Genomic DNA, 57671 nt, shown 5'->3' with positions numbered 1-57671 from the left:
CCAACCAAACAAGCCTGCCAGTTCCATGATTTGATTGGCGTTGAGGCCTGCGGTTATCCCTGCATTCCAAAAGCTTGATTCAATGGTGGCTGACGCAAAGTTAACTTGTGTGTCGATTTCTTTTGATTCGACTTTTGATACGAATTGATCGCCAATGCGCGTGACCACAAGGGTTTCATTCACATCGCGAGGTTGCACCAATTGCGTAAATAACCCTTTATCGTCGAAGCCGAGGTGAATCTCATCGCCCACTTTCAATGAGGCCAACTTCTTGGTGCCTTGGTCGCTATTGATGAGTCGATAAAGGGTTGTCGGGCTTATCCCAACACGATTGAAAATCACCGCGAGGCTGTCACCGGCTTGAACTTTGAACTTGTGCCAAGTCAGCGGTACAAAATGACTGACGGGTTGGGCTTCATCTTCAGGGGGAAGCAAAGAGTTAGCTTCGAGTTTTATCGCGTATTGTTTTCCAACCTCAAATTTCGACTCTGGGTGCTGAGTCGGGGATTCGGAGGGGAGCAAAATCAACAGCACGACAAGCGCACTGATGGCCATAATAGACACCTGATGAAGGCGAGGTAGCGCAGCAATTCTGTTTACAGGCATTAAAAATATCGTTTAGGAAAATGAAATTACCCAGAACACACTGATGATTGCCAAATCCCTCGGAAAATCAGAGTGGCGAGTGGTTCCCTTTGATTTATATGCAAGCGTCATATCTTGCTTATTTATATAAGTCTAACTGGTTTCAAAAACCATCGCTATTCAAGTAGTATGTCGCTTTACGAAAAATTGCCGATTCTGTGGGAGCGATAAACTATGGCGAGCATTGAAGCCGCGCTAGCCGAAATTAAGCGTGGTGTTGAGGAATTGATTCCTGAAGCGGAACTGATTGCGAAACTAAAAGAAAACCGTCCTCTTCGTATCAAGTTGGGTGCGGATCCAACGGCGCCTGATATTCACCTTGGTCACACTGTGATCATGAATAAACTGCGTGCGTTCCAGGAGCTGGGCCATGAAGTAATCTTCCTTATCGGTGACTATACCGCGATGGTCGGTGACCCAAGTGGCAAAAACGCAACGCGTCCGCCGCTGACACGTGAGCAGGTTTTGAGCAATGCTGAAACCTACAAAGAGCAGATCTTCAAAATTTTGGATCCTGCTAAAACACGTATTGAATTCAACTCAAGCTGGTTGAGCGAGCTAGGCACTGACGGCATGATCCGTTTGGCTGCAAGCTCTACCGTTGCGCGTATGCTTGAGCGTGACGACTTTAAAAAGCGTTACAGCAACAACCAACCTATTGCTATCCATGAGTTTATTTACCCGCTTCTGCAAGGTTATGACTCAGTGGCGCTTGAGGCGGACGTTGAGCTGGGTGGTACTGATCAGAAGTTTAACCTGCTAATGGGCCGTGAACTGCAAAAGCAAAACGGTCAATCTCAGCAAGTGGTTATTACGATGCCATTGCTGGTGGGCTTGGACGGCGTTAAGAAAATGTCGAAGTCTGCGCACAACTACATTGGTATCAGTGATGTACCCAACGAAATGTTCGGTAAAATCATGTCGATCTCTGATGATCTGATGTGGAGCTACTATGAATTGTTGTCATTCCGTCCTTTGGAAGAGATTGCACAATTTAAAGCCGACATCGAAGGCGGCAAGAACCCACGTGACGTGAAGATCTTGCTGGCAAAAGAAATCATTGCACGTTTCCACTCTGAAGCGGATGCGGAAGCGGCAGAAGCTGAATTCATCAATCGTTTCCAAAAAGGTGCGATGCCAGATGAAATGGCTGAGTTTTCTTTCGAGCAAGGCGTCGCCATTGCTAACCTTCTGAAAGACGCTGACTTGGTTGGCTCTACCTCAGATGCAATGCGTATGATCCGCCAAGGCGCTGTGAAGATTGACGGCGAAAAAGTCGACGATACCAAACTGGTTCCTGCGGCTGGTACGGCAGTGTACCAAGTGGGTAAACGTAAATTTGCGCGTATCACGTTAGCGTAATTTACCGCAGAGCTCTTGCTACTGAGCGAATGCAAAATGAAAAGGCGCTGAAAAGCGCCTTTTTTGTGCCTTTGCCCCGCCCTAAATAAGTGTCCCGTCATAAATCAGGTCAACAGACCCTAGTGAATAAGCTCTGCCACCCGCTCACCAAGGCGCTTTGCCGTTTTTATATCAATATCATCCAATAGCCCTTTCTCATCCACCATGCCGATGGCGCCGAGAGATGAATTCAGGCGATTAAACATTTTTGAGGCTGTGCCTTCTGGGGCATCAACCCCTACCCAAAGCATGCTGTGCTGCGTGGCGAGAATATAAAAGCTCTCAATCGTGCTTTGCACTTCTCCGCACGGGCTACCGCCAGTGGTAAACCCTGCTGCGAGCTTGTTATGCCATAACTGATTTGACCATGACTCGCTGCTGGCATCGGCAAAAGCTTTAAATTGTGCCGCGGGGCCACCCATGTACGTCGGTGAACCAAAGATAATGGCATCCATATTGGCGAGTTCATCAAAGACCGCTTCATTTTTAAACCGACCTTCAATGATGTCCGTGCCCACAATAGGGTAAAGCTTTACTTCCGCATCAAGCTGCTGTGCGCCTTGAGCAATGGCTTGCGCCATGCTCTTAGTGCTTCCTGTTTGTGAAAAGTAGACGATAGCAATGCGCTTCATGATGCGTTCTCCAGTCGATACTTGACGGCGTATAAAGTCTCGGGAAGGCGAAGATAATCGTAAAGTCGCGCGCAGCTGTATGTCAGCTTAATGGTGTGATCGTTTTCTGTTTCCAGAGCTTGCTCAAACCAATGTGACCAGTCCGCGATAACATCTGAGTGCAGCTTTTCGTTTGAGTGAGGTTCGCGATATTCGGCAGTACACGCCGCGGCAACATAAGCTTGCCAAAAGTAATGAAGCGCTGCGTCTTGATCTTCGATGAATGGGAGAAGGGAGAGGAGTGCCTGAAAACCAGTGACACCGTGTAGCAAGGTGAAATCGTCGCTTGCGGAATATTGCGTGAGCACAATGCGAGCAACCACTTCCAAAGACAATGAATCCGGCTGACTTGCAATGGCTTGGTACTTCTCCAGTGTGACGAGTTCTTCGACATGATCGATGATGATCCCTTTTCGATAGATGTGATCATGAAAGACAGAAAGAGCCTGGTTCAAATCGTCTTCCGGACTCAGATCTTGCTGGAAGGTGAGATCGCCGAGCGGCGTGAATCCCGATGACCAGTAAGCAAGGGCATGACTGAGCTCGTCGATATCTTCTGATTCCAAGGCGTACGCGAGACGGATAACACCATGAAACGCACCCGCGGAGATCCCTGGAAGAAGAGATGGCAGTATGCGTCGCAGTGTTTCTTCTGTACCAAGTTTACCTAGCATACTGCGGTAATATTCCACGAAATCGGCATTGTGTGTTTTCTCGCCCAAGGCTGGCGTGTCGACACCAAGTGCTTCTCCCAATGGCGCTAAATGATCGGCGGCACGCTGGTACTCTTTTTCCAGCTGCGCCGGTGAAGCGCCAAGTCTTTGCATGGCGGTGATTGCCATTGGCAGGTGGTTTGAAAAGCGTGGTCCGAAGGTAGGCCCGAAGCCATGACTTTTCCTTATTAGCTCAAGGCCTGTCGTAGAGAGTGCTTGGTACATGATGGCATTCCTTTGCGCTTTCGTTATGAATGTAGGGCTGTTACAACACAGCGTTTTTGCATCGTGTCATCGTTACAACGCGTAGTCGTTTCGGCGAGTCAAATCTGCGGTGAGGTATTCAATGAACTCCCACTCCAGATCATCGCTATCGCAAAAATAAACGCGTTTTCGGCTAGGGTGGCTCTCATCAAAAATGGTTTCTTTAAAGCCTGCGGCTTTGAGGTTTTCTGCCACGCGTGTGACATCTTCAACGACAAGCCCGATGTGATTAACGCCGAGTTGATAATAGGGAAGGCGATCGACAGGTTTATCAATCACCACTTCTTGAAGTGCGATATACGACGTGTCGGTTCCTATGTGACACCATGCTCTCTCTTCGTTGCTCCCTTCACCACGGATGGAAAAGTCCGGCATTGCCGCCTGCAAGAAAGCAATGGCGCTGTTGAGGTTGCTGACGGTGATATTGGCATGTTCTACATAACTGGTCATGACGTGCTCCTTAATGACTAAGTAAAGCTATATGTTTATATAGTAGGTCGGAATGTAGTTAAGTAAAGTTTTTAGTTTATTTAATTGGGGCGGACATAAAAAAACGCGCCGACAATGGGCGCGTTTTTGCAATAATTCTGAGTCTGGCGTCCCTTCATGTCTGCAACATGAAGGGCTTGCAAGGACGGGTGTTTACTTGATGGCGAAAGTGGGCAATGAAAGATGCCATCGAATAGCGGCGAGTCGAATGGAGAGTGTGGTGACCATGCCAGCAATGGAAGCCGCGACAGAATCCACGTTCGCAGCCAGTGCCAGCGTGTGGATCATACCGCCCGCAAGGCACGCAGTCGCGTACACTTCGGTTCTCAATATCATGGGGATTTCTCGAGCTAACACGTCACGGATGATACCACCGCCGCAACCCGTTATGATGCCCATGATGACAGCCACCATCGGTGATGCCCCATAGCTCAGCGCCTTATCAACACCAATGGCAACAAACACAGCCAAGCCGATGGCATCTGCGACAGGGAGAAAGTACCACGGCAGACGGCGAGGACGTCGAATCAGTAGCAGAGACAGTGCGCAGGTGGCCAGAATCATCCACAAGTATTCGGGTGAAGTAATCCAAAATACAGGTGTTGCTCCAAGTGCCATGTCGCGAATGGTGCCGCCACCGATGGCAGTAACCATGGCGAGAACGACAACGCCGAATGGATCCATGCGGAGTTTACCCGCCAATAAAACGCCTGAAATGGCGAAAACTGCCGTCCCAAACATGTCTAAAAAATACAAAAGCATGATTGCGCTATCCCTATAAAAGCGCGCGCGATTTTACGTTATTTCCGTAACTGGGCAATCCATTGCGCTGGCTTGTCGGTCATGTTTATTCGAATTAGTGATTCAGATCGCTTCTTACCCGATCAAAGGCTTTGCAGATTTGTGCAACAGCCTTCAATGCGCGTGGTGTTGGGCGGCTGAGCCAATCTCCCGTCACCTCGAAGATGTGTTTGTTTTGTACGGCGGGAATAAAGGTTTCCCATGGTGTCCAAACGTCCATCGGTGCAATTCGGCTGGATGGGTAGAAAATCGCTTGTGGTTTTCTCACCACAATTTGCTCCATGCTGATCTGCGGGTAAGGCGCTGCACTGTTGGCAAAAATGTTCTCACCACCACACAAAGAGAATAGAGGTTGCGGCCAATGTTCGCCGTTGTTCGTCATCAATGGTGTGTCACTGAGCTGATAAAAGTACGGCACCTTCGCTTTACCTTGCTGATTGTCTTCTATCGTTTTCAGCGCTTTTCTCACGTCGTCGGCCCGTGCTTTTGCAGCATTCGGGTCATCAGAGTACGCACCCAATTTTTCGATATTGTCTGCAGCGTCGTATAAAGAATGCGGATTGGAATAAAACACCTTGATGCCAAGACGCTCAAGTTTTGCCAGTTCTCGATCAGGGTTGCCGCCTTGCCATGCAAGTACCAGATCGGGTTCGAGCGCCACGACGCGTTCAATTTTAATCCCACGATATGAAGCGACTTGTTCTAGCTCTAAGGCTTCTGGTGGGTAATCGCTGTGGGCGCTGACAGCAATAAGGTTTTTACCCAAACCGGCCTCATAAGCCAGTTCGGTGGTGTGAGGTGATAAACTGATCACGCGCAGCGGCGCGGCCAATACAAGGCTTGGCAATAAAAGCAAAACAAACAGAATGCGAGACATTAGAGGAATCCGTGTGCGAACCACATGGTGAAACTTTGAAGTACAATCCATAGCCATGCTTTTTGGCGAAGTTGCTGATTCAGCAGAGCTAAATGAACCGATGAGGGAGCAATATCACCACCTAATTTGGGACGAGTGATTTTTTGGTTATCGTAAATGGCTGGACCGCCGAGAGATAACTGGAACTTTGCACCTGTGGCAGAAAGTACCCAATCGCTACCACTGGTTACCCAGCGTTTTTCATTATCTCGGATTGCAAGCATGGCGGGTTCAAAGCGATGGCCCGCAGCAATGAGTAGCGCAAACAACCGTGTTGGCGCCCAGTCGAGCACAGAGAGAAAGGCTGCAGAGAACAATCCGAATTCTGCATATTCTTCTCGGCGTGTCGGCCATGTGCGTGCCAATAACACCACGAGCGTATAAAGAAATGCGCCAATACCTCCCAGTAAGGCATACCAAAACAACACACCAACAACCTGACGTGCATAGCCTAGCAGTAAGGTTTCACAGCTGGCTTTAGCAATGCCAACACCAGATAGACTCTGCGTATCTCTATTCAGGGTTTCAGCAAGCAATGTGCGAGCCGCAGGTTTGTCTTCTCGGGCAAGCGCTTGTTCAAGCTGTTGGGTTTGATTGACGATGGGACGCCAGCCAAGGACAAGCCAAAGAAGGAGTAAATCAAATAGCCAAGGGATCCAAACCAATTGTTTTAAGGCGATGAGCGCGACAGCAAGCGTGAGCCACATGATGCCAAACGCCAGTGCGCCTGCCAGCTTACGTTGCTGTGGTTCGTCATCAGGATGGTTTACTTTGTCTGCGATAGCATCCGCGACTCGCCGCCAAAGACTGAGAGGATTGGCTGAAGGAGGCACTGGAAAAAACCAATGCAATAGCAAAGCTCCCCACATCGCGAGCAAGGTTGAATAGCCAAGCAAGGTTTCAAACGGGGTAGGGAGCTCGGTCATTATGCGCTAAGCAATTCGACCATTTTCTCAACCATGGCGCTTGAGCTTTTCGCTGCGAGAGGCAGGAATTCATCAAACGTCATAGGTGACTCTTTGTCTGCAACATCAGAGATGGCGCGAACGACAACGAACGGTACGTTGAACTGATGACAGGCTTGAGCAATGGCAGCTGCTTCCATTTCTACTGCAATCACGTTCGGGAAGTGATCGCGAATGTAGTTTTGGCGCTCTGCGGTGCAAACAAAGGCATCGCCCGTACAAATCAAACCACGAACCGCGTGCGGCGCTGGGTTCATTGCAGTGAGTGCTTGCTCTGCAACGTCCATCAGTTTTTCGTTTGATTTAAAGGTGGCGGGTTGGCCTGCCATTTGACCCATGGTGTAACCAAATGCCGTTACGTCAGCATCGTGGTATGCCACGTCAGTAGAAATGACGACATCACCAAGGTTAAGCGATGGGTCGAAACCGCCCGCAGAACCCGTATTGATCACTTCCGTGACTTTAAAACGATCAAGCAGAATCGATGTGCTTAGCGCCGCTGCCACTTTGCCGATACCCGATTGCAGAAGAACAACGTCAACGTCGTTCATGTCGCCAGTGTAAAATTTGCTGCCCGCAATCTCTTGCAGTTGGCAGTTATTAATTTTGCTTTTTAGCAGGGTAACTTCCTGCTCCATGGCACCGATAATACCAATTTTCATGTTTATACTCGTTCGGTTTTTGGGAATGCACTGAGTGTAACATGGCGGTAAATTCGGGCGAAAAAAAAGTGCCCTTGTGGGCACTTAATTTCATGACAATTGAAGTAAGCGAAGCGGTTTACACCTCGAGATAATCCAAAATGCCTTCCGCCGCTTTTCGGCCTTCATCAATCGCGGTCACCACCAAATCTGAACCACGCACCGCATCACCGCCCGCGAAGATTTTTTCGTTGGTGGTTTGATACGAAAATGCGCCTTTTTCTGGTGCTTGAATGCGTCCCCATTGGTCTAAATCAACGCCGAATGGTTCAAGCCATGCCATTTGATGAGGTTGGAAACCAAAAGCCATGATAACCGCGTCAGCGGGCAGCACATGTTCGCTCCCTTTAACCGGTTCAGGACGGCGACGGCCTGCTTCGTCAGGTTCACCCAACTGGGTTTTCACCACGGTGACGCCTGTCACGTTGCCGTTGCTGTCCACTTCAAGGCCAAGAGGCTGAAGGTTGAACATGAAGTTCACGCCTTCCTCTTTGGCATTTTTTACCTCTCGGCGAGAGCCAGGCATGTTGGCTTCGTCACGACGGTAGGCACACACAACGTTTTTCGCGCCATGGCGAATTGAAGTGCGAACACAGTCCATCGCGGTATCACCACCGCCTAAGACAACAACTTGCTTGCCTGCCATGTCGATAAACTCAGGGGCATCGCCTTCCAGTTCCATCACACGGTAGGTGTTGGCAATCAAAAACGGCAAGGCGTCGTAAACACCTGGTGCGTCTTCGTTATCAAGGCCTGCTCGCATGGATTTGTATGTGCCGACGCCAAGGAAGACAGCATCATAATCCTTGATAAGCGTTTCCAAGGTGATGTCTGAACCGACCTCTGTATTCAACTGGAATTCCACGCCCATCTCGGTAAAGACGCGCTGACGATTGCGCATGATGTCTTTTTCCAACTTGAAGGATGGAATACCAAAGGTCAGTAAGCCGCCAATCTCAGGGTAGCGGTCGAACACAACGGGTTTTACACCGTTGCGAACAAGGACGTCTGCACAGGCAAGACCCGCAGGGCCTGCACCAATGATGGCGACTTTCTTATCGGTCCATTCCACGCCAGACATGTCTGGCTTCCAGCCCATTTCAAAGGCTTTGTCGGTGATGTATTTCTCGACATTACCAATGGTCACGGCGCCGAAATCTTCGTTTAGCGTGCATGATCCTTCGCAGAGGCGGTCTTGTGGGCAGACGCGACCACACACTTCAGGCAGGCTGTTGGTCTGGTGAGAAAGCTCCACCGCTTCAATGATTCGCCCTTCGTTCGCCAGCTTAAGCCACTGAGGAATGTAGTTGTGAACCGGGCATTTCCATTCACAGTAGGGGTTACCGCAGTCCAAGCAGCGATCAGACTGAGCAGATGCTTGCGTGCCTGTGAAGGGTTCGTAGATTTCAACGAACTCTGTTTTACGTGTTTTGATCGGCTTCTTACGTGGGTCGATACGTTGCACGTCGATAAATTGGTATACGTTCTGGCTCATAAGGTCCTCCGTTACTGCGCCTGAACACGCAGCTCAGCTGCGCTTCGGCTTTGGTGACCAAGCAGAGAACGCACGTCTGCTGCTTTAGGTTTCACCAGATAGAATTTACTGATCCATTGTTCAAAGTCGGCGAGGATTTCCTGCGCACGAGCGGAACCCGTGAGTTCCAAATGTTGATCAATGAGACCACGGAGGTGTTCTTGATGAATCGTTAAGTCATCGAGTGACAGCGCTTCAACCAGTTCAGGGTTTACACGGCCTGTAAAATCCCCCGTTTCATCCAGCACGTACGCAAAACCACCGGTCATGCCTGCACCGAAGTTGACGCCGCAATGACCGAGGATGGCGACAATGCCGCCCGTCATGTACTCGCAGGCATTGTCGCCAGCACCTTCCACAACGGCTAACGAGCCGGAATTCCGCACTGCAAATCGTTCACCTGCTGTACCGGCAGCAAACAATTTACCGCCCGTTGCGCCATACAAACAGGTGTTACCGATGATGGTCGATTCGTGCGAACGGAATGCAGAGCCGACAGGTGGCTTGATGATGATTTTGCCGCCTGCCATGCCTTTACCGACATAGTCATTGGCATCACCGGTGAGCGTGATGTGCACGCCGCCCGCATTCCATACGCCCAGAGATTGTCCTGCGGTACCTTGCAATTGGATATTGAGCGGTGTGCCCGCCATTCCTTGGTTGCCATAACGTTTCGCGATGGCACCCGACAAGGTCGCGCCGATGGAGCGGTCGGTGTTCTTCACGTTGAGATACGTACTCGCGGGTTGACGTTTTTCAATGGAGTCGGCAAATGTGCCCATGAGTGTCTGGTTCAGCAACGCTTTATCAAACGGTGGGTTAGGCTCGGTCCAATAAACAGATTTACCTGACACGGGCGTTGGGGATTCGAGAATGCTGCTCAAATCGAGTTTTAGCTGTTTGGCCGTGAACCCATCAACCGCTTCCAGTAAGTCTGTGCGACCAATCAAATCGGTGAGTTTTTCAACGCCAAGTTCCGCCATAAGCTCACGCACTTCTTCAGCAAGACCTTTAAAGAAGTTCATGACTTGCTCTGGCAAGCCTTTGAAGTAATCGCGGCGCAGGGTGTCATCTTGCGTTGCAACACCGGTTGCGCAGTTGTTCAAGTGACAAATACGCAGGTATTTACAGCCCAGAGCGACCATTGGCGCAGTACCAAAGCCGAAGCTTTCAGCACCCAATATGGTGGCTTTAATAATATCTAAGCCGGTTTTCAACCCGCCATCCACTTGAAGGCGGATTTTATGGCGAAGACCATTAGCCACGAGCGCTTGTTGGGTTTCTGCAAGGCCAAGTTCCCACGGGCTACCTGCGTATTTGACGGAGGTCAGTGGGCTTGCGCCTGTGCCGCCGTCATAACCGGAAATGGTGATGAGATCGGCATAGGCTTTCGCCACACCCACCGCGATGGTGCCCACGCCAGGTTCAGACACCAGCTTCACCGACACGAGCGCATCAGGGTTAACTTGCTTGAGATCGAAAATCAGCTGCGCCAAATCTTCAATAGAGTAAATGTCATGGTGCGGCGGCGGTGAAATCAGCGTTACGCCTTGGACTGAATGACGAAGACGCGCAATTTCTGCGGTGACTTTGTGGCCTGGTAGTTGCCCACCTTCACCCGGTTTTGCACCTTGCGCCACTTTGATTTGCAGTACGTCGGCGTTAGTCAGGTAATGGGGTGTCACGCCAAATCGACCTGACGCGATCTGCTTGATGCGAGAGTTACGCTCAGAGTTGAAGCGACGCGGATCTTCGCCGCCTTCGCCCGAGTTGGAATTACCGCCAAGGCGGTTCATCGCAATTGCGAGGGCTTCATGTGCTTCAGGGCTCAATGCCCCAATCGACATGGCGGCGGAATCGAAACGCTTGAACAACTCGCTGGCGGGTTCAACGTGCTCAAGAACCGCAGGTTTTTCAACCGGCTTGAGGCGCATTAAATCGCGGATTGAAGACACTGGGCGACTGTTAACCGTTTTTGCATAGCTCTTATAGTCGACACTTTCGCCGGATTTAACCGCAGATTGCAGTGAGTTAACGACATCTGGGTTATAGGCATGGTATTCGCCGCCGTGGACGTATTTGAGCAAGCCTCCATTATCGATAGGCTTACGCTTGAGCCAAGCACGGCGCGACAAGTTGACGAGATCTTGCTGGAAATCATCAAAATCTGCACCTTGAATACGGCTTGCTACGCCTTTAAAGCAAAGGTTAACCACGTTGTCGTTGAGGCCAACCGCTTCAAATAACTGAGAGCAGCGGTATGAGGCAATGGTCGAAATACCCATTTTAGACATGATTTTAAACAGGCCTTTATGGATACCATTTCGGAAGTTAAGTGCCGCTTCCGACATGGTTTTTGCAATCACTTTGTTGTCGACCATCTTGCCGATGGATTCATACGCGAGGTAGGGGTAAACCGCCGTCGCACCAAAGCCAAGCAAAACGGCAAATTGGTGTGGATCGCGCGCAGAGGCGGTTTCGATAACAATGTTGGCATCACAACGCAGATTAGCGTTCACCAAGCGTTGTTGCACGGCACCCACCGCCATGGCTGCTGGAATGGGGAGTTTGTCTTTTGTGATGCCGCGATCTGACAACACAACCAATACCGTGCCGTCACGAACGACGCGTTCTGCTTGGTCGCAAATATCAACAATGGCTTGTTTGAGGTCTTTTTCTTCTGGGTTGAAGTTGATGTCGATAATGCTGTTTTGATAATACTCATCGTCCAGCTCAAGTAACTGCACCATGTCTGAATAGAGCAAGACTGGGCTTTTGAACGAGACGCGGTGTGCGTGACCATCGGTTTCTGAGAAGACATTTTTCTCACGACCGATCGACGTTGCCAGCGACATAACGTGGTTTTCACGCAAGGGGTCGATAGGTGGGTTGGTTACTTGCGCGAATTTTTGACGGAAGTAATCCGCGACGTTTCGTGCTTGGGAAGAGAGCACTGCCATGGGGGTGTCATCACCCATCGAGCCTGTCGCTTCTTGGCCTATTTCACCCAGTACGCGCAGCACTTGATCGAGCTCTTCGCCCGATACGCCGTAGAGTTTTTGGTAAACCTGAAGCTCATCATCGTCCATGCTGCGTTGGCTCGCGCGATCGTTTGGATCCATGTCTTCGAATGGCGTGAGGCGTCGAACGTTTTTGTCGAGCCATGCTTTGTATGGGTGACGACCTTTCAGATCGTTATCGATGTCAGCTGAGTGCCACACTTCACCTTCAAAGGTATCAATAACCAGTAACTCACCGGGGCCAACGCGGCCTTTCTCTGCCACTTCATCCGGCGCGTAATCCCAGATACCCACTTCGGAGGCGAGGGTGATCAGCTTGTCTTTGGTGACCACATATCGTGCAGGGCGCAGGCCATTTCGGTCGAGGTTACACGCGGCATATCGACCGTCTGACATCACGATGCCCGCTGGGCCGTCCCACGGTTCCATGTGCATGGAGTTAAAGTCGTAAAACGCGCGTAAATCTTCATCCATGTCTGGGTGGTTCTGCCACGCAGGTGGCACGAGCATGCGCATTGCACGGAATAAATCCATGCCGCCAGCCAAAAAGACTTCCAGCATGTTATCAAGGCTAGAGCTGTCAGAGCCCGTTTCGTTAACAAACGGTGCGGCTTGTTCTAGGTCAGGCAATAGCGGCGATTTGAATTTGTAAGCACGTGCACGGGCCCATTGGCGGTTGCCTTCAATGGTGTTGATTTCACCATTGTGTGCCAAATAACGAAACGGCTGAGCCAGCGGCCAGCGAGGGGTGGTGTTGGTTGAAAAACGCTGGTGGAACAAACAGATCGACGACTCAAGACGAAGATCAGCAAGATCAAGGTAGAACCTTGGCAGATCTGCCGGCATGCACAAGCCTTTGTAGACAATGGTGCGCGTCGACAGGCTGGTGATGTAGAAATCGGGATCTTCTTGAAGGGCTTTTTCTGCGCGGCGACGTGCGATATACAAACGGCGCTCAAGGTCACGGGCGCGCCAACCAGCGGGACCGTTAATAAAAACTTGTTCGATGGTAGGGACTGAGCTTAGGGCGATTTCACCCAATACGTCTGAGTTTGTTGGCACTTCGCGCCAGCCAACAATAGACAAGGTTTCGGCTTCAATTTCACGTTCAAAGATCGCTTTGGCTTTTTTTGCTTTTTCGGGATCTTGACTGAGGAAAATCATACCGACGCCGTAGAGTTTACTGAGTGTCCAGTTGTTCTCTTCGGCAATCATGCGGAAAAAGTTATCGGGCTTTTGAAGTAATAAGCCGCAACCATCACCGGTTTTCCCATCGGCGTTAATCGCGCCGCGGTGGGTCATTCGGTCTAGTGCGGAAATGGCTGTTCTGACGAGTTTGTGGCTAGCTTCACCCTCTGTGTGGGCGATCAGACCAAAGCCACAGTTGTCTTTCTCCAGCGTTGGATCATACAGCGACATTGCAATTCTCCCTTGCGACTGCTCCAAGCAGTGACTGCAGTTCTTTAATGTCTTCCTGACATCATTTCTCTAATAACGGTGCTCGGTGGTATTCATTCCGGCATTGCACGTTATCGATTATTGATTAACAGGTCAAATTTCGTCACGTTACATTAACTTTACGGATAAACAGCAATATATGCCGAAAACAGACCCTTTGAGTAGCATTTTATGGCAGATATTTTTAAGTCTGTCGCAGAGATTACTGGCATGCACGAACGGGAAATAGAATGTGAAAGGAGGTGATTTGGCAGTTTTGAGGTGAATTTGTCTCTAAAAAGAAAAAAGCCAGCCACTGAGGGCTGGCAAAACTGGAAGATAACACTTACTTATTATTATGCGGAGAGCATCAACGAGTCAGCTTTTGCCTCGAGATGCGTATCACCCATAAGGAAGGCATCAATGGCGCGCGCACATTCACGGCCTTCGTTGATACAACGAACAACCAATGATTGACCTGTACGCATATCACCTGCAGCAAATACGCCTTTTTGACTTGTTTGATAATTGGTCGCCGCCACGTTACCGCGGTCATCCAATGCAATATCGAGTTGTGCTAGCACACCTTGAGGTTCAGGGTGAAGGAAGCCCATTGCCAAGAATGCGTTATCACATGGGATAACACGCTCGGTGCCTGCCACTTCTTCAAAACCGGGACGTTCGCCTGGCGCTGCATCTTTCCAAACAATATCCGCGATACGCAGGGCTTTAACATTGCCTGCATCGTCACCGATGAATTCTTTGGTCAGGATGTTCCAATGACGATCACACCCCTCTTCGTGAGAGGTAGAAGTGCGCATGATCATTGGGTACTGCGGCCAAGGCATGTTGGCAGGGCGCTGCTCAGGTGGGATAGGCATGATTTCCACTTGAGTAATGCTCTTCGCGCCATGTCGGTTCGATGTGCCTACACAGTCAGAGCCTGTATCACCACCACCAATAACCACAACGTGCTTATCTTTTACGTGGATTTCTTCGGTTTTCAAATCCATGCCATTTGCACGGCGGTTGTTTTGACCAAGGAATTCCATCGCAAAGTGAACGCCTTTTAGCTCGCGACCTGGGATTGGCAAATCACGTGGCACAGTTGAACCGCCGGTGAGCAATACCACATCGAAATCTTGACGAATTTGATGCGCGTTAACTGTCACACCTACGTGTGCATTCACTTCAAACTGTACGCCAGCTTCGGCCATTAGATTGATCTTGCGATCAATAATGTCCATGCCGAGTTTGAAATCTGGAATACCGAAACGCAGCAAACCACCGACTTTTTCATCACGTTCAAAAACGGTGACGGAGTGACCTGCACTGTTAAGCTGCTCGGCAGCAGACAAGCCCGCTGGGCCTGAACCGATGATGGCGACTTTTTTACCTGTGCGAGACGTTGGCGTTTTTGGCTTAGCATAGCCTTCACGGTACGCTGTCTCTACGATGGTTTTTTCGATGTTACAGATGGTGATTGGATCTTGGTTGATACCCAATACACACGAGCTTTCACATGGTGCAGGGCACACACGTCCTGTGAATTCTGGGAAGTTATTGGTAGAACTTAAAATGTTCCACGCTTCTTCCCAGCTGTCGCGATATACCGCGTCATTGAATTCAGGAATGATGTTTCCGATTGGGCAACCGTTATGACAAAACGGGACACCGCAATCCATACAACGTGACGATTGCTCGTTAATCTTTTCACCAAACTCTTCGTTCAGGACAAATTCCTTGTTGTCTTGAATACGAACAGCAGGGTCTTTTTTGCCCGGGAGTTCTCGGCCAAATTCTAAAAATCCAGTTGGCTTACCCATTTACAGCCTCCACTTCTTCCTTGTTTGCGGCTTCTGCTTTGCGTTGTTCCAGCACAGCTTTGTAATCACGCGGCATCACCTTCACGATGCGCTTGAGGTTCTCATCAACGTTCGATAAGAAGGTCTCGGCAACGGCACTGCCTGTAAATGCTTGGTGTTTACCAATCATCTCTTTCAGCAGTTCGATGTCTTCCGCATCCAATGGATCCAAGTCAACTAACTCTGGGTTCAGCTTAGATTCAAAGTTTTCGAATTGGTCCCAGATATAAGCGACACCGCCACTCATGCCTGCTGCAAAGTTACGGCCCGTTTGACCCAGAACGATAGCAACACCACCGGTCATGTATTCACAACCGTGGTCACCGATACCTTCTACAACCACTTTCGCGCCGGAGTTACGTACACAGAAACGCTCGCCTGCTACACCGCGAATGAATGACTCACCTGAGGTTGCGCCATAGAAACACACGTTACCAACAACAATGTTGTCTTCAGCAATGATGTCGCTCTTTGCATCTGGGTACAGCACCAAGGTGCCACCAGATAAACCTTTACCCCAGTAGTCGTTCGCGTCGCCTTCGACTTCGAACTTCACACCTTTCGCAAGGAATGCACCGAAGCTTTGACCTGCAGAGCCTTTGAATTTCACATTCATTTGCTCAGGCAAGCCTTGGTCTTTGTAGATTTTCGAAATCTCATTCGACAGCATGGTACCGGCGCTGCGGTCCGTGTTGACGATAGCGAACTCTGCATCCACCTTACGACCTTCATAAAGCGCACTAGAAGCTGCTTCAATCAAGCGGCGATCCAGAATGGTTTCAAGACCGTGGTTTTGCTCGCGCTGGCAGTACATGCCGTCACCTTCGCGTGGCTCTTCTTTATGAAGAACAACATTGAGGTCTAGGTTCTTGTATTTCCAGTGGCCTACATCGCTACGTACTTTCAGGTGCTGAGACTGACCTACCATTTCGTTAATTGAACGGTAGCCAAGCTCTGCCATGACTTCACGAAGGCCTTCCGCCATGTAAGTGAAGAAGGTGACGATGTCTTCTACGCGGCCGTCAAAGCGCTCACGCAGGGTTTTATCTTGTGTTGCGATACCAACAGGACAGGTGTTGAGGTGACACTTACGCATCATGATACAACCTTCAACAACTAGTGCTGCGGTTGCCACGCCCCATTCTTCTGCGCCCAGTAGTGTTGCCACTGCTAAGTCGCGAGGGGTTTTCATCTGGCCATCTGATTGAACAACGATACGGTTACGTAGGCCGTTTTTCAGCAGTGTTTGGTGTGTTTCCGCCAATCCCAGTTCCCATGGCAGACCCGCGTGTTTGATTGACGACAGTGGTGATGCACCGGTGCCGCCATCAAAACCTGCAATCAGTACCACGTCAGCTTTGGCTTTTGCTACGCCTGACGCGATGGTGCCAACACCTGCTTCTGATACCAGTTTGACGTTAACACGCGCTTCGCGGTTAGCGTTTTTCAGGTCATAAATCAGCTGCGCCAAATCTTCGATAGAGTAGATATCGTGGTGTGGCGGTGGAGAAATTAGGCCGACCCCTGGAGTGGAGTGACGTGTGCGACCAATCCAATCATCCACTTTGTGACCTGGAAGTTGACCACCTTCACCTGGCTTCGCGCCTTGCGCCATTTTGATTTGGATCTCAGCAGCATTGGTGAGGTAGTAAGACGTCACACCAAAACGGCCTGATGCCACTTGTTTGATCGCAGAGCGTTCCCAATCACCGTTGTCTTTCTTCTCAAAACGGACTGGGTCTTCGCCACCTTCACCTGAGTTCGATTTTGCACCGATGCGGTTCATTGCAACTGCAAGGGTAGAGTGCGCTTCATGCGAGATAGAACCAAAGCTCATTGCACCGGTCGCGAAACGCTTCAGGATGCTTTCGATTGGCTCAACCTCTTCAAGAGGAATGCTGCCTGCTGGATTCTTCACAAAATCAAACTGGCTACGCAGTGTTGCAGCATCATCGCCTTGGCTGTCTACAGCGTGGCAATACTCTTTGAACTGTTTAAGGTCTTTGTTGCGCGTTGAATTCTGCAGCAAGTGGATGGTTTCAGGGTTAAACAGGTGCTTCTCACCACGTTGTTTCCACTGATAAACACCACCGACATCCAGCATTTGAACGGGAATTTCACGCGTTGGATAACCCAAACGGTGACGGATCAGCACTTCTTTCGCGATGTCATCAATGGTCAGGCCTTGAATACGCGAAACAGTGCCGGTGAAGTATTTATCGACAACCGCTTTGCTGATGCCTAATGCTTCAAAGATTTGCGCACCGTGGTATGACTGAAGGGTTGAAATACCCATTTTCGAGAAGATTTTCAGCAAGCCTGCGTTGATAGACTTACGGTAGTTCTCGAACAATACATCCACGTCCGCTTCTGGATCCAGCTTCTTGGTGCGCTGTAAATCGACCAAAGTTTCGTAGACAAGGTACGGGTTAACAGCATTCGCACCGTAGCCAACGAGTGTGGCGAAGTGATGGGTTTCACGAGCATCGCCCGTTTCGATAACAATGTCCGCTTTCGCACGTAGGCCTTTGCGGATAAGGTGGTGGTGAACCGCACCCACTGCAAGCATTGCTGGGATTGCTGCGTGGTTAGAGTTCACGGCACGGTCAGTCAGAAGGATGATGGAGTAACCATCGTTAACCGCATCTTCGGCATACTGACAAATACGTTTTAGCGCACGCTCTAGCTTGCCATTCTCGCCACTCGCGCGGAACACGATATCGAGTGTTTTCGCTTGGAGGTGATCGTTGTCAATGGCACGCAATTTTTCCAACTCTGCATTGCTAAGAACTGGGGTTTCCAATTCCACTTTGCGGCAATGCTCAGGTGTTTCAATCAGCAGGTTCTGGTCTTGACCTAAGTAGGTTTTCAAAGACATGACCATACGTTCACGGATCGGGTCGATCGGTGGGTTGGTGACCTGTGCGAACAGCTGCTTGAAGTAGTTAGATAAGTGTTGAGACTGGTGAGATAGCACAGCCAATGGCCAATCCGCACCCATAGCACCCAGTGGCTCTTTACCCTCTTTTGCCATTGGCAGAAGAATTTCATTCACTTCTTCTGAGGTAACACCGAACGCTTGTTGATGATGCAACAGACGATCAGGTGATGGCTGGTGGTTCTTCGTGCCCGCTTCTGGAAGCTTATCGAGTTGCAATAAGTTCTTCTCAACCCACTCTTGGTAAGGCTGAGCAGACGCGATTTCGTTCTTCACTTCTTCATCAGAAATGATGCGACCTTGTTCTAGGTCAGCAACGAAGATACGGCCTGGTTGCAAACGACCACGGAAGTGAACGTTTTCTGGTGCGATTTCTACCACACCTGACTCGGATGCCATGATGAGGTAGTCGTCTTTTGTCACGGTATAGCGGCTTGGGCGAAGACCATTACGGTCAAGGGTCGCGCCAACTTTTACGCCGTCAGTGAAACACAAAGAGGCTGGGCCATCCCATGGTTCCATGATGTTGGCGTGGAATTGGTAGAAAGCACGGAGTTTAGGGTCCATGTCTTTCTTCTCTTGCCACGCTTCCGGCACCATCATCATCAAGACGTGCGGCATGCTACGTCCTGACAGAGTAAGGAGCTCTAGCGCCATGTCGAAGTTAGCAGAGTCAGATGCGCCTTCTTGACAGATAGGCAGTAGCATCTTGAGTTCTTGTTCGCTGAACAGCTTAGATTCAAGCAGTGCTTCACGTGCTTTCATCCAGTTCAGGTTACCACGAACGGTATTAATTTCGCCGTTGTGCGCGATATTACGGAAAGGCTGAGCCAAGCGCCAACGGGGGAATGTATTGGTTGAGAAGCGTGAGTGAACCAGTGCCAACGCAGTGACCATCGAAGAATTTTGAAGGTCTAAGAAATATTGTGGCACCTGCTCTGTGGTCAATTGACCTTTGTAGACCAGTGTTTTCGCTGAGAACGAGTTGATGTAGAAGTCATCACCAATGTTCGACACGCTTTCAAGGCACACACGAACGGTATAGTTACGAAGAACAAAAAGTTTGCGCTCTAGTTCATCGATTGAAAGGTGTTCGCCACCTGTAACAAATGCGTGTTCAAAATGGGGTTCTGTGCTTAATGGGTCAGCACCGATCATAGAGTTGTCGGTAGGCAACTCACGGTAGCCGATAACCTCCAAATCAAGACGCTTCGCATTACGTTCAAAGATCTCACGGCACTGGTAGCGCTTGTTTTCGTCTCTTGGGAAGAGCATGACACCAACGCCGTACTTGTCTGTCGACGGGAGTTGAATGCCGAGTGCGCGTGTTTCTTCAAGAAGAAACTCGTGAGGTTTTTGAAGAAGAATACCCGCGCCGTCACCACTGCATGGATCGCAGCCTTGACCGCCACGGTGTTCCATACGAGCCAGCATATCGAGTGCTTGGGTTACTATCGCATGGGACTTTCTGTTTTTTAGGTGGGCAACGAAGCCGATACCACAGGCATCGTGTTCCATCTCGGGCACATAGAGCCCCTCGGTGCGTAGCACTGAATCTGTCATCTTTACGTCCTTCCAGTTGACACAAATGCTGTGGAAGCATTTGTCTTCCCTTGCCATACCTGTTGCGGGCATGGGCATAGCGGACACGAATATAGGAACAACAAATGTGTTGTTTCCAGGTGTCCAAGCCAGATTACCTTCACGAAGAAAAGTAAGCCTTTTTTTCTACAAAACTATGTAGATATGCTGCGCTTTTTTCTAAATGCCAAATATGTCGCTATGAACAGGCGCAATTTCGCGAATTATATTGCTCACAAATTAGTCGCAGCTGTAGATATCCTACATATTCCGGAATTTAATTACCATAAAAACTTAACAATCAATTGCGCATCATTTTACATTTATTGCGTTTAATTTCGATTAAATTGACTATTTATTCGCTATGTGCTGCTTTTGTTGAATATTGAGTTTTCCTTCGTGATGTGTGGGCTAGGTGAATGTTTTTATTTTGTAATTTTTTTTCAATTCGTCGCACAAAATTACTATTTTGATTGATTCAATCGAGCTTTTCGGCTTAGTGCTGGTGATAAAATCGACGGCTTTTTTTCAGCATCATTATTTTATTACGTTTAACACTGAGGCAGTCGACGATGGAACTTCATCATTTGGTGAATACCTTTGGTCAGGATTTACAACGCAGGTATGGCGAAAAAGTACACAAGCTCACATTGCATGGCGGGTTTAGTTGTCCCAACCGAGATGGCACGCTAGGCCGCGGTGGTTGTACATTTTGTAACGTTGCGTCGTTTGCCGATGAAACGGCTCAGCAACTGTCGGTAACAACGCAGTTGTTACAGCGCGCGGACGAAATTGGCCGAGCTAAACGTTACTTGGCATATTTTCAGGCATACACAAGCACGTATGCGGAAGTGGAAAAGCTGAAAGCCATGTATGAAGAAGCACTCAAGACCGCAGACATTGTTGGCTTATGTGTGGGTACGCGTCCTGACTGTGTTCCTGATGCCGTTCTTGAGTTGTTGGCAAGTTATCATGCTCAAGGCTTTGAGATCTGGTTAGAGCTCGGCCTGCAAACCGCAAATGACAAAACCCTACACCGCATAAACCGTGGTCATGACTTCGCTTGCTATGATCGTGTCACCAAGAAGGCGAGAGCCCTTGGGCTGAATGTTTGCACCCATCTTATCGTCGGTTTACCGGGCGAGACACGCGCTGATCATATCGACACCATTGAACGCGTTGTTGAGACGGCCACTGACGGCATCAAGCTTCATCCTCTTCATATTGTTGAAGGCAGTGTTATGGCGAAATCTTGGCGTGCAGGCCGTTTGGATGAAATCACGATTGAAGACTACGTCGAAAGTGCTTCAGAAATGATCCTTCGTACGCCATCAGATGTTGTGTATCACCGCGTCTCGGCCAGTGCGCGTCGCCCAACCTTACTTGCGCCTACGTGGTGTGAAAATCGTTGGTTAGCAATGACGGGTGTCGCTCGAGCGTTGACGCTAAAAGGCGCTCAAGGGGCATTGTTAAATGATGCCTTTGTCTTTCCCTCCTAATATTCTGAAATCTGCGCTTTACTAGACATGCCTGTGCTGTAGTGATGGAAATCGCGTTATCCTAACGAACCTACGTCGCAAAACGACGTAGGCTTATTCGTTTTCTTTCTCAACCATATGGCAAGATAAAGCGTGAGGTTTGTTCAAAAATCGAATGTGCCAGTGATAAAGACGCAAAGGAAACACAAGTTTGGGATGGTTGAATGACTGATTGGATGCCAATGGCAGCCGTAACGCTCTTTGTCGGCTTTCTTCTCGGTACGTTTTGGGCGTCTCGCCGTCGCGTTGTATCGAAGAAAACGTGGCAAGCATACTTATCAAATCTGTATTCTCCCAAAGCCATGATCGGTATGGAGGATGGTAGGATCCTGTTTGCAAACAGAGGCTTTGTACGTCTTTTCAACGTAGAAACCGTCAATGGACAGCTCGAATTCAAAGGGACAAAAGACAAATCGACGTTTGATACGCTGTTGAGATACCGTCGCTGGCCCTTACCTTTTATTGATGTCACTGCTGACTTTAGGGCGGCCTCAAACCGTAATGCGCCAAGGTATGCGCGTTTCTCGGGCCTTCCTGTTTGGTGCAGTGGTCAGCGAGCGTGGATTATCTCCCTCGAGCCTGAATCTGAAAGCGTCTATAGCGAGTCTTTTGCAAACAACGACAACCATATATTCCGCAGCGTCATAAACTCTCTGGCTGAATTGGTGTGCTTTCAAGACCGAGATGGACGCATTGTTGGTACCAACAATGCGTTTGATCGTTTCTGGAAAGGGCGAGAAGAAGAAGGCTTGTTCTTTAATGCGCAAGATAACTTTGACAGCCGCCGGACCCAACAAAGCTGGACGACCACCCCTGCTGGCGATAGTTGCTTGCTTGAAACCAGTCAAACAGTGCTTCGAGACAACGACAATCGTATCTATGGCACCTTGAGCATTAGCCATGACGTGACCAATTGGCACATGATGCAAGAAGTCTTGGAGCAAGAGATTGAGGCAAGGCAAGAAGTCGAGCAACGCTTAAAACAGCACAGTAATGTGTTGACCTCCATCTTTGAGGCCAGTGTGGACCCGATTGGGATCTATAACTCTTCTTATGTTTTCCTTGGCGGGAATGCGGCTTTTGCAGAAGCCATGGGTGCACCGCATGACAACCTTGAAGGGCAGCAAGCTGCAGATCTCATGGATCCGGATGTGTTGGCGGATCATCAGCGCGTTGATATACCCGTACTGAAAGATGGCAAGACCATTAAATATGAAGACTTGGTGATGAAGCGCGATGGCTCTCAAGTCTGGTATGAGTTAACAAAAACCCAATTCCGCGATCCGACGGATGACACTATCGGTGTCTTGGTGATCGCCCGTGATGTAACGGCTCGAAAAGCAACACAGCAAGAATTAGCAGACGCCATCATGGAACTTGAAGAGCTCAGCTTTGTTGACGGCTTAACGAAAGTGGCGAACCGACGTAGCTTTGACGAGCAGCTAGTGAAAATGTGGCATTCCCATATTCGTGAGCAAGAGCCATTGTCTCTTATTCTTTGCGACATTGATTTCTTCAAACCCTACAACGATAACTATGGTCATCAACAAGGCGATAAAGCCTTGCGCATGGTGGCGGAAGTCTTCCTTGATGTAATTCGACGACCGCTTGATGCGGTTGCACGGTATGGCGGTGAGGAGTTTGCCATCTTGTTGCCGAATACCTCGGAAGAGGGGGCTGTGTATGTGGCTGAAAAAATATCGGAAGCATTGGCGCGCGCCAATATCGAACATGAGTTTTCTTCCGTCTCAACGCGATTGAGCTTGAGCCAGGGCGTGGCAACTATTTTGCCCGTTCAAGGACAAGATTATGGCGATTTGGTCTTGGCGGCTGATAAAGCCCTTTACCGCGCAAAACGCGCGGGTCGAAACCGCATTGCCTCGACAAACCTAGTCGTTGATCTCGTGTAAATCACGCAAGCCAATAAAAATAGCGTACATAAGGGGCGTTTCGACGCCTTTTTCTTTAGCTTGTTCTGTGGGCTCGCTATTATGTTGCTTCAGAACCGTTGATCAGGAAGTTCAATGAAGCAAATAAAACTCTTGGCACAATACTACGTCGACTTGTTGGTAAAGTTAGGTATTGTCCGATTCAGCATGTTGCTGGCCCTCGCGCTTGTTGCGCTGGCTGTTGTGGTGCAAGTGGCCATTACGCTTGTGCTCAATGGCAGTGTGCATGACAGTGACATCGTCCGCTCCGTCTTTTTTGGCCTCCTTATCACGCCTTGGGCCGTGTATTTCCTTTCTGTCGTCGTCGACCAACTTGAAGAATCTCGTCAGCGCTTGACGAAACTTGTCGCCAAGCTCGAAGAGATGCGTTCTCGCGATATGGAGCTTAACCGCCAACTCACCGATAACATTGCCCAGCTCAACTTAGAAATTGAAGAGCGTAAGCGTGCAGAAGAAGCACGTGAAGAGGCCATGCTCGATCTTGAAAACGAAGTCTATCAGCGTGAAAAAGCCCAGCTAGAGTTGGCTGAGCAGACTGCATTGCTGCGATCTTTCATCGATGCGTCGCCTGATCTTATCTATTACCGTAACGAACGTGGTCAATTCTCGGGTTGTAACAAAGCCATGGAAGAACTGACTGGCAAGAAAGAAAAAGAGCTGGTCGGCCTAACTCCTTGGGATGTCTACAGTGAAGACGTGGCGAGCAAGGTCGTTGAAACCGATCAGCAGGTTTTCGATAACAACGTTTCTTTGACTTACGAGCAATGGCTTGAGTACAACGATGGCCAAAAAGCGTACTTTGAACTGCGCAAGTTGCCGTTTTATTCCCGTGATGGACGCCGTTTAGGTCTGGTTGGGTTTGGTCGTGAGATCACTGAGCGTAAGCGCTACCAAGATGCATTGGAAAAAGCGAGTCGTGACAAAACTGCGTTTATTTCGACGATCAGCCATGAACTGCGAACCCCTCTTAATGGGATTGTTGGTTTAAGCCGCATGTTGCTGGATACCCGATTATCGAGTGACCAACTGGGGTATTTACGCACGATTCACGTCAGTGCGATTACCTTGGGGAACATTTTTAACGATATTATTGACCTCGATAAATCGGATCGTAGCCGCTTAGAGCTTCTTCCTCAGCCTATGGATTTGCCTGATTTCGTCACCGAAATTGAAAACATCAGCGGTCTGATGGCAGAACAAAAGGGTCTGCGCTTCTCTCTTGATCGCATGACGTCATTCCCTGCTGCGGTGAGTGTTGACGGTACGCGTTTACGTCAAATACTTTGGAATTTGGTCGGAAACGCCGTGAAATTCACCAAGCAAGGTGCGGTAAATGTCGCGGTCAGTTGCGACGTTGAAGACAAGATGGCGCACCTTCAATTTGATATTGAAGACAGTGGTATCGGCATTCCGCCAGAGGAGCAAAAGAAAATCTTCGCCATGTATTACCAAGTGAAACAAGGCGAAGACAATCTGCACGCCGTTGGAACAGGCATCGGATTGGCGGTATCGAGAAAGCTGGCGCGATTGATGGGTGGCGATATTGAAGTTGACAGTGAAGTGGGCGAAGGGAGTACGTTTACCGTTACGCTCAGCGTCCCGCTTTGTGATGCTGTTGAAAGCCAAGAGCGTGTGACAGCAGAACAACGTTCGCTGCACATTCTGCTGGTGGAAGACATTGAACTGAACATCACCGTTGCAGTGAATTTGCTTGAGAGCCTTGGCCATACGGTGACGGTTGCGCGATGTGGCAAAGAAGCACTCGAGACATTCCCAACCGCACATTTTGATCTTTTACTTCTGGATATCCAGCTACCAGATATGACAGGGTTTGATATCGCAGCGCAATTGCGTAGTGGCGACGCACCTTTACCACCTTTGGTGGCCTTGACTGCGAACGTCATAAAAGACAAATCCGAATACATTCAACGCGGCATGGATGACGCTATCAGTAAGCCGATTAGCGTCGCTGCGGTGACGGATGTGATTGAGCGATTAGCGCTTCAATGCCCATTGAGTAAAGGACATACACCTGTGGTTGAACCGAAGAAACCGGGAAATGAGCTCTACGAAACGCTGCTCGATCTCGAAATGCTGCGCTCCTACGTGGATATTGTGGGCCCAGAGCCTGTTTATCAAAGCATCACCATGTTCGAAGAGGTGATGCCTGAGTACCTCCAAATCTTAGACAGCAACATGACGGCCAAAGATCAGGATGGCATTGCCAGCGAAGCGCACAAAATAAAAGGGGCGGCAGGATCGATCGGTTTAAAACATATTCAGAAAGTTGCCCAAAAAGCGCAATCACCCGAGTTGCCTGCTTGGTGGGAGAACATTGCTGACTGGGTTGATGAAATCAAGGAAGGCTATAAGCACGATTTGTCCGTGCTGAAACAATGGCTGGATGAATACAGTCAGTAACAAGATAAAGAAGGGGTGAAGGCCGATGCTGTTGTCCCTCCCTCTTCTTTTCTGCTGACCTTTCTGGCTTTTGAACGCGATGTGCTCGCGAATCTGTCTGATAGGGCAGGGCATGAAGCATGGGCAGGAGAGGAAGAATAGTTGAAGTAAGTAGAGACATTCTCTGCATGACTGAACATCGAAAACAAAAAGGCCTGCAAAGCAGGCCTTTTCTATATCTGTCGTTTGCGTCAGCGAAGATTAAATATCTTCAAGCTCGCCGCAGAAACGGTAACCTTCGCCGTGGATAGTAGCGATGATTTCAGGTGTATCACCAAATGACTCGAAGTGCTTACGGATACGACGAATAGTAACGTCAACCGTGCGGTCATGTGGTTTCAATTCACGGCCAGTCATCTTCTTAAGAAGGTCTGCACGTGTTTGGATTTTACCTGGGTTTTCACAGAAGTGCAGCAGGGCACGGAACTCAGAACGTGGCAGTTTGAATTGCTCGTTGTCTGGGCTGATCAGTGAACGGCTGTTGATATCAAGTACCCAGTTGTTGAACACATATCGCTCTACAGAACGTTTGTCTTCTGGTACTGCACCTTGGCTCATTGCACGCGTCAAAAGGTTGCGTGCACGGATAGTCAGTTCACGTGGGTTAAATGGTTTAGTGATGTAATCGTCAGCGCCAATTTCCAAGCCTAGGATTTTGTCTACTTCGTTATCACGACCAGTTAGGAACATCAGAGCCATGTCGCCTTGCTCGCGCAATTCGCGTGCTAGCAGCAGGCCATTTTTACCTGGAAGGTTGATGTCCATGATCACCAGGTGTACCTGATTGTTGGAAAGCACTTGGTGCATTTCCTCGCCATCGTTGGCTTCCAGTACTGTGTAACCTTCCGCTTCAAAGATACTTTTCAGCGTGTTACGCGTTACGTGTTCGTCTTCTACAATCAGAATATGAGGGGTTTGCATTGGCGTTACCTAATTTCTTTAAGGAATCTGGTATTTAACAATCACAGAATATGTTGATTCTATGAAAAAAATTTACAAACAGGAAAAAAACCAAGAAAGCCATTGTTCGACTTTCAAAAGCATACTTCCCTGATCCGAACGCCATCCTTAGAGAAGGTTTTTGCTGAAGCGTAATTTTACGCTGCATGCTACTGATCAAATCATTTTGGCCAGCAAATCCATTGGATAGCGCTGATTGTATTCATTTAACAGCGTGCTAACAATAATTAGTAATAAATCAACGCGATTTTTTTTAATCTTTATTGATATACGTCAATCTCGGCGAAAGTCGTCCCAAAAAGGGGAATATCACTTAGATACTTGGCCGATTCTTTAAGAGTACGTTTAAACATTTTCGTACTATTACAACAGGTGTGAAAATTGTGTAAAGAGATTTCGCGCCAGCGCAGGTATCTCACCATGTTGTAGCATAACGGTCAACCACTTCCCCTATAGAGCTTTGCGCTCGTCACTTCACGTTTTTCTAATTTGTGCAGCAATCCGCAGAGGGGAATTAAATATATAAATAAGGTGTTAGTGTGGATGATTAAATTGTATTCAGTCGCTTTGTTAGAGTTTGCATCTAAGTAGCACGTTATCATTGAGGCTGACGCCATTTTGAATGTCAGGGTTATCTCGTTTGAGAACGTATTGTCTGTTCGCTAAAAAACGCGAGTCGTGAAAGTTTGGCTACAGTTATGGCTGGATACCCGCAATGCACGCGATCTTTCAACAGAATATTTAAGAAAATCATGAAAAAGCATGGAGGCGATATGAACGATTTACTTCCTGATTTGAGCGATGAACACGGTGATACCGTTCAATGGCTACCTATCCAATGGCGTGATTTTGGTGGTGAGTCAATTTTCTCAGGGCAGGTCGAAACCCTACATTGTATGGAAGATAACTCGAAGGTGAGGGAGCTGGTTAATCAACCTGGTCATGGCCGTGTTTTGGTTGTTGATGGGCAAGGCAGTTTGAACAAAGCACTACTAGGCGATTTGTTGGCAGAACGCGCAGTTGAAAATAATTGGAAAGGCATTGTTATTTTTGGCGCCGTGCGAGATGCGGGCGCACTAAGCACAATGGCGCTTGGGGTGAAAGCTTTGGGAGTCTGCCCGATCAAAACCGAAAAGTTGGGGGCTGGGAACGTGGGTGTAACGCTCGATCTGGGGGGTGTTTCCATAGCGTCTGGGGATTATCTGTATGCTGACCTTAACGGCGTCATGGTCAGCAAAGTACCCGTCAAGTAATGCAGCCGCATAAGCAAATGTCGGTTAGAAGCGGTAACCGACACCGAGTTGATATTGTGCTGACGCTGAAGGCTCTTGGTTTAATGAATAATCAAAACGCGCTTCAACATTGAGGTGCTCGGTGAGTTGCAACTTACTGCCCATCCCGACAATACCTACGGTCTCTTCGTTAGCGTGCTCCGCTTGGACACTGCTTTCAAAACTGAGCTTTTCATTAAAGCTGTATTGAATACCGCTTAACAAACCTTTAGTACTTGTTGAGTCGTTGGTGGCGGTGCGCATTTCAGTGGCTAAATAAACGTTTATGTTCTTAAGGACAGGGTAGTGATACCCGCTATTGATAGTCCAACTGTCGAACCCGCTATAACCGCTGGTGATTGAACTCGAAAACCACGGCTTGCGCGCGTCTTCCTCTATATATTCATAAAGCGGCAGGGAGTCTTGTGCAGCACTAAAAAATGCCACGAATTGAAGAGTGACAGCGAGTAAAAGCTTGTTCATTTATGCCACTCCTTTTTGATTATTTTTATGATTAAGTGTCTAGTCTAGTTCACTCGTTTCAGTTTTGATAAGAGGTGTTGCAGGTTTTTTCTACAATTGGGAATTGTCGCCGTGTCACTGCGTTGCCGCCTCTTCTTCTTCTCTAAATTAAAAGCAAACGGCGTGCCTAAATGGCACGCCAGTTAAGCCTTAATTCACATTTTAGCCCTGAGAATATTGAAACGAGTGTCATCGCTGTATGGGAAGACATCGTTGAACTGGCCTTGTTGAATGTTGCTTTGCAATTGCTTCCAATAGTCAGCATCAAACAAGTCAGAATGCAGTTCGTTAAAGAGCGAACGTATTTTCGGGTTGATCAATAAGAAGGTGCGAAACTCTTCGGGGAATACATCATATTCGCCAACGCTGTACCAAGGTTCTGCCGCCATTTCATCTTCAGGGAAGCGTGGTGGTGGAATACGTCGAAAGTTAACCTCTGTCAGATACATGATTTCATCGTAATCGTAGAAGATGACACGGCTATGCCTCGAGACACCGAAGTTTTTAAACAGCATGTCTCCCGCAAAGATGTTTGCGGCAGCGAGTTGTTTAATGGCATCGCCATATTCTTGCACTGCTTCTCTTAGTTCTTCTTCGTTCGCTTGCTCAAGGTAGATATTGAGCGGGATCATGCGTCGTTCCATATACAAATGACTGATATGGATTTCTTTGTTCGTGAGTTTGATGAGAGACGGCGCAACGTCCATGAGTTCTTTAATTAATTCTTCGCTGAAGCGTTCTCTTGGAAAGATAAAGTTGCGGTAATCCAAGGTGTCCGCCATTCGTCCCACACGATCATGCTCTTTTACCAATTGGTATTTCTCTTTGACGACGGCATGCGTGATGTCTTTCTGTGGGGCGAACTTGTCTTTAATGATCTTGAACACGAAGCCATAAGAGGGGAGGGTAAACACGGACATCACCATCCCTTTGATGCCTGGGGCGATAACGAACTGGTCATCTGAGTTATCCATGTGGTGCAGAAACTCTCGGTACAGTTCCGTTTTGCCGTGTTTCTGACAGCCTATGGCGGTATAGAGTTGCGCCGGTGTTTTGTGTGGCATCAACTGGCTAAGAAAATCGACCAAGGCCGCAGGCGCGGGGGCGTAAACCATGAAGTAAGAGCGCGCAAAGCCGAAGATAACACTGACATCATCGGAATCCGAGATACAAGCATCCACGACAAGTTCACCTTGTTCATTGATCAAGACTGGGATCACTAATGGGCGCATTTGGTTAGCCATCTCAATGCGGCCAATCAAATAAGCCCCTTTGTTTCGATAGAAAGGCTCACGCACCATATCAATGATGATTTCACTGGTCAGTTGAGGCCCTAAGCGAAGTTGGAGCGCTTCAACAATACGATGAACATCTCGCGCTTTGTTTTCCCACGCCAAGGTAAAAGGGGTATCGTCCAACAAACGCTCAACGGTATGAATCAGGTTTTTATTGCTGGCGTAACGTTTTAGCAATGGGGTTGGGTATTTGGGAATACGCCCGCCTTGCGAGCTGTTAACGAACAGTTTGTCTCGGCGAATATTACGATGATCGAAAATTCGGCAATACACAGAGTTAAAGAAGCTCTCTGCAATGTCATAGCGAGGGTAATCATCGAGGAGTTGGCTGTACGCATCTTTTACACCCATGAGGAATGAGCGTGTTGCGTGTTGCTTATCGAGCATGGTTTTGAGTTGCTGGGCGACGAGCCCGACATGAAGGTCGTAAAAGTTAATACGTTTTTTCAATGCCGATTGTACGCTTTTCCAGTCTTGCTGCTCAAAACGCTCTTGTGCGCCAGCCGTTACATCAAGAAAGCGACCGTACATGGCATCAGAGCCTTGTAAAATTGTCGCTGCGACGAGTTGCTCCATTGCTTCTGCCACGATTCCCTCCTTGGAGTAGATGCTTTTTCCATCACTTTTCAACCCACTATGTCTTGATGATGACTATTGCGCAAGAAGTAACCTCCGGAATGCTGCGCTTTCTCATCTTTTAAAATGGTTAACTAAGAGTTGCGAAAAGCTGCGTTTTTTTGAGAGATAACTTAAATTTTTGTTGACCTAGTAACCCGCTTTGGGTAAAGGTTATAAAAACGCAGCAAGGAAGTTCTAAAACATGCTTCAATCAGCCACAATCCGTTTCATTATTACCATTATTACCGGCACTACGTGTGCAGGTGCGGGCTGATTTGCACAGAATTTTAAAAAAAAGCCCGTACCCCACAAGGTGCGGGCTTTTTTTTCATTAGTTTACTTTTGAATTAGAAAGCTCGGGATGGAGCTGGAGGAAAGGATGCGAGTTTTAAAGTTTGGGGGAACATCCCTCGCGAATGCGGAACGATTTAGTAGAGCCGCAGAAATCATTACCAGCAATACCTGTCAAAGTGACGTATCCGCTGTACTTTCTGCACCAGCTAAAATCACTAACGCGCTTGTCGCAGTGATTGATAGCACCGTTAAACACGGTGAGGCAGAGCGCCAAGTTGCCGAGATCCACGCCATTTTTAGCGCCTTGTTTGATGGGCTTGATGAAATGGAAGAAACGTTCGATAAAGCGCCGCTTTACCTCGAACTGGATAAAACACTGAATCAGCTCAAGCAATACATCCATGGTATTGCGCTTCTGGGCTTGTGTCCTGACAACATCTACGCACGCATCATCAGCAAAGGTGAGCGTCTGTCTATCGCGACCATGTCAGCATTGTTGCAAGCACGTGGTCATAAGACGTTCGTGATTGATCCTGTGCATTATCTGCAAGCAAAAGGTGATTACCTTGAAGCCATGGTGGACATTGAGGTGTCTTCTGACAACTTCAAGCGCGAGCCAATTCCGGCGAAGCACATTGGTTTGATGCCGGGCTTCACCGCGGCGAATGAAAAAGGTGAGCTTGTTACCTTAGGCCGTAACGGCTCTGATTACTCTGCGGCGGTTTTGGCAGCGTGTGCGCGTGCGGAGTGCTGCGAGATTTGGACGGACGTAGACGGCGTTTACAGCTGTGACCCACGTTTGGTGCCAGATGCGAAGCTGCTTAAATCACTGAGCTATCAAGAAGCGATGGAGCTGTCGTACTTCGGTGCGAAAGTGCTTCACCCGAAAACCATCCTACCTATTGCCCGTTTCCACATCCCTTGCTTGATCAAAAATACCGCGAACCCTCAAGGTGCGGGCACATTGATCGGCATCGACAACGGCGAAGACAACCTAGCGGTTAAAGGGATCACCACCCTTAGCGACCTCAGCATGGTGAACGTGTCAGGCCCTGGCATGAAAGGCATGGTGGGCATGGCGGCGCGTGTATTTGGTGCCATGTCAGCGGCGGGTGTGTCTGTCGTTTTGATCACTCAGTCTTCGTCTGAATACAGCATCAGCTTCTGTATTGAGTCTGACGACAAAGCACTGGCAGAGCGTGCGTTACATGACAGCTTTGAGCTTGAACTAAAAGATGGCTTGCTAGAGCCAGTTGATTTTACGGATGACGTTGCGATCGTTTCTTTGGTGGGCGATGCAATGCGCACTGCGAAAGGCGTGGCTTCCCAATTCTTCACATCACTGGCGGAAGTGAACGTAAACATTGTTGCGATTGCACAGGGTTCTTCTGAGCGTTCTATCTCAGCGGTTATTCCGAACAACAAAGTGTCGGAAGCAGTGAAAGCGTGTCACGAAAACTTGTTTAACAGTAATCACTACCTCGATGTGTTCATCGTGGGTGTGGGTGGCGTAGGCGGTGAGTTGGTTGAGCAGGTGAAACGCCAGCAAGTCAAACTCGCAGAGCAGGGCATTGTGATCCGAGTTTGTGGTCTTGCGAACAGCCGCCAAATGAAGCTCGATAGCAAAGGTATTGACCTAAACAACTGGCGTGAAGCGTTAGCGAGTGCTGAAGAAGGCTTTAGTCTGCCAAGCATGGTGCGTTTGGTTCAACAACACCACGTGATCAACCCAGTGTTTATTGACTGTACGTCAGATCAATCAATTGCTGACCAATATGCTGATTTCCTGTCATCGGGTTTCCACGTGATCACGCCGAACAAGAAAGCAAACACTGCCAGCATGGCGTACTACCAGCAACTGCGTAATGCAGCGCGTACACGTCGCCGTAAGTTTATGTACGACACCACAGTGGGTGCAGGCTTGCCAGTTATCGAAAACTTGCAGAACTTGATCGCTGCGGGTGACGAGCTTGAGAAATTTACCGGTATCTTGTCCGGCTCAATGTCGCACATCTTCGGTAAATTGGATGAAGGCCAAAGCTTTAGTGAAGCAACAAGCGTTGCGCGTGAAAGCGGCTTCACCGAGCCCGATCCTCGTGACGACCTGTCTGGCATGGACGTGGCGCGTAAACTGTTGATCCTTGCGCGTGAAGCAGGCATGAATCTAGAGCTTGAAGACGTCGATGTCGAACCAGCATTGCCACCAGGCTTTGATGACTCTGGCGATGTAGAGACATTCATGGCGAAACTGCCAGAGGCAGATGCTTACTTCGATAAGATTGCGGGCGAGGCGCGCAGTGAAGGCAAAGTGTTGCGCTATGTTGGTAGCATCGACAACGGTCAATGTTCAGTGAAAATCCAAGCGGTTGATGCTGATGACCCGATGTTCAAGATTAAAGAAGGCGAGAATGCACTCGCGTTCTACAGCCGCTACTACCAACCGATTCCGTTGGTATTGCGTGGCTACGGTGCGGGTACTGAAGTGACCGCGGCGGGTGTGTTCGCAGACTTGATGCGTACACTTGGCTGGAAACTGGGGGTGTAACCATGAGTGTTGTGGTTTACGCGCCAGCGTCTATCGGTAACGTCAGTGTCGGGTTTGATGTATTGGGGGCCGCAGTGTCCCCGATTGACGGCACCTTATTGGGTGACCGCGTCTTAGTCGCCGACGGTGGCAATGTGCCATTTTCTCTAAACTGTATTGGTAGTTTTGTTGATAAGCTGCCTGAAGACCCGAAAGAAAATATCGTCTACCAAAGCTACTTGGTCTTTTGCCGTGAAATGGAAAAACATGGCGCGACGGTTCGCGCTGTTGCCATGACGCTAGAAAAGAACATGCCGATTGGCTCAGGCCTTGGTTCGAGTGCATGTTCCATTGTTGCTGCATTGGATGCGCTTAACCGTTTTCATGATAACGCCCTTGATGAAACCACCTTGTTGGCGTTAATGGGGGAAATGGAAGCGGCCATTTCTGGTAGCTTGCATTACGACAACGTAGCACCTTGTTACTTGGGTGGCTTGCAGTTGATGGTTGAGCAAAACGGTATCATCAGTCAGCAAGTGCCTTGTTTCGACGAATGGTATTGGGTCATGGCGTACCCAGGTATCAAAGTGCCGACAGCTGAAGCCCGCGCCATTTTACCCGCGCAATATCGTCGCCAAGATGTGATTAATCATGGTCGTCATCTGGCAGGCTTCATTCATGGCTGTTACTCTGGTCAGCCGCAATTGGCGGCGAGCATGATCAAAGATGTGGTCGCAGAACCGTATCGTGAAAAGCTGCTGCCAGGGTTTGCACAAGCACGACGCTATGCGACGGAAGCGGGCGCACTTGCTACCGGCATTTCAGGCTCAGGGCCGACACTTTTTAGCATCACTGATGATAAAGAGATTGCCGAGCGTGTAGCGAAGTGGCTACAGGATAATTACGTTCAAAATGAAGAAGGATTTGTCCACGTCTGTCGATTGGATGTGACCGGATCGACCGTGACAGGAAGTGAACTATGAAGCTTTACAATATCAAGGAAAATGACGAGCAGGTCTCGTTTGGACAAGCAGTAAAACAAGGTCTTGGTCGTAACCAAGGTTTGTTCTTCCCGAGTGAATTACCCGCATTTGATGATGTTGATGCGTTGCTAGAGAAAGATTTCGTTTCTCGCAGCACCGACATCCTGTCTGCATTTATCGGCGACGAATTGCCACAAGAAACCGTGCGTTCAATGGTTGAAAATGCATTCCAATTCCCTGCGAAAGTCGAAAAAGTCACTGACAGTGTCAGCGCATTGGAGCTGTTCCACGGGCCGACACTGGCGTTCAAAGACTTTGGTGGTCGCTTTATGGCGCAATCACTGGCTGCCGTGTCTGACGGCGGCAAAGTGACCATTTTAACCGCAACATCGGGTGATACTGGCGCGGCGGTTGCCCATGCGTTTTATGGCATGGAAAACATCAACGTTGTTATCCTTTATCCCAAAGGCAAAATCAGCCCGCTACAGGAAAAGCTTTTCTGTACTTTGGGTGGCAACATTCACACAGTGGCTGTGAACGGTACCTTTGATGATTGCCAAACCATGGTAAAACAAGCCTTTGATGATGCAGAACTTCGCCAAGCGATTGGTCTTAACTCGGCGAACTCCATCAACATCAGCCGTTTGATGGCACAGATTTGTTATTACTTCGAAGCAGCGTCTCAATTGACACCAGAGCAGCGTGAAAACTTGGTGATTTCTGTACCAAGCGGCAACTTTGGTAACTTAACGGCAGGTTTGCTGGCAAAAGCGATTGGCTTACCAATCAAGCGTTTCATTGCCGCGACCAACGTGAATGACACTGTGCCACGTTACCTGAAAACAGGTGAGTGGACGCCAACACCCACTATTCCAACATTGTCGAATGCGATGGATGTCAGTCAGCCAAACAACTGGCCGCGCATCGAAGAGCTTTGCCAACGTAAAGGATGGGGATTGAACGAATTGGCTTCAGGCGCAGTGACTGACAAAGAAACAGCGGAAACACTGAAAGCCATGTTTGACGCAGGCTACCTATGTGAACCACACGGTGCGATTGCTTACCGCTTGCTAGAAGAGCAATTGCAGGACGGTGAATATGGCTTGTTCCTTTGCACTGCGCACCCAGCGAAGTTCAAAGAATCGGTAGATGACATTCTTGGACAAGACATCCCATTGCCGGGTCCGCTGGCGAAGCATGCTGTGATGGAATTGCTGTCGTCTGAACGCGATGCTGATTTTGCTCAGATCCGCGCTTACCTCATGGAAGTGGCTGGCTAAGAAAAAGCCCCACAGAAAGGCGTAATGCAAAAACAAAAAACCGACCCAAGGGTCGGTTTTTTCATTCTAGCTATCTGTGCAGAAAAATCTATTACAGAGAGTTAGTGAAGGTACGCGCGATAACGTCACGCTGTTGTTCAACAGTCAGTGAGTTGAAACGTACTGCGTAGCCAGATACACGGATCGTTAGCTGTGGGTATTTTTCTGGGTGTGCAGCTGCATCTTCCAGCGTTTCACGCTTAAGTACGTTTACGTTCAGGTGTTGGCCACCTTCGATTTTTGCAGGCACTTCGATCGCGATGTCGCGGCTCTCGTACTCACCTAGATCAGCGGCAGGGATAACTTGGTCAGCGTCGAAGCCAGACTGTGCACAAATGCAACGCGCTTCGTTGTTTTCGCTGTCCAGCAACCAAATTGAGTTCAATAGGTTGTCGTTTGCTGCTTTAGTGATTTGAATACCAGTGATCATAAACTTTCCCCTTGATAGGCTTTAGTGGTTTTATTTTTCCATCTTTTGATGAGCTGGGTACTGTATGCCTTATTAAATGTAAGGTTATTTTGATTTTGGTCAAATTACAACTAAAATATGCGGGATTCTCACGCTGTGTTTTTTGTCTCACATCAATAAAATTACAAATGTTTGCTTTTAAACAATTAAGTAACATAGGTGGTATGTATGGATGACTTTCATTTGTAATAAAATAACCACATTTTAATGTGTGAATTTCCATCGCAAAAGCCTTCTTAGCACCCTAGATGTAACCTAAAATGTTGTCGGTTACTAAAGTGATTACCTATCCCGCAAGAAGTGGGCGGAGAGAAAATGAAATATATTGGAGCGCACGTTTCTGCTGCGGGTGGCGTAGATAAAGCCCCTGTAAACGCAGCCGAGTTAGGCGCAAATGCGTTTGCACTGTTCACCAAAAACCAACGCCAATGGGTTGCCAAACCGTTGGAGTCCAGCACCGTTTCCGCCTTTAAAGCGAATTGCCAGCGCCTGGGTTTTGTCCCGGAAGCCATTTTGCCGCATGACTCTTACCTGATTAACCTTGGTGCGCCCGAAGAAGAGAAATTGATTAAATCGCGTGATGCATTCATCGACGAAATGCAACGCTGCGAACAATTGGGTCTGCCATTACTCAACTTCCACCCTGGCAGTCATCTGAAAAAAATCAGTGAAGCATCTTGTTTGTCTTTGATTGCTGAATCCATCAACCTTGCGCATCAAGCCGTGCCGCATGTGGTTGCTGTGATCGAGAATACCGCAGGGCAGGGCACGAATTTAGGTTGGTCATTTGAACAGCTTGCGAGCATCATCGAGCAGGTCGAAGACAAACAACGCGTTGGTGTCTGTATTGATACCTGTCATGCATTTGCAGCAGGGTATGATTTACGTACGCACAGTGCAGCGGAAAGCACGTTCAATGCATTTGGCGATATCGTGGGGTTTGAGTTCCTTCGAGGGATGCACCTAAACGATGCCAAAACACCCCTAGGAAGCCGCGTCGACCGTCACCAAGCATTAGGCGAAGGCGAAATTGGGTTGGCGTGTTTTGAAGTGCTGATGCAAGATGCACGATTTGATGGCATCCCACTTATTTTAGAAACCATCAAACCTGAACGTTGGGCGGAAGAGATTCGCTTGTTGCGTCAATTTCAAGTCGCCACGGCGTAAGCCGTGACAGGTTGTTTTGGGTGTAGAATAACGTTTTTGAACCAAGTAAGGACGAAGTAGCAATGACAGAGGCAGTGACCTGGCATGAAGTGATCGGTCGGGAAAAAGAGCAAGATTACTTTAAACAGACCATGGCCTATGTGGCTGAGGCGCGTGAAAGTGGCACCGTGGTATTTCCTCCCGCTGAGGATGTGTTCAATGCCTTTCGCTTTACAGCACTCAGTGACGTGAAAGTGGTGATTTTAGGGCAAGACCCTTATCACGGCCCGAATCAAGCGCACGGGCTTTGCTTCTCCGTTTTACCGGGCATTAAAACCCCACCTTCATTGGTCAACATGTACAAAGAGCTCGCACAGGATATTGAGGGATTTTCGATCCCGAATCACGGTTACTTGAAAAGCTGGGCTGATCAGGGCGTGTTACTCCTCAATACCGTGTTGACGGTTGAACAAGGCAATGCACACTCTCATGCTCACCTTGGCTGGGAAACCTTTACTGATCGTGTGATTGAAGCCGTAAACGCGCACACTGATGGCGTTGTCTTCCTGCTTTGGGGCGCACATGCTCGCAAAAAAGGACGCGTGATTGACCGAACACGTCACCATGTATTGGAAGCGCCGCATCCTTCACCATTGTCTGCGCATCGAGGATTTTTGGGCTGTGGGCATTTCTCTCAAACAAATCAATTGTTGAGTGAGCAAGGGAAAGCGCCAATCGATTGGCAGCCTGTCTTAGATTGATATTGCCTTTCCGATAACCGTCTTTAACAACGTACCGTTTCAGGACGTTAGTGAATCGAAACCCGCTATCAGTGACGCTGATCGCGGGTTTTATTATTTCCACCCTCCTGTTGAAATAACTGCGCAAAAAATGACCATGCGCAATTTGTCATCTCACCGCTTCGATAGACTGAGTAAGTTCGTGTGAATGAAGACAAGGAGGTGCTATGTTATTAGCCAGCATTCATAAAGATCACAACAATATAAACCGCTTACTGCAGTTGCTTACGGAAAAGCTGTCCGCAATCCGCGCCGAAAAAGACGTTAATTACAGCCTGATTAGAGATGTGGTTGTTTACCTTCAAGAACACGCCGAAAAATACCATCACCCCAAAGAAGATCTGATTTACCACTATTATATTGAGCACTATGTGGATGCGGAACGTGTTGCAGCACTCGATGATGATCATCAAGCGCTAGCAGAGCTCACGGCTGATTTTGCGTTAACCATTGAGATGGTGCTGATGGATGCCGTGATCCCGCTTGATGTGTTTGCTGACAAGCTAAATGGCTTTGTGATGACGCAACGGGCGCACTTAGAACTTGAGGAAACATCCGTATTGCCAGTGATTGAACGTGCGATGACGACGGGAGATTGGGACATACTGCAAGCGCGCTGGGATGAAGATGATCATGATCCGCTGTTTGGTAAGAATGTGTCTGCGAAGTTTAAGGAACTGGCGGCGTCTATCTAACGATCCGGTGGACGTTGCTTGTCGGGCGGTAAAATAAAAAGGCACCTTTAAAAGGTGCCTTTTACAAATCCGGCGCTGCGCACAGTGTGTCGTGCGTGGGAGGTTTCTACGAACACTGAACGAGATGGTTAAAGATCAAAGTCACCGTCGTTCAAGTTGCCAAGCATATCGATATCTTGTAGCTCTTTACGCAAGCGTTGCCTGTCTTGCAATGCTTCGATCTCTCTCCATTTACGTTTAGCTTGTTTGGTTCGTCCACCGCGTTGTGGGCGCTCTTGGTCAAAAAGTTCGTTGAAGGCAAAGCTATCCATAATTCACCTCATTTTTCCTTAGCGGTCGCTAATTAAGTATCAAACCTTCTTCAAAATAAAATTGAAGTGTTTCTCATTTGTTGCACTTGGGTGAAGTTTTTATGAGATACAAATCACCTAAAATGAATAATCGTACAAAATGCGCACAGTGGCATAGGCAAATGTTGTCGCAAAGAAGAAAAAGGGTGTCATTGCGGAAAAACAGGGAAAAGCTCAATGACAGCAATACACTAGGAATGAAAATGTTACGTACTCTAAAGATTAGGGTGGTAAAAACAAAGAAAACACGAAGAAAATAAAATGTTCCTCATATGTAACCAAAAAGCATCATGTGTTTTTATAAGAAGGCGAAAAATAAAAACAAATAGATATCGATATGATGATTAATGCATATTGATTTTTGTGGGCGCTACCTTCATCATCTCGCGGAAAATTGCTGGTAACACCTGCAATACCAATACTAAAACAATGCATTCAAAGGGATGTCGAGCCAATCTGGGTTCGAACCATCCGCATTTTTTGAGAAGCAATTTTTTGCTTTTCACTTCAAGTCACACGCTCCCTCATTGGAGACGTTTTCGCTGGCAAGAATGTTTATGCGTACAGAGAGGTAGGCGTGGTAAGTCTGGTTAATTTTTTGAACGACCTGATTTGGGGATCAGTGTTGATCTATCTCCTGATTGGCGGTGGCATCTTCTTCACTCTGCGTCTTGGGTTTATCCAAGTTCGTCATTTTGGCCACATGTTTAAAGTGATGAAGAACAGCCGTAAATCAGACAAAGACGGCATATCGTCTTTCCAAGCATTGTGCACGAGTTTGGCCGCGCGTGTTGGTACAGGAAACATGGCGGGTATCGCCGTTGCGTTGACGCTTGGTGGTCCGGGCGCAATTTTCTGGATGTGGCTTATCGCCATCTTGGGTATGGCGACGGCGTTTGCGGAAAGCACGCTCGCGCAGCTCTACAAAACCCGTGATGATGACGGTAATTTCCGTGGTGGCCCTGCTTACTACATGGAAAGAGGGTTGGGCATGCGCTGGATGGGCGTGGTGTTCTCTGTCTTGCTCATTATCGCTTTTGGTCTTGTGTTTAACTCGGTGCAAGCAAACTCTATCACCCAAGCTGCTTACGTCGCGTTTGGTGCTGATCCCCTATATGTCGGATTTGCACTGGTTGTTCTTTCTTCTTTTGTCATTTTCGGCGGCATTCGTAAAATTGCCCGCACGGCAGAAATCATCGTGCCATTGATGGCGCTTTTGTATCTGGTGCTTGCGGTTTACGTGATGCTCACGAACCTTGAGAAAGTACCAGATGTGCTTTCGCTTATCTTCCGCAGTGCGTTTGGTTTGGAAGAAGCCGCGTCAGGAGCACTGGGTTACACCGTCGCTCAGGGCATGGTTCAAGGAATCAAACGTGGTTTGTTTTCTAATGAAGCAGGCATGGGTTCTGCGCCTAATGCAGCGGCAACGGCAACGCCTTATCCTCCTCACCCAGCATCGCAAGGCTATGTGCAAATGCTTGGCGTGTTTGTCGATACCATTGTGATTTGTTCGGCCACCGTTGCGATCATTTTGATGTCGGGCGAATACATGCCGGGCAGCGATATTACGGGCATTGAATTGACACAACGTGCGCTGTCTAGCCAAGTGGGGGATTGGGGCGGGATTTTCATTGCGGTTGCGATTTTCTTCTTTGCTTTTACGTCGATCATTGCCAATTATTCGTACGCTGAAACCAACCTTATTTTCCTTAAGTACAATCATAAAGTGGTGCTAAATGTCTTCCGATGCATTGTATTAGGCATGGTGATGTTTGGGGCTTTGGCGGAATTGCCGATTGTGTGGGTAATGGCGGACACCTCCATGGGGCTCATGGCCATCGTTAACATGATCGCGATTTTGTTGTTGTCTGGTACCGTGATTAAGCTCGCGAAGGATTACAACCAACAACTCAAACACGGCAAAGTCCCTGCTTTTGATGGTCGCCAATACCCAGACATGCTGAATCAAATTGAACCGGGTGTGTGGGGTAAAGCGCCTGAAAAGGCTGAATCAAAAACATCACGGTAAGACCGTGGCGGAATAATAGGAAATACCCATCATAGCCATAGGAAAAAGCCATGCCTCATCGCGTGGCTTTTTTGCCTTTAAATGTTAACCTCTTAACAAGTGAAAAATGAGGGAAGAACATTATGCTTATCGTGGTTTCACCTGCGAAAACCTTGGATTACGAATCACCATTGGCCACTGATCGTCATACCCAGCCGATGCTGACTGCGCATTCAGAAAAGCTCATTGAAGTGTGCCGTAAGCTTACACCTGCTGATATTTCTGGCTTAATGAAAGTGAGCGATAAAATCGCAGGGTTGAACGTAGCGCGTTTTGCAGAATGGTCACCGACATTTACAACGGACAATGCTCGCCCTGCGGTATTGGCTTTCAAAGGCGACGTGTATACCGGTCTTGAAGCGGAAAGCATGAGTGACGATGACTATACATGGGCGCAAGATCACCTGCGCATGTTGTCTGGTTTGTACGGATTGCTTCGACCACTGGATTTGATGCAACCTTACCGTTTGGAAATGGGCACAAAACTGGCCAACGAACGCGGTACAAACCTTTATCAATTCTGGGGTGAGATCATCACTAACGAATTGAATGCGGCACTGGCTGCGCAGAATGACAAACTGCTTGTGAACTTAGCGTCTAATGAATACTTCAAAGCGGTTAAACCTGCGAAATTGGACGGTAAGATCGTCACGCCTGTGTTCAAAGACTGCAAAAAAGGCCAATACAAGGTCATCAGTTTCTACGCCAAGAAAGCCCGAGGCATGATGGCGAGATATATCATTGATGAGCGTATCGACAGCGTTGAAGGTTTGAAAGCCTTTGACCGTGCAGGCTACTGGTTCAGCGAGGAAGAATCTAACGATAAAGAGTTGGTGTTCAAACGCGAAGAGCAGTAATGCGTTGTGATGAGTAAACCATCGATAGTGATTAAAAAAGGTTAGCCGAGGCTAACCTTTTTTTTTGTTTCGGTATGGTTTTTGTTAAGCAGTAGCAAGGCGCAGTTAACGCACCTGCTACTGGTAACATTCATCGATATTACGCCGTTGGATTAACCAGTTTGTTAGGCGTTTTATCAGTGTTGTTTTGCGCTGTGCTTTCCTCTTGCTCACATGCGAAGCGACGTTCCCAGTAATCCGCATTTTTGATGCCGAGTTTCACCGGATCGAAAGTGTATTTCTCTACGCCTTCTTTCTGTTGGCGTTCATAGTCTTTCAGCGCTTTCAACGCCGGTCTGCCCAAGAAGAAGATGGTGAGAATGCCGACAATGTTTAGCCATGCCATTAAGCCGACACCTACGTCACCCATGGCCCAAGCGAGGTTCGCAGCTTTGACTGTACCGTAGAACACCGCAGTCATCAGCACGAGCTTTAGCGCGAACATCATTCCAGGTACCTTCACGCTGCGGCGGATATAAGCAATGTTGGTTTCTGCGATGTAGTAGTAAGCCAAAATGGTGGTGAAGGCGAAGAAGAACAATGCAATGGCAATGAACGGTTTGCCCCAACCAGGCATGGTGCTTTCGATAGCAAGTTGTGTGAAGACAGGGCCGTTAGCCGCGATTTCTGCTGCTACGTTTTGCACGATATACGCATCGCCAATGCCGTGTACGTTGTACGCGCCAGTGATGAGAATCATGAAGGCCGTGGCAGAACAGACAAGCAGCGTATCGATGTAGATAGAGAACGATTGAACCAAGCCTTGTTGGGCCGGGTGCTGAACGTTTGCAGCCGCTGCAGCGTGTGGCCCTGTTCCTTGACCTGCTTCATTGGAGTAAACACCTCGTTTTACGCCCCAACCGATAGCCGCACCAAAGCCTGCCATTGGCGTGAATGCATCGCCAATGATCATCGAAACAATCGCTGGGATTTCAGTGATGTGCAATAGAATGATGACAAACGCGATAATGATGTAAGCCAGTGCCATGAAAGGTACCACGACTTGCGTGAAACTCGCGATGCGCTTTACACCACCAAAGATGATAAAGCCAAGCAGCACAGAGATGATTGAGCCAGTGATGATCTTCGCCAAGCTGATAGTGCCAATGGCCGTGTTGATCATTTCGCCTGATCCAAATGCAGCTTCAATGGCATTACCAATGCTGTTGGATTGCACGCCCGGTAGCAGCACGCCACAGGCGAAAATGGTGGCGATAGCGAAAATCCACGCGTACCACTTCTGCCCCATGGCTTTCTCTATGTAATACGCCGGACCACCGCGGAACTGGCCGTTATCATCTTCTTTGTAAATCTGTGCCAGTGTTGACTCTGTGTATGCGGTGGCTGCGCCTAAAAAGGCCACGACCCACATCCAGAAGACGGCACCGGGTCCACCAAAGCCAATAGCAGCGGCGACACCTGCAATATTACCGGTACCGACCCGGCCTGACAGTGAAACGGCCAATGCTTGGAACGATGAAATACCTTTGTCTGAACTTTTCCCTGAAAGTAGTAGACGGCACATTTCGTTGAACTGGCGAACTTGAACAAAACGTGTGGCGATTGAATAAAATAAGCCTGCGCCTAAGCACAAGTAAATAAGGACTGGGCTCCAAATTATACTGTTTAAAAAATCTACAAAAGATTGCATTAAAAGATCCCTCTAAGACAAAGCGTTGGAATTGTATTTTTGTAATAAGTTAGCAGAATATACTTAAAATGATCTTAATCGTTAATGTTTTGTGCTGATTTTGTGATGCTTTGTGAGCCTGATCTGTCGTCGAGGTCGCTTTGGAGGTGTTGAGGGAGTGAGAATAATTCGCTGGCGTTATTGAAGTAGAAATAAAAAAGGAGACGAATCGTCTCCTTACTTAGGTGTTACTGCGCATCAAAGCTCATACGGCGTGCAATTAGCTTGCTTTTTTCGCCGCTTTTTTTGCTTTCTTCTTCGCTTTAGCTTTCACCACTTTGGTTGGTAGCTTTTTCTTTTTCTTCTTGAAAAGCGGCTTTTTGTGCGAAGGCTTAAGGCCTTCTACATAACGCTCTTTAACGTCTTCTTCCATGTAACGGCAAATACGATCCATCATTGGCTGATCGTGCGCTTCGACAAGAGAAATGGCGTTGCCTTTCTTGCCTGCGCGCGCGGTGCGGCCAATACGGTGTAAGTACACGTCTGCGGTACGTGGAAGGTCGTAGTTGATCACGTGGCTGATATCAGGCACGTCAATACCGCGAGCTGCAACGTCAGTCGCTAGCAGGATATTGATTTCACCATTGGTGAAGCGTTCGATCGCAGCGCTGCGTTTCGCTTGTGCCATTTCACCTTGTAACCAACCACATTTGATTTGCTCTGACTCAAGCATGGTGCGAAGAGCGGCAAGACGATCACGGGTTTTCACGAAGATAATGGCGCGTTCTGCTTGGTGCGCCAAAATGGCCTTTAACACTTCGTGCTTATGGTTCAGGTCGTCACAGCGGTAGTACCACTGTGTTATTTTCTTGCGCTCACGGCGTGGTGGCTCAACGGTGACTTCGACAGGATCGGTTAAGATTGCCGTTTTGAACCCTTCAATGCCTTTACCTTCAAGCGTTGCTGAAAACAGCATACTTTGTTTGCGCCAGCGACACTCATCTGACAAACGGTCTACTGTTTTACCAAAGCCCATGTCTAGCATGCGGTCAGCTTCATCAAGGATCAGGCTTTCAATGGCGCGGCAATCAAAACGTTCCGCATCAATGTATTCCATCAAGCGGCCTGGTGTTGCTACCACGATGTCTTGGGTTTTCCCTAAGATTTCAGCGTGCTCTTGGTAAGAGATACCGCCTGTGATGGTGAACACTTTCAGGTCAGTGTGCTTTGACAGCTCACGTGCTTGGTCAGCAACCTGAATCGCTAGTTCACGTGTTGGCGTCAGAATCAGCACACGGGCTGGGCCCGGTTTTTGACGAGGGAAGTCAAGCAGGTGTTGCAGCACTGGAAGCAAAAACGCGGCTGTTTTACCTGTGCCCGTCGGCGCTGATGCCATAATGTCACGGCCATCCATACCATGAGGGATCACGTCAGCTTGGATTGCTGTTGGTCGCTCAAAGCCCATTTCATCCAGCGCTAATAGCAGTTGAGGATCCAGTTCTAATTCAGCAAAAGTTCGCACGCGTTATGTTCTCCACTCAAAGTAAGGGTCGGATTATAGAGATAATTTCAAGCGTGATCATCACATCTTGAGGTAAAAATCCTTCGTTAAGGAAATAAAGTCTTGGGTGTACGCCCCTTTATCTTGAATTACAAGGTGTTGCACCGAGATCTTTTTACTTGAAATTGATGACGACAATGCCGTTTTGGGGGCCAAAGTGATCAGTTTTCGGGTGACGGGCTTATTGGCTGTCGCTTTTACTTCTGTGATCCGCTGACAAACAAGATGATGGGTCTCTGCTGCCGCAATAAGTTTGTCTGCTTCTACTGAGGGTAAGATCAAATGCGCCTGCCCGGTGGGTAAAAGTCGCGCATTTATCACTTTTAATAACATGGTGTGCGAAAGAGTGTCTGTATGACGGGCGGTTGCGCGTCGTGCATCATTCGCCTGTTCGCCTGAGTTGAAATAGGGCGGGTTACAAATGATGGTGTCGAACTGAGTCGGAATATCCCAGTGAGTGACATCTTGTTGGACGACAGTGATTCTGTCTGCCCATGGTGATGCACTCGCGTTTAATGCCGCTGTCTCCGTAGCGTGTTGGTCAATATCGACCGCCATGATTGTCGCACTTAACGCACGTTGTGCCAGCATCAGTGATAAAAGCCCAGTGCCCGTTCCAATGTCCAACACTGCATCGTCTTCGGCGACATGTGCCCACGCGCCGAGCAACACACCATCGGTACTTACTGGCATGCCGCACCCGTTGTCTTCGATGGAAAATTGTTTGAATTGGAAGCCTTTACTCACGTTTACTCCACAGGCGGCAATACTGCTCGCGATTAAATAACAGACAAATATGTTGCTGAAATGTTGACAATTTAACCTTTTAAAACCTACTTCATAAACCAGTCTCGATATTAAATTTGGTTTTATATGCTAATTAATTCAATTAAACTGGTTTATTAGTCCTATTTTTGATCCACTATTGTCTGACTAATGAAACTTCGTCATTATTCTGTTTAATCGGCATGGATTAGTAAAAATAACTAAAACACTAACCGGTTGATTACAGATAACTTAGGCGAACACACAAGGGTAGTATGAAGTGAGAGAGAGTTTAAAGGTTAGTGACATACTCGCGCTAGGGTTTATGACCTTCGCGTTTTTCCTCGGTGCAGGCAACATCATTTTTCCACCGCAAGCAGGCTTCCTTGCTGGTGAGCACACATTTTCTGCCATGCTCGGTTTTCTTATCACCGCGGTCGGCCTGCCTTTGATTGGTATTATTGCAGTTGCCGTCGCTGGTGGTGGTTGGAAAGGGCTGACGCGTGATTTGCCAACGTCTGTGGCGACGCTGATGGCTGTACTGATTTTCATCATTATCGGTCCTGCGTTTGCGGCACCACGTGCGGGTCTTGTCGCGTATGAAATGGGCTTTAAGCCATTTTTGACGGGGGCAGGACAACTTGAGCTGTCTTTGTTCTCTGTGGTGTTCTTTGCCATCGCGATGTTCTTCTCACTGTCGCAAGGCAAGCTGATCGACACCATTGGCAAGCTACTTACGCCTGCGCTTTTTGCTGCGCTGGCTGTGCTTGCTATCGCCGTGGTGGTTAATCCACAAGGCGACATCGTTGCGGCACAAGGCGCGTACGTTGACCAAGCGTTTACAACGGGTTTCCTTGAAGGTTACAACACCATGGATACCTTTGCTGCGCTGATGTTCGGTATGCTGATTGTCGATGTTATCCGCAAGAAGGGTATCACCTCTGAATCGCAAACCTGCAAATACTTGATCTACGCAGGCATCATTGCGGCAGGCGGTTTGGCATTTGTGTATGTATCTTTGTTCTACTTGGGTGCAACCGCATCGTCTGTAGCGGGTGGCGCAAGCAACGGCGGTGAGATCCTGGCAGCGTATGTTTTGGCGTTGTTTGGCCCAGCAGGTCAAATCATCCTGTCTACCATCATTATTCTGGCGTGTTTGACCACAGTGATCGGTTTGGTCTCTGCGTGTTCTGACTACTTCAGCACGTTGACGGACAAACTGAGCTACCGCCAGTGGGTTGTTGTGCTGTCTATTGCTTGTGCCGTGGTTGCAAACGTTGGTTTAACGCAGTTGATTGCGATTTCTGTGCCTGTTCTGTTCGCACTCTACCCTGTTGCGATTGCACTTATTGCACTCACGTTTGTTCGCCGTTTCATGCCTAACCCTGCAATGGCATACCGTGTTGTGCTGAGCGTGTCGCTGATTTTTGCTCTGATTGATGCGGCAAAAATTCTCGGTATTGATGTGTCATTGTTTAATGTTTTGCCATTGTTTACATATGGTATGGCGTGGCTGATGCCAACAGTGATTGCACTGATTGCGATGCGCTTTGTTGGCGAGGCGAAAAGCGAATCTTCGCACGCGTAACGGAGCAGATATGTGTGACTTATGCGCTTTTGTATTCAGGGGTTCTCGGTGACGTTGGCGTAGGAACTGGCATTGCTGAAACCTGGAAATGAGAGACAAAAAAACCACCGCATGCGGTGGTTTTTTTGCGATTTATAGCAGGGCGGCATATTCAGTGAGCACCTGTTCACACCAGGTAGCAATGCGTTCGTCGCTCAAATCGTATTGGCTGTCTTCATCCAATGCGAGGCCGACAAATTGGGTTTTATCCTCAGTTAGCGCTTTTGACGCATCGAATGTGTAGCCATCAACTGACCAGTAACCAACAAAGTGCAATCCTGTTGGAAGCAATTGATCGTGGAGCATGCCCATGGCATCTAAGTACCATTCCGCATACCCTTCCTGATCGCCAAGACCAAACAGTGCCGCGACTTTCCCACTGAGATTCAGGCCGTCAAGCTGCGCCCACACTGCTTCCCAATCTTCCTGCAACTCACCGAAATCCCACGTAGAGATCCCCAGTAACAAAAGATCGTATTGATTCATCTCGCTGACAGGCACGTCTTTGATGTTATGAATATCGACCAGTTCATCACCTAAAATGTCGCGGATTTTTTCCGCCGCCATTTCTGTGTAGCAGGTGGTTGAACCGTAAAACAAACCTATCTTCATTCTGTCTTCCTACTTTTGCGCGTGGCGAGATTTTACCTGCCTCGTCGTGGCTTCTCTACCCTTGTTTCAGTCTGATTTAATGAGACATCGTGACATGAAAGAAAGCTGAAGCACGCGGAAACATTGCAATATTACCAATGTGAGGTAACGTGATACTTAGCGAGATGTATTGTTAAGTGAGTGAATAGTGGAACAAAACGCCAGTTTGGTCGAACAGTTTTTAGACGCGATGTGGATGGAGCGAGGGTTATCTGAAAATACCTTGGCGTCTTACCGCAACGATCTGTTGAAGCTCTGCCATTGGTTGGAAGAGAAAGGCGTACTGTTAACCAAAGTACAAACCTCCACCCTTCAGGATTATCAACATTGGTTGTTTGACCAAGATTACAAACAAACCAGCCGCGCGCGTATGTTGTCTGCGATACGTCGATTGTTCCAATATTTGTACCGAGAAAAGCAACGCGAAGACGATCCGAGTGCGACGCTAATTAGCCCTAAGTTGCCAAAACGACTGCCTAAAGATCTCAGCGAAGAACAAATCGAAGCCTTGCTGGATGCGCCTGATGTGGAAGACATGTTGGAGCTGCGCGACAAAGCCATGATGGAATTGCTCTACGCGACGGGGCTGCGTGTCACTGAGCTGATTAGCCTGACGACGGAAAACGTTAGCCTCCGCCAAGGCGTGGTGCGCGTGATCGGTAAAGGCGGTAAAGAGCGCTTGGTGCCGATGGGGGAAACGGCCATTGATTGTCTTGAGCAATTCATGACCTACAGCCGACCACAATTGCTGGGTGAAAAATCATCAGATGTGTTTTTCCCGAGCCGACGTGCGCGCCAAATGACGCGACAAACGTTTTGGCATCGTATTAAGTTTTACGCGGCGTTGGCGAATATCGACAGTGAGCTGTTATCGCCACACGTATTGCGCCATGCATTTGCTACCCACTTGCTGAATCACGGAGCGGATCTGCGCGTCGTGCAAATGTTGTTGGGGCACAGCGACCTGTCGACCACGCAAATCTATACTCATGTCGCAACAGAGCGCTTAAAACAGTTACACCAAGAACATCATCCTCGGGCATAATGTTGCGCAATTTCGCGATTTTTTTATGTCGATCCGAGACTTTTTCCCCTTTCTCCGGTCTGAAAAAGTGTTAGTTGGTCTGCAAGAGGCAGGCTATTTGCAACAGTTAGGATAAAACACTATGAAATTCAAACGACTGCTAGCTGGCGTTATGTTTACTTCGGCGCTGTTGTCTATGGGTGCGCAAGCTGCAGAAGAGGCCAACCAAGAGGCAATTAACGGTGTGATGGCGAAGTACCGCTTGAACGTTGAAAGCATTGAAGCATCGCCTGTTGATGGCATTTATGAAGTGGTAACAAACGGTGGCATCTTTTACACGAATAAAGATGCGTCTTACTTTTTCTATGGCCAGCTGTTCCACAATACAGAAAACGATTCGATTAACCTGACCGACATTACTACCGCAAAACGCAATAAAGCAGTGTTTGATGCGGCAAATGTAGAGAAAGAGCTGATCGTTTACCCGGCGAAAGACGAAAAGTATGTGGTGAACGTGTTCACTGATACGACGTGCGGCTATTGCATGAAGCTTCACAGCGAAATGAAGCAATACAATGATGCTGGTATCACCGTGCGTTACTTGGCATTCCCGCGCTCTGGTGAGCGTTCGCCAAACATCCCTCAAATGAGTGCGATTTGGTGTGCGGATGACAAAGTGAAAGCGATGGATTTGGCGAAAGGGCGCAATTTTGATGAAGAATCAAATCAGTGCACTGACGTGATCCGCAGCCACATGGCGCTCGGTAGCACAGTGGGTGTAACGGGGACGCCCGCGATTTTGCTTCAAGATGGCTCACTGCTATCAGGTTACCTTCCAGCACCACAACTGCTGCAAGTGCTTGAGCAAAAAGCCAAGCAATCTTAATCCACGCGACATGCGCTATTAAACGCATGTGTGGTGAATAGAGTCGAATGAAAACGCAGGCATTCCGCCTGCGTTTTTTTGTTTCTGAGTATCCCCAACTCAACGACGGTTCGTTGTTTCCACCTTCAATTCCTCGATAGGGGTTTCGCTTTGCTTCTCGAGCGGTAGAATGACAAAGATTTTTGCTTGCGCATGCCTTTGCCCGCGCTCTTGCCGTCTGATACAGGTTCTGTTCAATGATTGAAATTAAACGTCGTCATGCGGCGGCTGATGCCGTATTCCCCGCGTCTATTCCGCCTCTTCTCCAACGTATTTATGCTAACCGAGGTGTCATCAGCGAAGGCGAACTCGAACGCAGCGCCAAAGGCCTTCATGGCTTTAATGAATTCCATGGCATGGACAAGGCAGTGGCGATCTTGGCTTCGGCCATTGCTGACGGTAAGCGAATCATCATCGTGGGCGATTTCGATGCGGATGGGGCAACCAGTTCGGCATTGTCTGTGACGGCGCTACGCATGCTGGGGTGTTTCAACGTGGACTACTTAGTGCCAAACCGTTTTGAAGACGGATACGGCCTAAGCCCTGATGTGGTTGAGCAAGCTGCGGCCAAAGGCGCAGAATTGATCATGACGGTGGATAACGGTGTGTCATCGATTGAAGGTGTTGCAACGGCAAAAGCCAAAGGCATTCAAGTGGTGGTGACTGATCACCATTTACCCGGCAATGTGCTCCCCGATGCAGATGCCATGGTGAACCCGAATCTGAACGAATGTGGTTTCCCATCGAAATCCCTCGCCGGTGTAGGCGTGGCATTTTATTTGATGCTGGCGTTGCGTGCGCATTTGCGTGATATCGGCTGGTTTGCGCAAAAGAACATTCCTGAACCTAATTTGGCAGAAGTGCTGGATTTAGTGGCGCTCGGTACCGTCGCAGACGTGGTGGCGCTCGATACCAATAACCGTATTTTGGTGCACCAAGGCTTGATGCGGATTCGCGCTGGGAAGTGTCGTCCTGGTATTCAAGCGCTGATCGAAGTGGCGAACCGTAACATGACAACCCTGGTTGCCAGCGATTTTGGTTTTGCCCTTGGCCCTCGTATCAATGCGGCAGGGCGCTTGGATGACATGTCATTTGGCGTAGAATTGCTGCTCAGTGAAAGTTTGCCTGCCGCCCGCCAAATGGCGAGTGAGCTGGATGCGCTAAACCAAACGCGCAAAGACATCGAGCAAGGCATGAAAGAAGAAGCCATGGCGATTTGCGAGCGTTTACAGTTTGGTGAACAGACGAAGCTGCCGTGTGGGTTGGCCTTGTTTCAACGCGAATGGCACCAAGGTGTCATCGGCATTGTGGCTTCGCGTATTAAAGATAAGTTCCATCGCCCTGTTATTGCGTTTGCGGATGGCGGGGAAGGCACAATCAAAGGCTCGGCGCGCTCCATCGTAGGCCTTCACATGCGTGATACGTTAGATTTAATTGATACACAAAACCCTGGTTTGATTCATAAATTCGGTGGGCATGCGATGGCGGCAGGCTTAACCATTGCCGAAGCGGATTTCGAGCGTTTTTCTCGATTATTCGATGACGCCGTTAAATCCGTGATCAGCGAAGAAGAGCTAAAAGGCGTGCTGATGTCTGATGGCGAATTGCTGCCAACAGAAATCTCGCTGGATGTGGCAGAAGTGCTTCGCAGCGGCGGCCCGTGGGGACAAGGTTTCCCAGAGCCGCTCTTCGACGGCAAGTTCAAAATTCTTCACCAGAAGCTGGTGGGCGGAAAGCATCTTAAAATGATGCTAGAGCATGTGATGGGTGGGCAAATGGTTGATGGGATTGCCTTCAATATTGATGTGCGCCGTTGGCCTGACCCGTCCGTTCAACTTGTTGATCTGGCTTATCGCCTTGATGTGAATGAGTTTCGCGGCAATCGTACCGTGCAATTGATGATTGAGCATATGGCGGCGGTGTAAACGGAAAGAGCCGATAAAGCAGAGTTGAGATTGCGAGTCGCGAGAAAAGAGCAGACAAAAGCCAACGCATAAAGAGAGAGCAAGCGCTTGTGTGTATCGGCTTGACAGGATTCCCTAGTCAAACATACTGGCTCGCACTCTCGCACTCTCGCACTCTCGCACTCTCGCACTCTCGCACTCTCGCACTCTCGCACTCTCGCACTTTCGCACTCTTTCCCCCTTTTCTGTCTTTTTCTCCGAAAATTTCCTGTTTGATCCCCATCACACTCTGTTTATTCTGCCCGCAATTCGATAGAATTCGGCGGTTAAAACTCATTCTGAATTTAGAAGTGACCATGTTTGAAATCAATCCGATCAAAAACCGCCTAGCGGACATTGCCGAACGCGCAAATGTCCTTAGGGGGTATCTTTGACTATGACGCCAAGAAAGAGCGTCTAGAAGAAGTTAATGCTGAACTTGAACAACCTGATGTGTGGAACGAACCTGAGCGTGCACAAGCGCTAGGTCGCGAGCGTTCTGCGCTCGAAGCGGTGGTAGAAACCATCGACCAACTCGATCAGGGTGGTGTGTACATCAACGATTTGTTGGAATTGGCCGTTGAAGAAAGCGACCAAGATACGTTCGACGAAATCGATCCAGAGCTTTCTGAGCTGGAAGAAAAGCTGGTGAAGCTTGAATTCCGCCGCATGTTCTCTGGCGACCACGATGGTTCTGATTGCTATATCGACCTGCAAGCAGGCTCGGGCGGTACCGAAGCGCAAGATTGGACATCCATGATGCTGCGCATGTACTTGCGTTGGGCTGATGCGAAGGGCTTCAAAACAGAAGTCATTGAAGTGTCCGACGGTGATGTAGCCGGATTGAAATCCGCGACTGTCCGCATTAGCGGCGAATACGCTTACGGCTGGCTGCGTACTGAAACCGGTGTTCACCGTTTGGTGCGTAAATCTCCGTTCGATTCAGGCGGTCGTCGTCACACCTCGTTTGCTTCTGCATTTATTTATCCAGAAGTTGACGACAACATCGAAATCGATATCAACCCATCTGATTTGCGTATTGACGTTTACCGTGCTTCGGGCGCGGGTGGTCAGCACGTTAACACCACCGAATCGGCGGTACGTATTACTCACGTACCTACCAATACTGTGGTGCAGTGCCAGAACGACCGTAGTCAGCACAAAAATAAAGATCAGGCGATGAAGCAGCTTCGCGCAAAACTGTTTGAGCTAGAAATGCACAAGCAAAACGCCGAGAAGCAAGCCAACGAAGACTCGAAGTCTGACATCGGTTGGGGTAGCCAGATCCGCTCATACGTGTTGGATGATTCACGTATTAAAGATTTGCGTACTGGCGTTGAGAACCGCAATACCCAAGTGGTACTTGATGGTGATCTCGACAAGTTTATTGAAGCCAGCCTGAAATCTGGTTTGTAATTTTTTACGTTAATTCAAAGGTTCACTATGACTGACCAATTACTAGACGAAAACAAGCTGATTGCGGAGCGTCGTGCTAAACTGAACCACATTCGTCAAAACTGCAAAGCGAATGGCCACCCGAATGATTTTCGTCGTGAGCACACAGCGGCAGACCTTCAGGCTGAATTTGGCGAAAAGAGCAAGGAAGAGCTAGAAGCATTGGATCACAAAGTGACCGTTGCTGGCCGTATCATGGCAAAACGTGGTCCATTCCTTGCGCTACAAGACGTGAATGGTCGCATTCAGGCGTATGCAGCGAAAGACGTGCAAAACGTACTGAAAGAACAATACCAAGGTCTTGATATCGGTGACATCATCGGTGTGACTGGTGCGCTGCATAAATCAGGTAAAGGTGACCTTTACGTGAACATGGAAGAGTACCAACTGCTGACCAAGGCGTTGCGTCCACTTCCAGAAAAATTCCACGGTCTTACTGACCAAGAAACGCGTTACCGTCAGCGTTACGTTGACCTTATCGTGAACGAAGATTCACGTAACGCGTTTAAAGTACGTTCTAAGCTGATTTCTGCGATCCGCCGTTACATGGAGTCGAAAGACTTCATGGAAGTGGAAACGCCGATGATGCAAGTGATCCCTGGCGGTGCGTCAGCGCGTCCATTCATCACTCACCACAACGCACTTGATCAAGAAATGTACTTGCGTATCGCGCCTGAGCTATACCTGAAGCGTTTGGTTGTGGGTGGTTTTGAGCGTGTGTTCGAAATCAACCGTAACTTCCGTAACGAAGGGTTGTCTCCGCGTCATAACCCAGAATTCACCATGATTGAATTCTACATGGCGTACGCGGATTACAACGACCTGATCAACCTGACTGAAGACATGCTGCGTACTGTGGCTATTGAAGTGTTGGGTAACTCAGCAATGCCTTACGGCGAGCACACGGTTGAGTTTGGCGGCAAATACGCACGCATGACCATGCTAGAAGCCATCAAGCAATACAACCCTGACCACGCTGACATCCAAGCATTGGATGATGAAGGCGTTCAGAACCGTGATTTGATGGTATCTATCGCGAAATCTCTAGATATCTACGTTGAGAAATTCTGGACCTGTGGTCAGCTACTTGAAGAAATCTTCGGTGAAACCGCTGAACCTAAACTGATCCAACCAACGTTCATCACGGGCTACCCAGCAGACATTTCTCCGCTGGCGCGTCGTAGCGATAACAATCCGTTCTTTACTGATCGTTTTGAATTCTTTATCGGCGGCCGTGAAGTGGCGAATGGTTTCTCTGAGCTTAACGATGCAGAAGACCAAGACAACCGCTTCAAAGCGCAAGTTGATGCGAAAGAATCGGGTGATGACGAAGCGATGTTCTACGACGCTGACTACATCACTGCACTGGAACACGGCTTGCCGCCAACGGCGGGTCAAGGTATCGGTATCGACCGTCTGGCGATGCTGTTTACTAACACGCACACGATTCGTGACGTGATTTTGTTCCCTGCAATGCGCCCACAAAACAAAGGCTAATTGCTAGTGTTTATTCGCTCACAAGGCGCATAAACGCCCCTGTTTTGTACGTTGAAAAACACCGGATTTATCCGGTGTTTTTTTATGCCTGATAATGGGCAATCTATGGATATGCAACCGTTTGGCATAGTTCACACTTTTGCGAGCGATGTTGCGCTTTTTATTTCTCTTTGTAGCACGTCAGCCCATTATTCACGCGAATTCCCTTGCTGTGTGAAGATGAAGAAATGATGTTCAAGAAAACCCTACTTTCCGCCGGTGTTGCTATCGCAACCATGGTCTCCTCTGCGGTATTTTCGTCGGCTGCGTTTGCTGCTGAAAAAGTCGACCTGTTGATCAAAGATGCGACCGTTCTGACCATGAACTCGGAGAAATCTGTGTTGGAAAATGGCGTGGTGGCTGTGAAAGGCAACAAGATTGTGGCGGTGGGTAATGCTGACTTGGCTGATGACTATGTCGCCAAAACGGTGCTAGATGTGGATGGCGACATTGTGATGCCTGGTTTGATCAACACCCACACTCATGCCTCCATGACGGTATTTCGCTCATTAGCAGACGATGTGCCTGATCGCCTACATCGCTATATATTCCCGTTAGAAAAAGCCTTGGTGAGTCGCGACATGGTACGCATTGGCGCGCAATTGGGGAACGTTGAAATGCTGAAAGGCGGTGTGACGACATATGCGGATATGTACTACTTCGAAGATGAAGTGGCGAAAACCGTTGATGAAATCGGCATGCGTGCCATTTTGGGCGAAACCGTCATTAAGTATCCGGTGGCGGATGCGGCCAATGCGCAAGAAGGCATTCAGTATGCTGTGAACTTCATTAAACAATACAAGGACCACCCTCGCATCACGCCTGCATTTGCCCCTCACGCGCCGTACACGAACACCACGGAAGTGCTTCAGCAAATCACAGAGCTGTCGCTAGCGCTTGATGTGCCTGTGATGATTCACCTTGCCGAATCTGATCGCGAAAACGAAGTCATTGCTGAGCGCAGTGGGGGTAAAAGCCCAGTGCAGTACATGGCTGATATTGGTGCGCTCACGCCAAACCTTATCGGTGCTCACGTGATTAATGTGAACGACCATGATATTGCGCTACTTAAAAAGCACGATGTGGGTGTGGCACATAATATGAGTGCTAATATCAAATCGGCAAAAGGCGTTTCTCCGGCACTGAAGATGTTCGATGACGGTCTGCGTATTGGGTTGGGTACCGATGGCCCAATGTCTGGCAACACACTAAGCACGATTGATGAGTTCAATCAGGTCGCGAAAGTGCATAAGCTGGTGAATCAAGATCGCGCAGCGATGCCGCCAGTGAAGGTCATTGAAATGGCAACCATGGGTGCAGCGCGTGCGCTGCACATGGAAGATAAGATTGGTTCACTTGAAGTGGGTAAGCTTGCTGACATCATCGTAGTCGATACAAAAGCCCCGAATATGGTGCCAATGTACAATCCTTATTCCGCTTTGGTGTATTCCGCGTATGCGACGAATGTGAGACATGCCATCGTTGATGGCAATGTACTGATGCAAGACAGAGACATCTCGACGGTCGATGAACGCTCAATTCGTGATCAAGCGTTGCAGTTTGCAGACAAAGTACGAGAAAGTGTCATTGCAAGCGGCGAACAAGTCCAATAAATCCTACTCTTTAACAAAGACCGCGTCAGATCTATGACGCGGTTTTTATTTCTAATCCTCCTGATGCACTCAAGAATACGGGTCATAGTCTATGATCTAAGAAATTTTAGAGAGATGCTCATTTTTCTCTAAATTGAGACGTGTGCGTTTGTGAGTCGCGATGAATAGTCATCTTGGTGCAAGGTTTTTCATTTAAATCTATGTTTTTAAATGATTTATTTTGATTTTCACCAAGGTCGTCTGTCAGAAACCGCAACAGCAAAAGTGTCTATTTTGGGAAGTCTGGAGAATTGAGATCTACATTGTATCCACAATGAGACAAACCTCTTTGTCTTACAAAATATAATGATACTCACAACATTTTGAACACATGTCGTTAATGGATGACTAAAGGCAGGCGTTATGGGTATGCAATTCAGATCTGAGGCAGTTCCAAGTTCACTCGTCGTAGTGGGTGGAACATACGAACCATGGTTGGCAACATTAGAGCAAGCAGGGTGGCGTTGTCACCGTTGTTACGACCTCAGAGCAGCACAAGCACTTCTTCAGGACATTGGTCCTTGCATTGGGATCGTGGACATTAGCCACGATGATTTCAGCTTGAACGGTGTCGCTTCACTGGTTAACCGCAACAAACAAGTTCGCTGGTTGGCACTTATCCGTGAAGATCAACTCAACAACGATGCAATCTGTCAGTTCATTGTCAGCTTTTGTATCGACTACTTCACTTCCCCAATTCCAGATAGCCAGTTGATGAGCACCATTGGTCACCAATTGGGTATGTTGAAACTTGAGCGTCATGTTTGGCCTCAGCTTGGCGATCACAGCGACATGGGTTTGCTT

General features: G+C 48.5%; 42 protein-coding genes and 1 other annotated feature (2 of these 43 cut by a window edge). Of the genes, 21 read left to right on the top strand and 21 right to left on the bottom strand.

What is annotated here, in order from left to right:
* A protein-coding gene (shyC, locus tag BM082_RS09040) for a peptidoglycan DD-endopeptidase ShyC (protein WP_074926662.1) crosses the window boundary here: on the bottom strand, window positions 1-606 show its start. 714 nt of this gene lie to the left of the window's left edge; the window shows 606 of its 1320 coding nt (coding positions 1-606); its start codon is at window positions 604-606; the stop codon falls past the left edge of the window.
* 213 nt (window positions 607-819) lie between these two features.
* On the opposite strand from shyC, the gene tyrS reads away from it, so the two are divergent.
* Window positions 820-2007 (top strand): tyrosine--tRNA ligase, encoded by a 1188-nt coding sequence (gene tyrS / locus BM082_RS09035; protein WP_074926660.1) that lies wholly within the window; start codon window positions 820-822, stop codon window positions 2005-2007.
* Window positions 2008-2126: 119 nt separating this feature from the next.
* Here tyrS and BM082_RS09030 read toward each other — a convergent pair whose 3' ends face one another.
* The 11 genes from BM082_RS09030 to gltB (BM082_RS08980) all read right to left on the bottom strand — a co-directional run bounded on the left by BM082_RS09030 (window position 2127) and on the right by gltB (BM082_RS08980) (window position 19923).
* Window positions 2127-2678 (bottom strand): flavodoxin family protein, encoded by a 552-nt coding sequence (locus tag BM082_RS09030; RefSeq protein WP_017012323.1) that lies wholly within the window; start codon window positions 2676-2678, stop codon window positions 2127-2129.
* Window positions 2675-3655, bottom strand: a complete 981-nt coding sequence (locus BM082_RS09025) for a questin oxidase family protein (RefSeq protein WP_017012324.1) — start codon at window positions 3653-3655, stop codon at window positions 2675-2677. The genes BM082_RS09030 and BM082_RS09025 overlap by 4 nt, the downstream gene beginning before the upstream one ends.
* A 72-nt stretch (window positions 3656-3727) precedes the next feature.
* On the bottom strand, window positions 3728-4144 hold the full coding sequence (locus tag BM082_RS09020; protein ID WP_017012325.1) for a VOC family protein: 417 nt from the start codon (window positions 4142-4144) through the stop codon (window positions 3728-3730).
* A 192-nt stretch (window positions 4145-4336) separates the two neighbouring features.
* Window positions 4337-4945 carry a TRIC cation channel family protein gene (locus tag BM082_RS09015; RefSeq protein ID WP_017011778.1) on the bottom strand — a complete coding sequence of 203 codons (609 nt, stop codon included), beginning with the start codon at window positions 4943-4945 and terminating at the stop codon, window positions 4337-4339.
* A 94-nt stretch (window positions 4946-5039) separates the two neighbouring features.
* The gene (gene btuF, locus BM082_RS09010; protein ID WP_074926658.1) at window positions 5040-5861 is read right to left on the bottom strand and encodes a vitamin B12 ABC transporter substrate-binding protein BtuF; all 822 of its coding nucleotides are present in this window, start codon (window positions 5859-5861) and stop codon (window positions 5040-5042) included.
* Window positions 5861-6826 (bottom strand): cobalamin biosynthesis family protein, encoded by a 966-nt coding sequence (locus BM082_RS09005; protein WP_017017271.1) that lies wholly within the window; start codon window positions 6824-6826, stop codon window positions 5861-5863. The genes btuF and BM082_RS09005 overlap by 1 nt, the downstream gene beginning before the upstream one ends.
* Window positions 6826-7527, bottom strand: coding sequence for a 5'-methylthioadenosine/S-adenosylhomocysteine nucleosidase (gene mtnN, locus BM082_RS09000; RefSeq protein ID WP_074926656.1), 702 nt, complete (start codon window positions 7525-7527; stop codon window positions 6826-6828). The genes BM082_RS09005 and mtnN overlap by 1 nt, the downstream gene beginning before the upstream one ends.
* A gap of 118 nt (window positions 7528-7645) precedes the next feature.
* Window positions 7646-9061 carry an FAD-dependent oxidoreductase gene (locus BM082_RS08995; protein WP_074926653.1) on the bottom strand — a complete coding sequence of 472 codons (1416 nt, stop codon included), beginning with the start codon at window positions 9059-9061 and terminating at the stop codon, window positions 7646-7648.
* 11 nt (window positions 9062-9072) lie between these two features.
* On the bottom strand, window positions 9073-13539 hold the full coding sequence (gene gltB, locus BM082_RS08990) for a glutamate synthase large subunit (protein WP_074926651.1): 4467 nt from the start codon (window positions 13537-13539) through the stop codon (window positions 9073-9075).
* Between the two features lie 374 nt (window positions 13540-13913).
* A complete protein-coding gene (locus BM082_RS08985) occupies window positions 13914-15383 on the bottom strand; it encodes a glutamate synthase subunit beta (protein WP_017011645.1) in 1470 nt (489 codons plus the stop codon).
* The gene (gltB, locus tag BM082_RS08980) at window positions 15376-19923 is read right to left on the bottom strand and encodes a glutamate synthase large subunit (RefSeq protein ID WP_017017239.1); all 4548 of its coding nucleotides are present in this window, start codon (window positions 19921-19923) and stop codon (window positions 15376-15378) included. The genes BM082_RS08985 and gltB (BM082_RS08980) overlap by 8 nt, the downstream gene beginning before the upstream one ends.
* A 590-nt stretch (window positions 19924-20513) precedes the next feature.
* Between gltB (BM082_RS08980) and mnmL the strand changes: the two genes are divergently transcribed.
* The 3 genes from mnmL to arcB all read left to right on the top strand — a co-directional run bounded on the left by mnmL (window position 20514) and on the right by arcB (window position 25849).
* The gene (gene mnmL / locus BM082_RS08975; protein ID WP_074926648.1) at window positions 20514-21440 is read left to right on the top strand and encodes a tRNA modification radical SAM protein MnmL/YtqA; all 927 of its coding nucleotides are present in this window, start codon (window positions 20514-20516) and stop codon (window positions 21438-21440) included.
* Window positions 21441-21643: 203 nt separating this feature from the next.
* The gene (locus BM082_RS08970) at window positions 21644-23389 is read left to right on the top strand and encodes a sensor domain-containing diguanylate cyclase (RefSeq protein ID WP_074926645.1); all 1746 of its coding nucleotides are present in this window, start codon (window positions 21644-21646) and stop codon (window positions 23387-23389) included.
* Between the two features lie 114 nt (window positions 23390-23503).
* The gene (gene arcB, locus BM082_RS08965; protein WP_074926642.1) at window positions 23504-25849 is read left to right on the top strand and encodes an aerobic respiration two-component sensor histidine kinase ArcB; all 2346 of its coding nucleotides are present in this window, start codon (window positions 23504-23506) and stop codon (window positions 25847-25849) included.
* Window positions 25850-26089: 240 nt separating this feature from the next.
* On the opposite strand, the gene arcA is transcribed toward arcB, so the two are convergent.
* Complete coding sequence (gene arcA, locus BM082_RS08960) at window positions 26090-26809, bottom strand: two-component system response regulator ArcA (RefSeq protein ID WP_017011650.1); 720 nt, start codon at window positions 26807-26809, stop codon at window positions 26090-26092.
* A gap of 812 nt (window positions 26810-27621) precedes the next feature.
* On the opposite strand from arcA, the gene BM082_RS08955 reads away from it, so the two are divergent.
* Entirely contained in the window at window positions 27622-28101 is a 480-nt protein-coding gene (locus BM082_RS08955) for a putative 4-hydroxy-4-methyl-2-oxoglutarate aldolase (protein ID WP_074926639.1), read from the top strand.
* Between the two features lie 24 nt (window positions 28102-28125).
* Here BM082_RS08955 and BM082_RS08950 read toward each other — a convergent pair whose 3' ends face one another.
* Together BM082_RS08950 and aceK are read right to left on the bottom strand one after the other, a co-directional pair.
* Window positions 28126-28602 carry a hypothetical protein gene (locus BM082_RS08950; protein ID WP_017013230.1) on the bottom strand — a complete coding sequence of 159 codons (477 nt, stop codon included), beginning with the start codon at window positions 28600-28602 and terminating at the stop codon, window positions 28126-28128.
* A gap of 194 nt (window positions 28603-28796) precedes the next feature.
* Window positions 28797-30524, bottom strand: a complete 1728-nt coding sequence (gene aceK / locus BM082_RS08945) for a bifunctional isocitrate dehydrogenase kinase/phosphatase (RefSeq protein WP_017013231.1) — start codon at window positions 30522-30524, stop codon at window positions 28797-28799.
* Between the two features lie 248 nt (window positions 30525-30772).
* Window positions 30773-30884, top strand: a sequence feature (Thr leader region).
* Window positions 30885-30933: 49 nt separating this feature from the next.
* On the opposite strand from aceK, the gene thrA reads away from it, so the two are divergent.
* The 3 genes from thrA to thrC are packed head-to-tail and all read left to right on the top strand — an operon-like array spanning window position 30934 to window position 35635.
* Window positions 30934-33393, top strand: coding sequence for a bifunctional aspartate kinase/homoserine dehydrogenase I (thrA, locus tag BM082_RS08940; RefSeq protein ID WP_017011655.1), 2460 nt, complete (start codon window positions 30934-30936; stop codon window positions 33391-33393).
* Window positions 33394-33395: 2 nt separating this feature from the next.
* Entirely contained in the window at window positions 33396-34355 is a 960-nt protein-coding gene (gene thrB / locus BM082_RS08935) for a homoserine kinase (RefSeq protein ID WP_017013232.1), read from the top strand.
* Entirely contained in the window at window positions 34352-35635 is a 1284-nt protein-coding gene (thrC, locus tag BM082_RS08930) for a threonine synthase (protein ID WP_074926636.1), read from the top strand. Before thrB ends, thrC begins: the two co-directional genes overlap by 4 nt.
* Before the next feature lie 91 nt (window positions 35636-35726).
* Here the strand turns inward: thrC and grcA are convergent, their stop codons facing one another.
* Entirely contained in the window at window positions 35727-36104 is a 378-nt protein-coding gene (gene grcA / locus BM082_RS08925; protein ID WP_017017241.1) for an autonomous glycyl radical cofactor GrcA, read from the bottom strand.
* Between the two features lie 354 nt (window positions 36105-36458).
* Here grcA and nfo point away from each other — a divergent pair, with 354 nt between their 5' ends.
* The 3 genes from nfo (at window position 36459) to BM082_RS08910 (ending at window position 38784) form a co-directional block, all read left to right on the top strand.
* On the top strand, window positions 36459-37310 hold the full coding sequence (gene nfo, locus BM082_RS08920; protein ID WP_017017242.1) for a deoxyribonuclease IV: 852 nt from the start codon (window positions 36459-36461) through the stop codon (window positions 37308-37310).
* A 62-nt stretch (window positions 37311-37372) separates the two neighbouring features.
* Complete coding sequence (gene ung, locus BM082_RS08915) at window positions 37373-38050, top strand: uracil-DNA glycosylase (protein ID WP_074926633.1); 678 nt, start codon at window positions 37373-37375, stop codon at window positions 38048-38050.
* A 206-nt stretch (window positions 38051-38256) separates the two neighbouring features.
* Window positions 38257-38784: a hemerythrin domain-containing protein gene (locus BM082_RS08910; RefSeq protein ID WP_074926630.1), complete on the top strand. Its 528-nt coding sequence runs from the start codon at window positions 38257-38259 to the stop codon at window positions 38782-38784.
* A 128-nt stretch (window positions 38785-38912) separates the two neighbouring features.
* Here BM082_RS08910 and BM082_RS08905 read toward each other — a convergent pair whose 3' ends face one another.
* Window positions 38913-39095: a DUF3545 family protein gene (locus BM082_RS08905; protein ID WP_017009139.1), complete on the bottom strand. Its 183-nt coding sequence runs from the start codon at window positions 39093-39095 to the stop codon at window positions 38913-38915.
* A gap of 616 nt (window positions 39096-39711) precedes the next feature.
* Here BM082_RS08905 and BM082_RS08900 point away from each other — a divergent pair.
* Both BM082_RS08900 and yaaA read left to right on the top strand, forming a co-directional pair.
* Window positions 39712-41163, top strand: coding sequence for an alanine/glycine:cation symporter family protein (locus BM082_RS08900; RefSeq protein WP_074926628.1), 1452 nt, complete (start codon window positions 39712-39714; stop codon window positions 41161-41163).
* A 122-nt stretch (window positions 41164-41285) separates the two neighbouring features.
* On the top strand, window positions 41286-42059 hold the full coding sequence (gene yaaA, locus BM082_RS08895) for a peroxide stress protein YaaA (protein WP_017009137.1): 774 nt from the start codon (window positions 41286-41288) through the stop codon (window positions 42057-42059).
* Window positions 42060-42198: 139 nt separating this feature from the next.
* Here yaaA and BM082_RS08890 read toward each other — a convergent pair whose 3' ends face one another.
* The 3 genes from BM082_RS08890 to BM082_RS08880 all read right to left on the bottom strand — a co-directional run bounded on the left by BM082_RS08890 (window position 42199) and on the right by BM082_RS08880 (window position 46036).
* Window positions 42199-43749, bottom strand: a complete 1551-nt coding sequence (locus BM082_RS08890; protein ID WP_074926625.1) for an alanine/glycine:cation symporter family protein — start codon at window positions 43747-43749, stop codon at window positions 42199-42201.
* 259 nt (window positions 43750-44008) lie between these two features.
* Window positions 44009-45250 carry an ATP-dependent RNA helicase SrmB gene (srmB, locus tag BM082_RS08885; RefSeq protein ID WP_017009134.1) on the bottom strand — a complete coding sequence of 414 codons (1242 nt, stop codon included), beginning with the start codon at window positions 45248-45250 and terminating at the stop codon, window positions 44009-44011.
* 60 nt (window positions 45251-45310) lie between these two features.
* Window positions 45311-46036 (bottom strand): tRNA1(Val) (adenine(37)-N6)-methyltransferase, encoded by a 726-nt coding sequence (locus tag BM082_RS08880; protein WP_017017246.1) that lies wholly within the window; start codon window positions 46034-46036, stop codon window positions 45311-45313.
* 298 nt (window positions 46037-46334) lie between these two features.
* On the opposite strand from BM082_RS08880, the gene brnQ reads away from it, so the two are divergent.
* On the top strand, window positions 46335-47642 hold the full coding sequence (brnQ, locus tag BM082_RS08875; protein WP_026024509.1) for a branched-chain amino acid transport system II carrier protein: 1308 nt from the start codon (window positions 46335-46337) through the stop codon (window positions 47640-47642).
* 132 nt (window positions 47643-47774) lie between these two features.
* Here brnQ and fldB read toward each other — a convergent pair whose 3' ends face one another.
* Window positions 47775-48293, bottom strand: coding sequence for a flavodoxin FldB (gene fldB / locus BM082_RS08870; RefSeq protein ID WP_017013282.1), 519 nt, complete (start codon window positions 48291-48293; stop codon window positions 47775-47777).
* Window positions 48294-48480: 187 nt separating this feature from the next.
* On the opposite strand from fldB, the gene xerD reads away from it, so the two are divergent.
* The 7 genes from xerD to BM082_RS08830 form a co-directional block, all read left to right on the top strand.
* A complete protein-coding gene (gene xerD, locus BM082_RS08865) occupies window positions 48481-49377 on the top strand; it encodes a site-specific tyrosine recombinase XerD (protein ID WP_074926622.1) in 897 nt (298 codons plus the stop codon).
* Between the two features lie 121 nt (window positions 49378-49498).
* On the top strand, window positions 49499-50242 hold the full coding sequence (locus tag BM082_RS08860) for a thioredoxin fold domain-containing protein (RefSeq protein WP_074926619.1): 744 nt from the start codon (window positions 49499-49501) through the stop codon (window positions 50240-50242).
* 236 nt (window positions 50243-50478) lie between these two features.
* On the top strand, window positions 50479-52206 hold the full coding sequence (recJ, locus tag BM082_RS08855; RefSeq protein WP_074926616.1) for a single-stranded-DNA-specific exonuclease RecJ: 1728 nt from the start codon (window positions 50479-50481) through the stop codon (window positions 52204-52206).
* A 335-nt stretch (window positions 52207-52541) separates the two neighbouring features.
* Window positions 52542-53640, top strand: a protein-coding gene (prfB, locus tag BM082_RS08845; protein ID WP_102259150.1) for a peptide chain release factor 2 whose coding sequence is annotated in 2 segments (ribosomal slippage) — window positions 52542-52616 and window positions 52618-53640 — 1098 coding nt in all. Because the reading frame shifts where the segments join, the coding sequence is not laid out codon by codon here.
* A 27-nt stretch (window positions 53641-53667) separates the two neighbouring features.
* On the top strand, window positions 53668-55176 hold the full coding sequence (gene lysS / locus BM082_RS08840) for a lysine--tRNA ligase (RefSeq protein ID WP_074926610.1): 1509 nt from the start codon (window positions 53668-53670) through the stop codon (window positions 55174-55176).
* A gap of 227 nt (window positions 55177-55403) precedes the next feature.
* Window positions 55404-56828, top strand: coding sequence for an amidohydrolase (locus BM082_RS08835; protein ID WP_026024506.1), 1425 nt, complete (start codon window positions 55404-55406; stop codon window positions 56826-56828).
* Between the two features lie 402 nt (window positions 56829-57230).
* Window positions 57231-57671: the start of a sigma-54-dependent transcriptional regulator gene (locus tag BM082_RS08830; RefSeq protein WP_017009124.1), read on the top strand. It continues 894 nt past the right edge of the window; 441 of the gene's 1335 nt are visible here — the first part of the coding sequence; it begins with the start codon at window positions 57231-57233; its stop codon lies beyond the right edge, outside the window.

It is taken from the genome of Enterovibrio norvegicus DSM 15893 (genome assembly GCF_900115495.1).
Classification (GTDB): Bacteria; Pseudomonadota; Gammaproteobacteria; order Enterobacterales; family Vibrionaceae; genus Enterovibrio; species Enterovibrio norvegicus.
Note: the sequence above shows the minus strand (reverse complement) of the source record. Positions and strands in the feature narration are given on the sequence as shown.

Bases quoted from the DNA above. Each gene is read 5' to 3' on its own strand.
- tyrS (WP_074926660.1), top strand. From the start codon at position 820: ATGGCGAGCATTGAAGCCGCGCTAGCCGAAATTAAGCGTGGTGTTGAG.
- BM082_RS09030 (WP_017012323.1), bottom strand. From the start codon at position 2,678: ATGAAGCGCATTGCTATCGTCTACTTTTCACAAACAGGAAGCACTAAG.
- BM082_RS09025 (WP_017012324.1), bottom strand. From the start codon at position 3,655: ATGTACCAAGCACTCTCTACGACAGGCCTTGAGCTAATAAGGAAAAGT.
- BM082_RS09020 (WP_017012325.1), bottom strand. From the start codon at position 4,144: ATGACCAGTTATGTAGAACATGCCAATATCACCGTCAGCAACCTCAAC.
- BM082_RS09015 (WP_017011778.1), bottom strand. From the start codon at position 4,945: ATGCTTTTGTATTTTTTAGACATGTTTGGGACGGCAGTTTTCGCCATT.
- btuF (WP_074926658.1), bottom strand. From the start codon at position 5,861: ATGTCTCGCATTCTGTTTGTTTTGCTTTTATTGCCAAGCCTTGTATTG.
- BM082_RS09005 (WP_017017271.1), bottom strand. From the start codon at position 6,826: ATGACCGAGCTCCCTACCCCGTTTGAAACCTTGCTTGGCTATTCAACC.
- mtnN (WP_074926656.1), bottom strand. From the start codon at position 7,527: ATGAAAATTGGTATTATCGGTGCCATGGAGCAGGAAGTTACCCTGCTA.
- BM082_RS08995 (WP_074926653.1), bottom strand. From the start codon at position 9,061: ATGAGCCAGAACGTATACCAATTTATCGACGTGCAACGTATCGACCCA.
- gltB (WP_074926651.1), bottom strand. From the start codon at position 13,539: ATGTCGCTGTATGATCCAACGCTGGAGAAAGACAACTGTGGCTTTGGT.
- BM082_RS08985 (WP_017011645.1), bottom strand. From the start codon at position 15,383: ATGGGTAAGCCAACTGGATTTTTAGAATTTGGCCGAGAACTCCCGGGC.
- gltB (WP_017017239.1), bottom strand. From the start codon at position 19,923: ATGACAGATTCAGTGCTACGCACCGAGGGGCTCTATGTGCCCGAGATG.
- mnmL (WP_074926648.1), top strand. From the start codon at position 20,514: ATGGAACTTCATCATTTGGTGAATACCTTTGGTCAGGATTTACAACGC.
- BM082_RS08970 (WP_074926645.1), top strand. From the start codon at position 21,644: ATGACTGATTGGATGCCAATGGCAGCCGTAACGCTCTTTGTCGGCTTT.
- arcB (WP_074926642.1), top strand. From the start codon at position 23,504: ATGAAGCAAATAAAACTCTTGGCACAATACTACGTCGACTTGTTGGTA.
- arcA (WP_017011650.1), bottom strand. From the start codon at position 26,809: ATGCAAACCCCTCATATTCTGATTGTAGAAGACGAACACGTAACGCGT.
- BM082_RS08955 (WP_074926639.1), top strand. From the start codon at position 27,622: ATGAACGATTTACTTCCTGATTTGAGCGATGAACACGGTGATACCGTT.
- BM082_RS08950 (WP_017013230.1), bottom strand. From the start codon at position 28,602: ATGAACAAGCTTTTACTCGCTGTCACTCTTCAATTCGTGGCATTTTTT.
- thrA (WP_017011655.1), top strand. From the start codon at position 30,934: ATGCGAGTTTTAAAGTTTGGGGGAACATCCCTCGCGAATGCGGAACGA.
- thrB (WP_017013232.1), top strand. From the start codon at position 33,396: ATGAGTGTTGTGGTTTACGCGCCAGCGTCTATCGGTAACGTCAGTGTC.
- thrC (WP_074926636.1), top strand. From the start codon at position 34,352: ATGAAGCTTTACAATATCAAGGAAAATGACGAGCAGGTCTCGTTTGGA.
- grcA (WP_017017241.1), bottom strand. From the start codon at position 36,104: ATGATCACTGGTATTCAAATCACTAAAGCAGCAAACGACAACCTATTG.
- nfo (WP_017017242.1), top strand. From the start codon at position 36,459: ATGAAATATATTGGAGCGCACGTTTCTGCTGCGGGTGGCGTAGATAAA.
- ung (WP_074926633.1), top strand. From the start codon at position 37,373: ATGACAGAGGCAGTGACCTGGCATGAAGTGATCGGTCGGGAAAAAGAG.
- BM082_RS08910 (WP_074926630.1), top strand. From the start codon at position 38,257: ATGTTATTAGCCAGCATTCATAAAGATCACAACAATATAAACCGCTTA.
- BM082_RS08905 (WP_017009139.1), bottom strand. From the start codon at position 39,095: ATGGATAGCTTTGCCTTCAACGAACTTTTTGACCAAGAGCGCCCACAA.
- yaaA (WP_017009137.1), top strand. From the start codon at position 41,286: ATGCTTATCGTGGTTTCACCTGCGAAAACCTTGGATTACGAATCACCA.
- BM082_RS08890 (WP_074926625.1), bottom strand. From the start codon at position 43,749: ATGCAATCTTTTGTAGATTTTTTAAACAGTATAATTTGGAGCCCAGTC.
- fldB (WP_017013282.1), bottom strand. From the start codon at position 48,293: ATGAAGATAGGTTTGTTTTACGGTTCAACCACCTGCTACACAGAAATG.
- BM082_RS08860 (WP_074926619.1), top strand. From the start codon at position 49,499: ATGAAATTCAAACGACTGCTAGCTGGCGTTATGTTTACTTCGGCGCTG.
- recJ (WP_074926616.1), top strand. From the start codon at position 50,479: ATGATTGAAATTAAACGTCGTCATGCGGCGGCTGATGCCGTATTCCCC.
- lysS (WP_074926610.1), top strand. From the start codon at position 53,668: ATGACTGACCAATTACTAGACGAAAACAAGCTGATTGCGGAGCGTCGT.
- BM082_RS08835 (WP_026024506.1), top strand. From the start codon at position 55,404: ATGATGTTCAAGAAAACCCTACTTTCCGCCGGTGTTGCTATCGCAACC.